At 63.3% G+C, this 57,671-nt stretch carries 49 protein-coding genes and 3 pseudogenes (1 of these 52 running past the window's edge); 17 read left to right on the forward strand and 35 right to left on the reverse strand.

Annotated features, from left to right (window positions below):
- The 3 genes from A9975_RS01815 to prpF form a co-directional block, all read left to right on the forward strand.
- Positions 1-300: citrate/2-methylcitrate synthase (locus tag A9975_RS01815; RefSeq protein ID WP_304523837.1), on the forward strand; the 300-nt coding region annotated here is incomplete at its 5' end.
- 110 nt (positions 301-410) lie between these two features.
- Positions 411-3,008, forward strand: a complete 2,598-nt coding sequence (gene acnD, locus A9975_RS01820; RefSeq protein WP_183031149.1) for a Fe/S-dependent 2-methylisocitrate dehydratase AcnD — start codon at positions 411-413, stop codon at positions 3,006-3,008.
- Between the two features lie 80 nt (positions 3,009-3,088).
- Positions 3,089-4,279: a 2-methylaconitate cis-trans isomerase PrpF gene (gene prpF, locus A9975_RS01825; protein ID WP_183031150.1), complete on the forward strand. Its 1,191-nt coding sequence runs from the start codon at positions 3,089-3,091 to the stop codon at positions 4,277-4,279.
- Positions 4,280-4,603: 324 nt separating this feature from the next.
- Here prpF and A9975_RS01830 read toward each other — a convergent pair whose 3' ends face one another.
- Positions 4,604-5,107, reverse strand: a complete 504-nt coding sequence (locus A9975_RS01830; RefSeq protein ID WP_183031151.1) for a PaaI family thioesterase — start codon at positions 5,105-5,107, stop codon at positions 4,604-4,606.
- Positions 5,108-5,144: 37 nt separating this feature from the next.
- Complete coding sequence (locus tag A9975_RS01835) at positions 5,145-5,582, reverse strand: PaaI family thioesterase (protein WP_183031152.1); 438 nt, start codon at positions 5,580-5,582, stop codon at positions 5,145-5,147.
- A 120-nt stretch (positions 5,583-5,702) separates the two neighbouring features.
- Between A9975_RS01835 and A9975_RS01840 the strand changes: the two genes are divergently transcribed.
- Positions 5,703-6,305 (forward strand): TetR/AcrR family transcriptional regulator, encoded by a 603-nt coding sequence (locus tag A9975_RS01840; RefSeq protein WP_183031153.1) that lies wholly within the window; start codon positions 5,703-5,705, stop codon positions 6,303-6,305.
- Between the two features lie 267 nt (positions 6,306-6,572).
- On the opposite strand, the gene A9975_RS01845 is transcribed toward A9975_RS01840, so the two are convergent.
- Entirely contained in the window at positions 6,573-7,280 is a 708-nt protein-coding gene (locus A9975_RS01845) for a FadR/GntR family transcriptional regulator (protein ID WP_370563681.1), read from the reverse strand.
- 376 nt (positions 7,281-7,656) lie between these two features.
- Between A9975_RS01845 and A9975_RS01850 the strand changes: the two genes are divergently transcribed.
- The 3 genes from A9975_RS01850 to A9975_RS01860 all read left to right on the forward strand — a co-directional run bounded on the left by A9975_RS01850 (position 7,657) and on the right by A9975_RS01860 (position 11,234).
- Positions 7,657-8,475, forward strand: a complete 819-nt coding sequence (locus tag A9975_RS01850) for an NAD(P)-dependent oxidoreductase (RefSeq protein WP_183031154.1) — start codon at positions 7,657-7,659, stop codon at positions 8,473-8,475.
- 169 nt (positions 8,476-8,644) lie between these two features.
- Positions 8,645-9,943: an MFS transporter gene (locus A9975_RS01855; protein ID WP_183031337.1), complete on the forward strand. Its 1,299-nt coding sequence runs from the start codon at positions 8,645-8,647 to the stop codon at positions 9,941-9,943.
- A gap of 202 nt (positions 9,944-10,145) precedes the next feature.
- On the forward strand, positions 10,146-11,234 hold the full coding sequence (locus A9975_RS01860) for a porin (protein WP_183031155.1): 1,089 nt from the start codon (positions 10,146-10,148) through the stop codon (positions 11,232-11,234).
- Between the two features lie 54 nt (positions 11,235-11,288).
- On the opposite strand, the gene A9975_RS01865 is transcribed toward A9975_RS01860, so the two are convergent.
- On the reverse strand, positions 11,289-11,783 hold the full coding sequence (locus A9975_RS01865; RefSeq protein ID WP_183031338.1) for a PaaI family thioesterase: 495 nt from the start codon (positions 11,781-11,783) through the stop codon (positions 11,289-11,291).
- 156 nt (positions 11,784-11,939) lie between these two features.
- Here A9975_RS01865 and A9975_RS38480 point away from each other — a divergent pair, with 156 nt between their 5' ends.
- A complete protein-coding gene (locus tag A9975_RS38480) occupies positions 11,940-12,230 on the forward strand; it encodes a DUF1289 domain-containing protein (RefSeq protein WP_370563684.1) in 291 nt (96 codons plus the stop codon).
- Positions 12,231-12,276: 46 nt separating this feature from the next.
- Here the strand turns inward: A9975_RS38480 and A9975_RS01875 are convergent, their stop codons facing one another.
- From A9975_RS01875 to A9975_RS01885, 3 genes are all read right to left on the reverse strand, one after another.
- On the reverse strand, positions 12,277-12,984 hold the full coding sequence (locus tag A9975_RS01875) for an MOSC domain-containing protein (protein WP_183031156.1): 708 nt from the start codon (positions 12,982-12,984) through the stop codon (positions 12,277-12,279).
- Positions 12,981-15,443 (reverse strand): penicillin acylase family protein, encoded by a 2,463-nt coding sequence (locus tag A9975_RS01880; RefSeq protein ID WP_183031157.1) that lies wholly within the window; start codon positions 15,441-15,443, stop codon positions 12,981-12,983. The genes A9975_RS01875 and A9975_RS01880 overlap by 4 nt, the downstream gene beginning before the upstream one ends.
- Positions 15,444-15,680: 237 nt before the next feature.
- Positions 15,681-17,114, reverse strand: coding sequence for an aldehyde dehydrogenase family protein (locus A9975_RS01885; RefSeq protein WP_183031158.1), 1,434 nt, complete (start codon positions 17,112-17,114; stop codon positions 15,681-15,683).
- A gap of 191 nt (positions 17,115-17,305) precedes the next feature.
- Between A9975_RS01885 and A9975_RS01890 the strand changes: the two genes are divergently transcribed.
- On the forward strand, positions 17,306-17,920 hold the full coding sequence (locus A9975_RS01890; protein WP_183031159.1) for a hypothetical protein: 615 nt from the start codon (positions 17,306-17,308) through the stop codon (positions 17,918-17,920).
- A 96-nt stretch (positions 17,921-18,016) separates the two neighbouring features.
- Here A9975_RS01890 and A9975_RS01895 read toward each other — a convergent pair whose 3' ends face one another.
- The 6 genes and pseudogenes from A9975_RS01895 to A9975_RS01920 form a co-directional block, all read right to left on the reverse strand.
- Complete coding sequence (locus A9975_RS01895) at positions 18,017-19,627, reverse strand: ABC-F family ATPase (protein WP_183031160.1); 1,611 nt, start codon at positions 19,625-19,627, stop codon at positions 18,017-18,019.
- A gap of 230 nt (positions 19,628-19,857) precedes the next feature.
- A complete protein-coding gene (ldcA, locus tag A9975_RS01900) occupies positions 19,858-20,832 on the reverse strand; it encodes a muramoyltetrapeptide carboxypeptidase (RefSeq protein ID WP_183031161.1) in 975 nt (324 codons plus the stop codon).
- Complete coding sequence (gene tadA, locus A9975_RS01905) at positions 20,829-21,497, reverse strand: tRNA adenosine(34) deaminase TadA (RefSeq protein ID WP_183031162.1); 669 nt, start codon at positions 21,495-21,497, stop codon at positions 20,829-20,831. Before tadA ends, ldcA begins: the two co-directional genes overlap by 4 nt.
- Positions 21,498-21,519: 22 nt before the next feature.
- Entirely contained in the window at positions 21,520-21,996 is a 477-nt protein-coding gene (gene queD / locus A9975_RS01910; RefSeq protein ID WP_006159634.1) for a 6-carboxytetrahydropterin synthase QueD, read from the reverse strand.
- 58 nt (positions 21,997-22,054) lie between these two features.
- Positions 22,055-22,702, reverse strand: a complete 648-nt coding sequence (gene queE, locus A9975_RS01915) for a 7-carboxy-7-deazaguanine synthase (RefSeq protein ID WP_183031163.1) — start codon at positions 22,700-22,702, stop codon at positions 22,055-22,057.
- Between the two features lie 251 nt (positions 22,703-22,953).
- Positions 22,954-23,717, reverse strand: a pseudogene (locus tag A9975_RS01920) (LysR substrate-binding domain-containing protein).
- A 105-nt stretch (positions 23,718-23,822) separates the two neighbouring features.
- On the opposite strand from A9975_RS01920, the gene A9975_RS01925 reads away from it, so the two are divergent.
- Positions 23,823-25,034, forward strand: coding sequence for an MFS transporter (locus A9975_RS01925; RefSeq protein WP_183031164.1), 1,212 nt, complete (start codon positions 23,823-23,825; stop codon positions 25,032-25,034).
- A gap of 69 nt (positions 25,035-25,103) precedes the next feature.
- Here the strand turns inward: A9975_RS01925 and A9975_RS01930 are convergent, their stop codons facing one another.
- Positions 25,104-25,610, reverse strand: a complete 507-nt coding sequence (locus A9975_RS01930; protein ID WP_183031165.1) for a DUF1993 family protein — start codon at positions 25,608-25,610, stop codon at positions 25,104-25,106.
- A 181-nt stretch (positions 25,611-25,791) separates the two neighbouring features.
- Between A9975_RS01930 and A9975_RS01935 the strand changes: the two genes are divergently transcribed.
- The gene (locus tag A9975_RS01935; protein WP_183031166.1) at positions 25,792-26,193 is read left to right on the forward strand and encodes a hypothetical protein; all 402 of its coding nucleotides are present in this window, start codon (positions 25,792-25,794) and stop codon (positions 26,191-26,193) included.
- A gap of 88 nt (positions 26,194-26,281) precedes the next feature.
- On the opposite strand, the gene A9975_RS01940 is transcribed toward A9975_RS01935, so the two are convergent.
- The 8 genes from A9975_RS01940 to A9975_RS37900 all read right to left on the reverse strand — a co-directional run bounded on the left by A9975_RS01940 (position 26,282) and on the right by A9975_RS37900 (position 35,401).
- A complete protein-coding gene (locus A9975_RS01940) occupies positions 26,282-26,521 on the reverse strand; it encodes a hypothetical protein (RefSeq protein ID WP_043346781.1) in 240 nt (79 codons plus the stop codon).
- A 453-nt stretch (positions 26,522-26,974) separates the two neighbouring features.
- Positions 26,975-27,253 (reverse strand): PAAR domain-containing protein, encoded by a 279-nt coding sequence (locus A9975_RS01945; protein ID WP_183031167.1) that lies wholly within the window; start codon positions 27,251-27,253, stop codon positions 26,975-26,977.
- An 18-nt stretch (positions 27,254-27,271) separates the two neighbouring features.
- Positions 27,272-27,928: a hypothetical protein gene (locus tag A9975_RS01950; protein WP_183031168.1), complete on the reverse strand. Its 657-nt coding sequence runs from the start codon at positions 27,926-27,928 to the stop codon at positions 27,272-27,274.
- Complete coding sequence (locus tag A9975_RS01955) at positions 27,925-29,040, reverse strand: DUF6708 domain-containing protein (RefSeq protein WP_183031169.1); 1,116 nt, start codon at positions 29,038-29,040, stop codon at positions 27,925-27,927. The genes A9975_RS01950 and A9975_RS01955 overlap by 4 nt, the downstream gene beginning before the upstream one ends.
- A 10-nt stretch (positions 29,041-29,050) precedes the next feature.
- On the reverse strand, positions 29,051-31,651 hold the full coding sequence (locus A9975_RS01960; RefSeq protein WP_183031170.1) for a T6SS effector BTH_I2691 family protein: 2,601 nt from the start codon (positions 31,649-31,651) through the stop codon (positions 29,051-29,053).
- Positions 31,644-32,555, reverse strand: a complete 912-nt coding sequence (locus A9975_RS01965) for a DUF4123 domain-containing protein (RefSeq protein ID WP_183031171.1) — start codon at positions 32,553-32,555, stop codon at positions 31,644-31,646. Before A9975_RS01965 ends, A9975_RS01960 begins: the two co-directional genes overlap by 8 nt.
- Positions 32,556-32,564: 9 nt before the next feature.
- The gene (locus A9975_RS01970; protein ID WP_183031172.1) at positions 32,565-35,039 is read right to left on the reverse strand and encodes a type VI secretion system Vgr family protein; all 2,475 of its coding nucleotides are present in this window, start codon (positions 35,037-35,039) and stop codon (positions 32,565-32,567) included.
- A gap of 224 nt (positions 35,040-35,263) precedes the next feature.
- The gene (locus A9975_RS37900) at positions 35,264-35,401 is read right to left on the reverse strand and encodes a hypothetical protein (RefSeq protein WP_255503014.1); all 138 of its coding nucleotides are present in this window, start codon (positions 35,399-35,401) and stop codon (positions 35,264-35,266) included.
- 174 nt (positions 35,402-35,575) lie between these two features.
- On the opposite strand from A9975_RS37900, the gene A9975_RS01980 reads away from it, so the two are divergent.
- Complete coding sequence (locus tag A9975_RS01980) at positions 35,576-35,782, forward strand: DUF6494 family protein (protein ID WP_183031173.1); 207 nt, start codon at positions 35,576-35,578, stop codon at positions 35,780-35,782.
- Between the two features lie 209 nt (positions 35,783-35,991).
- On the opposite strand, the pseudogene A9975_RS38485 reads toward A9975_RS01980, so the two are convergent.
- A pseudogene (locus tag A9975_RS38485) lies at positions 35,992-36,165 on the reverse strand (cytochrome c-550 PedF); the annotation flags it as partial.
- A 161-nt stretch (positions 36,166-36,326) separates the two neighbouring features.
- On the opposite strand from A9975_RS38485, the gene A9975_RS01985 reads away from it, so the two are divergent.
- Positions 36,327-36,593, forward strand: a complete 267-nt coding sequence (locus tag A9975_RS01985) for a VOC family protein (protein WP_255503015.1) — start codon at positions 36,327-36,329, stop codon at positions 36,591-36,593.
- An 81-nt stretch (positions 36,594-36,674) separates the two neighbouring features.
- On the opposite strand, the gene A9975_RS01990 is transcribed toward A9975_RS01985, so the two are convergent.
- Entirely contained in the window at positions 36,675-37,091 is a 417-nt protein-coding gene (locus A9975_RS01990; RefSeq protein WP_150983387.1) for an organic hydroperoxide resistance protein, read from the reverse strand.
- A gap of 160 nt (positions 37,092-37,251) precedes the next feature.
- Here A9975_RS01990 and A9975_RS01995 point away from each other — a divergent pair, with 160 nt between their 5' ends.
- Entirely contained in the window at positions 37,252-38,079 is an 828-nt protein-coding gene (locus A9975_RS01995; protein ID WP_370563693.1) for an alpha/beta fold hydrolase, read from the forward strand.
- 122 nt (positions 38,080-38,201) lie between these two features.
- Here the strand turns inward: A9975_RS01995 and A9975_RS02000 are convergent, their stop codons facing one another.
- The 4 genes from A9975_RS02000 to A9975_RS02015 all read right to left on the reverse strand — a co-directional run bounded on the left by A9975_RS02000 (position 38,202) and on the right by A9975_RS02015 (position 41,583).
- Positions 38,202-39,503, reverse strand: coding sequence for an ATP-binding protein (locus A9975_RS02000; RefSeq protein ID WP_183031175.1), 1,302 nt, complete (start codon positions 39,501-39,503; stop codon positions 38,202-38,204).
- Between the two features lie 14 nt (positions 39,504-39,517).
- Positions 39,518-40,261: a response regulator gene (locus A9975_RS02005; RefSeq protein WP_183031176.1), complete on the reverse strand. Its 744-nt coding sequence runs from the start codon at positions 40,259-40,261 to the stop codon at positions 39,518-39,520.
- A 255-nt stretch (positions 40,262-40,516) separates the two neighbouring features.
- Positions 40,517-40,750, reverse strand: a complete 234-nt coding sequence (locus tag A9975_RS02010) for a 4-oxalocrotonate tautomerase family protein (RefSeq protein WP_183031177.1) — start codon at positions 40,748-40,750, stop codon at positions 40,517-40,519.
- 89 nt (positions 40,751-40,839) lie between these two features.
- Positions 40,840-41,583, reverse strand: a complete 744-nt coding sequence (locus A9975_RS02015) for an SDR family NAD(P)-dependent oxidoreductase (protein ID WP_183031178.1) — start codon at positions 41,581-41,583, stop codon at positions 40,840-40,842.
- Positions 41,584-41,728: 145 nt separating this feature from the next.
- Between A9975_RS02015 and A9975_RS02020 the strand changes: the two genes are divergently transcribed.
- Entirely contained in the window at positions 41,729-42,664 is a 936-nt protein-coding gene (locus A9975_RS02020) for a LysR family transcriptional regulator (protein ID WP_183031179.1), read from the forward strand.
- Between the two features lie 164 nt (positions 42,665-42,828).
- Here the strand turns inward: A9975_RS02020 and A9975_RS02025 are convergent.
- From A9975_RS02025 to A9975_RS02040, 4 genes and pseudogenes are all read right to left on the reverse strand, one after another.
- Positions 42,829-43,375, reverse strand: a pseudogene (locus A9975_RS02025) (DUF6496 domain-containing protein).
- A gap of 336 nt (positions 43,376-43,711) precedes the next feature.
- The gene (locus tag A9975_RS02030; protein ID WP_183031180.1) at positions 43,712-45,916 is read right to left on the reverse strand and encodes an OsmC domain/YcaO domain-containing protein; all 2,205 of its coding nucleotides are present in this window, start codon (positions 45,914-45,916) and stop codon (positions 43,712-43,714) included.
- A 430-nt stretch (positions 45,917-46,346) separates the two neighbouring features.
- Positions 46,347-47,087 (reverse strand): N-formylglutamate amidohydrolase, encoded by a 741-nt coding sequence (locus A9975_RS02035; RefSeq protein ID WP_183031181.1) that lies wholly within the window; start codon positions 47,085-47,087, stop codon positions 46,347-46,349.
- 68 nt (positions 47,088-47,155) lie between these two features.
- Positions 47,156-47,332, reverse strand: coding sequence for a hypothetical protein (locus tag A9975_RS02040; RefSeq protein ID WP_255503016.1), 177 nt, complete (start codon positions 47,330-47,332; stop codon positions 47,156-47,158).
- A 739-nt stretch (positions 47,333-48,071) separates the two neighbouring features.
- Here A9975_RS02040 and A9975_RS02045 point away from each other — a divergent pair.
- Positions 48,072-53,582, forward strand: coding sequence for an AAA family ATPase (locus tag A9975_RS02045; RefSeq protein ID WP_183031182.1), 5,511 nt, complete (start codon positions 48,072-48,074; stop codon positions 53,580-53,582).
- 81 nt (positions 53,583-53,663) lie between these two features.
- Here the strand turns inward: A9975_RS02045 and A9975_RS02050 are convergent, their stop codons facing one another.
- Entirely contained in the window at positions 53,664-54,719 is a 1,056-nt protein-coding gene (locus A9975_RS02050) for a porin (RefSeq protein ID WP_255503030.1), read from the reverse strand.
- A gap of 566 nt (positions 54,720-55,285) precedes the next feature.
- On the opposite strand from A9975_RS02050, the gene A9975_RS02055 reads away from it, so the two are divergent.
- Positions 55,286-56,329, forward strand: a complete 1,044-nt coding sequence (locus tag A9975_RS02055) for an AraC family transcriptional regulator (RefSeq protein WP_255503017.1) — start codon at positions 55,286-55,288, stop codon at positions 56,327-56,329.
- Between the two features lie 147 nt (positions 56,330-56,476).
- Here the strand turns inward: A9975_RS02055 and A9975_RS02060 are convergent, their stop codons facing one another.
- Both A9975_RS02060 and A9975_RS02065 read right to left on the reverse strand, forming a co-directional pair.
- Positions 56,477-56,953 (reverse strand): Dps family protein, encoded by a 477-nt coding sequence (locus A9975_RS02060; RefSeq protein WP_183031184.1) that lies wholly within the window; start codon positions 56,951-56,953, stop codon positions 56,477-56,479.
- Positions 56,954-57,175: 222 nt separating this feature from the next.
- Positions 57,176-57,671, reverse strand: the 3' portion of a protein-coding gene (locus tag A9975_RS02065) for an FAD binding domain-containing protein (protein WP_183031185.1). The gene runs 704 nt beyond the window's last position; only the last 496 of its 1,200 coding nucleotides appear in the window; the start codon falls outside the window, past its right edge; the stop codon is at positions 57,176-57,178.

Genomic DNA, 57,671 nt, shown 5'->3' on the forward strand with positions numbered 1-57,671 from the left:
GCGCGGCGCCTGTCCAAGGATGCCGGCTCGATGAAGATGTTCGACATCGCCGAGCGCCTGGAAACCACCATGTGGGACGCCAAGAAGATGTTCCCCAACCTGGACTGGTTCAGCGCGGTGAGCTATCACATGATGGGCGTGCCCACCGCCATGTTCACCCCGCTGTTCGTGATCGCGCGCACCTCGGGCTGGGCTGCGCATATCATCGAGCAACGCATCGACAACAAGATCATCCGCCCCAGCGCCAATTACACCGGGCCGGAAAACCTGAAGTTCGTGCCGATCAAGGATCGCAAGTAATCTAGCCGGCTGCCGGTTTGCTCCCCTGTACCGCCCGTGGGAGAAGGGGGTAGTTGGCCGCAAAGCTGGGCCACTACCCCCTGATCGTTACTCTCTTTCGTCCCTAAAAAATGAACACTGCAAACCGCAAACCGCTGCCCGGCACCCAGCTGGACTTCTTCGACACGCGTGCCGCGGTCGACGCCATCCAGCCGGGCGCGTATGACAAGCTGCCGTACACGTCGCGCGTGCTGGCCGAGAACCTCGTGCGCCGCTGCGACCCGGCTACGCTGACCGATTCCCTCAAGCAGATCATCGAACGCAAGCAGGAACTGGATTTCCCCTGGTTCCCGGCGCGCGTGGTCTGCCATGACATCCTGGGCCAGACCGCGCTGGTCGATCTCGCCGGGCTGCGCGATGCCGTTGCTGCCCAGGGCGGCGACCCGGTCATGGTCAACCCGGTCGTGCCGACACAGCTGGTGGTGGACCACTCGCTGGCCGTCGAGTGCGGCGGTTTCGATCCCGATGCGTTCGCGAAGAACCGCGCCATCGAAGACCGCCGCAACGAAGACCGCTTCGACTTCATCAACTGGACCAAGAAGGCCTTCAAGAACGTCGACGTGATTCCGCCGGGCAACGGCATCCTGCACCAGATCAACCTCGAGCGCATGAGCCCGGTGGTGCAGGTGAAAGACGGCGTGGCCTTCCCCGATACGCTGGTCGGCACCGACTCCCACACCCCCATGGTGGACGCGCTGGGCGTGATCGCCATCGGCGTGGGCGGCCTGGAAGCCGAAAGCGTGATGCTGGGCCGCGCGTCCTGGATGCGCCTGCCGGACATCATCGGCGTGGAGCTGACCGGCAGGCCGCAGCCGGGCATCACCGCGACGGACACCGTGCTGGCCCTGACCGAATTCCTGCGCAAGGAAAAGGTCGTGTCGTCCTACCTCGAGTTCTTCGGCGAAGGCACCACCCACCTGACGCTGGGCGACCGCGCCACCATCTCCAACATGGCGCCGGAGTTTGGCTCCACTGCCGCGATGTTCTACATCGATGAGCAGACCATCAAGTACCTCAAGCTCACCGGCCGCGACGATGCGCTGGTCAAGCTGGTGGAAACGTATGCCAAGGAAACCGGCCTCTGGGCGGACAGCCTGAAACAGGCCGAGTACCCGCGCGTGCTCAGGTTCGACCTGTCCACCGTGGTGCGCAACATCGCCGGCCCGTCCAACCCGCACAAGCGCGTGCCCACCTCCGAGCTGGCCGCGCGCGGCATCAGCGGCAAGGTCGAGAACGAGCCCGGCCTGATGCCGGACGGTGCGGTGATCATCGCCGCCGTCACCAGTTGCACCAACACCAACAACCCGCGCAACATGGTGGCCGCCGGGCTACTGGCGCGCAACGCCAACAAGCTCGGCCTCACCCGCAAGCCGTGGGTGAAGAGCTCGCTGGCGCCGGGGTCCAAGGCGGTGACGCTCTACCTGGAAGAAGCCAACCTGCTGCCGGAACTGGAGCAGCTGGGCTTTGGCGTGGTGGCTTATGCCTGCACCTCCTGCAACGGCATGTCCGGTGCGCTGGACCCGGTGATCCAGAAGGAAGTCGTGGAGCGCGACCTGTACGCCACCGCCGTGCTGTCCGGCAACCGCAACTTCGACGGCCGCATCCATCCGTATGCCAAGCAGGCCTTCCTGGCCTCGCCGCCGCTGGTGGTGGCCTACGCCATTGCCGGCACCATCCGCTTCGATATCGAAAAGGACGTGCTGGGCACCGACGCCGACGGCAAGCCGGTGACGCTGAAGGACATCTGGCCGTCCGACGAAGAGATCGACGCGGTGGTTGCCGCCAGCGTGAAGCCAGCGCAGTTCCGCAAGGTCTACGAGCCGATGTTCGCCGTGACCGCAGACACCGGCGAAAAGGCCAACCCGCTGTACGACTGGCGCGAGATGAGCACCTACATCCGCCGCCCGCCCTACTGGGAAGGCGCATTGGCTGGTGAACGCGCGCTCACCGGCATGCGGCCCCTGGCCGTGCTGGGCGACAACATCACCACCGACCACCTGTCGCCGTCCAACGCCATCATGCTCGATAGCGCAGCCGGCGAGTACCTGGCCAAGATGGGCCTGCCGGAGGAAGACTTCAACTCCTACGCGACCCACCGCGGCGACCACCTGACGGCGCAGCGCGCTACCTTTGCCAACCCCACCCTGAAGAACGAAATGGTGGTGGTGGACGGCAAGGTCAAGCCGGGCTCGCTTGCCCGCATCGAGCCAGAGGGCAAGGTTACCCGCATGTGGGAAGCCATCGAGACCTACATGGCCCGCAAGCAGCCGCTGATCGTTGTGGCCGGCGCCGACTACGGCCAGGGCTCCTCGCGCGACTGGGCCGCCAAGGGCGTGCGCCTGGCCGGCGTGGAAGCGATCGTGGCCGAAGGCTTCGAGCGCATCCACCGCACCAACCTGGTCGGCATGGGCGTGCTGCCGCTGGAGTTCAAGCCTGGTGTCAACCGCACCACGCTGGGCATCGACGGCACCGAGACCTACGACGTGATCGGCGAACGCACGCCGCGCTGCGACCTCACCCTGGTGATTCATCGCAAGAACGGCGAGCGCGTGGAAGTGCCGGTGACCTGCCGCCTCGATACGGCGGAAGAAGTGTCGATCTACGAAGCCGGCGGCGTGCTGCAGCGCTTCGCGCAGGACTTCCTCGAATCGTCGAAGGCCGCTGCGTAAGCGCGCGCAGGCGCATCGACCAGCAACGTGTTCGGGCGGTATGGCGACGTACCGCCCGCTTTCATCAGGACGAATTTTCCATGGCCCACGTACCCCAGATCAAGATCCCCGCCACCTACATCCGTGGTGGGACCAGCAAAGGCGTGTTCTTCCGCCTGCAGGATCTGCCCGAAGCCGCGCAGGTGCCGGGCGCCGCCCGCGACGCGCTGCTGATGCGCGTCATCGGCAGCCCCGATCCCTATGGCAAGCAGATCGACGGCATGGGTGCCGCTACCTCCAGCACCAGCAAGACCGTCATCCTCTCAAAAAGCAGCAAGCCCGATCACGACGTCGACTACCTGTTCGGCCAGGTATCGATCGACCAGCCGTTTGTCGACTGGAGCGGCAACTGCGGCAACCTCTCCGCCGCCGTCGGCCCATTCGCCATCAGTGCCGGCCTGGTCGACCCCAGCCGCATCCCGCACAACGGCGTGGCCATCGTGCGCATCTGGCAGGCCAATATCGGCAAGACCATCATCGGGCACGTACCCATCACCAATGGCGCCGTGCAGGAAACCGGTGACTTCGAGCTGGACGGCGTGACCTTCCCCGCAGCCGAAGTCCAGCTCGAGTTCATGGATCCCGCAGCCGAGGAAGACGGCGCCGGCGGCGCCATGTTCCCCACCGGAAACCTGATCGACGATCTCGAGGTTCCCGGCGTTGGCACGCTGAAGGCCACCATGATCAATGCGGGCATTCCGACCATCTTCCTGGACGCGGAATCCATCGGCTACAAAGGCACCGAGCTGCAGGACGCCATCAACGGCGACCCCAAGGCGCTGGCGATGTTCGAGACCATTCGCGCCCACGGCGCGGTGCGCATGGGCCTGATCAAACATATCGATGAGGCCGCCACCCGGCAGCACACGCCGAAGGTCGCCTTTGTCGCCAAGCCGGCCGACTACGTGGCCTCCAGCGGCAAACAGGTTGCCGCCGGCGACGTCGACCTGCTCGTGCGCGCCTTGTCCATGGGCAAGCTGCATCACGCCATGATGGGCACGGCCGCGGTCGCCATCGGCACCGCGGCGGCGATCACCGGCACACTGGTGAACCTGGCTGCCGGCGGTGGCGAACGCAACGCAGTGCGCTTCGGCCATCCCTCGGGCACCTTGCGGGTGGGCGCGCAAGCTAGCCAGGTCGACGGCGAATGGACCGTGACCAAGGCCATCATGAGCCGCAGCGCCCGGGTGCTGATGGAAGGATGGGTGCGCGTGCCCGGCGACGCGTTCTGAGGCACGCTGACGTGGCGGCATGGGTTTCGCGCTGGATTGATTGCGCCCGCCACCGGGACTATCCCGATGCTGCCGCTATCTGCAACGATCGCCAGAGTGGAGCAGCCTCTCCCGCCCTGTCCGCGCCGCTCGAATGGCAGTCCGGTCGCGTAGCGAGCGGACTGCCATTTTCCATTCAAGCCTTACCTCTCGCCCTGCAGGCTTGCCTGGCTTGCCGAAGCCGGACGTGGGTCAAATTGCGGTATCCCATGAGGCGGCACCGGTTGGGTCGTAGGGCGAAAATAGCTGGCCGTTAATTGCACTAATGATGTCGAGCCAGGGATCTCAATCGTGCGGCGCAGGTGGCTTGGCGGTCTGTGGCTCGACAGGCACGAAGATAACCTCGCCCGAGGCCACCAGCCGAAGCTCGCCGCCGGTCTGCTCCGCGAACACTTCCGCCCTGGCAAACACCTGCCGCTTGCCTGCCTTGGTCACGCTGGCCCGCGCCACGAACGCCTGCCCTACGGCCGGCGCCATGCAGTTCACCGAATAGTGGGAAGCCATCACCGGCCCCCCTACCGTCGTGGCCGCGAATCCACAGGCGGTATCGACCAGGGCGCCGATCACGCCCGCATGGAGAAATCCCGCGTATTGCGTGGCTTGCTCGTGCCATGCCATGCGCAGTTCCGCTGCCCCGCCCTGCGCGCTGATCACCTCGAAGCCCAGCCACCGGTTGAATGCGGCGGTCTGGTTGACACGCTTGACCGTGTCCAGCGAATAGGCGCCGTTGGTGGTTGCGCTGGCGGTCGCATTGGTGGTCGCGTTAGTGCTGCTCGTATCTGCTGTCATTGCATTACCCTGCCTGATTGAGATCCACGGAAAAAACTCACTGCATGGCCCGGAACGTCGCGTTGGCCCTGGCGCAAGCCACGCCGTCGGCGGTGACGAAAGCCTGGGCAAAGCACAGCGTGCCGCCGACCTTGGTGAATGACGTTTCGAACATCAGCCACTGCCCGATCCTTGCGACATTGAGGAAGTCGATCGACAGGTTCACGGTGACCAGGCTGCGCGGCTCGGTAAATTGCATGCCGCACGACAGCCCCATGGCGTTGTCCGCCAGGGCCGTGATCAGCCCGCCATGGGCAAATCCGCGTGCGTTGGTGTGGGCCTGGGCTAGCTTCACCGCCAGCACGATGGCCTGGTCCGAGCGCCTCGAGTACAGCGGCTCCCAGGGATCGGTCAGCGGACTATGGCGGAAATGTGGCGCGAAGCCGGCCGGAAGGTCGGCGGGAAGGTCGGCATGTTCGGCCGCGGCGCTGGTCATTGTGGTGTCTCCTGGTCGTATCGTTGAGGCTGTGATGGTTCAACCACTATTTTTAATGTAGACCAGTCTATATAATTCCAGGAGGATATCAACCCCTCCAACGACCGAGGACTTCATCACATGGCCGCTCAAGCCAAACATCGCGACAAGATCGTCCGCGCCGCCGCCGTGCTCTTTCGCCGGTATGGCTACGCCGCCAGCGGCACCAATGACATCGTTGCACTGAGCGGTGCGCCAAAAGGCTCGCTCTACCACTACTTCCCGAAAGGTAAGGAGCAAATCGCCGAGGAAGTCATCGTGTACGCCGGCGAACTGGTGCGTGCGACGCTCACGCAGCTATGCGCGGAGCACGACTCGCCGGGGGCGATCGTGCGGGCCTATGGCGTCTTGATGGCCGGCTGGATGGCCCAGTCCGACTATCGTGACGGCTGCCCGATCTCCACCATCCTGCTGGAAATCGCCCCGGAAGCCGAGGGCGTGGCGGCAGCGGGCAATGCGGCCTTTGCCGCATGGGAAGCCGTGCTGGCCGATGCCTTCGCGGTGCGGGGGATCCCATGGGTGCGCGCCACCGAGCTCGCCGGCCTGGTGATCTGCGGCTGGCAAGGGGCACTGACGCTTGCCAAAGTGGCCAGGAGCGGCCAGCCAATCCGGCGCGCGGTGGATGAGCTAGCGCGACAACTCGACGCCGAGCCGCGGAACATCGCCCTAGGCCAGCCCGGCTGATACGGCCTGCGCGATCAGTACGGCATCCCCAAGCCCGAGACGCATGACGTCCTACAACACAAAGCGTATCGCGAACTCATTTGTACCGGTCCGCCACGTGAGATTGGTGCTAAAGCATCATGTGTCGTGACAGCGCCTACGAAAGACGGTCAAGCAATTGGACTTAGGCAAAGTTGCCATACAACTTTGAGCAAGCGCGTGCCCAAGCCTGGGGCGGTACCGCCCTACCGCACCTGGACAGGACCCGCGCCGGCTCACGACGATGAATCAGGCACCCTCGAAGATTCGACGCCTTGCATTCTCGATATGCCGGCGCATCGCGATCGAGGCTTGAGTCGGTGACCGCTGCACGATAGCCTCGATGATCGCCAGATGCTCGGCCTGGACCTGCTCGAAGCGCGTGGGATTGCGCGTCTGCCCCAGGTTACGGGCCAGTTCCATGCACTGGCGAATCGGGCCGAGCGCATGCTCGACCGTGGGCACGAAGAAAGGATTGTGAGATGCCCGCGCAATGGCCAGATGCAACTGCAGATCCTCCTCCACGCCCGACATCTCGCTGTCCTGCGTGCGGTCCAGCGCGGCATAGGCGGCGCGAATGGCGTCGATGTCCGCATCGGTGCGCATCTGCGCTGAAATCTCAGCCACGCCGACTTCCACACAAAGGCGAAATGCATAGTAGTGCTCGATGTCGGCGATGCTGGAGATCTGGGGAGTGACCGGCTGCCCGCGTACCGGCATGCGCTGGATATAGCTTCCGGATCCCCGCCGCGAGACCACGATGCCTTCGGATCGCAAGCGCGACAGCGCCTCGCGTACGGTTGTCCGGGATACCGCATAACGGCTGGCCAGATCGGCTTCCGTCGGTAGCTTCTGGTCCGCGGAAAACTCTCCCCGCAGGATCGCTCCGATGATCAGCTTGCAAACCTGCTCCGAAAGACTGGTGCTGTCGGTTGCCGTCAATACCAATTCGTCCACACCTTGCTCCTGCTGCTCCGCCGGTTGGCCGGCGTATGGGTTGTTGCGCAAGCTGTCAGACTAACATACCGCATGCGTGGTCCATCAACAGTTCGGCACGCCAATTCACTTTTGAAATATGGCCATTAAGCCATCTTCATCCCGGGGTAAACCCGATTTCCAGATCGTTATCGTTGACAAGCCTTTGAAATCCTAAGAAAGTTGTCCTACTTTGAATGCGCTTGTCGGACAAATAAACTCAATCCATGTTGTATGACGTCCCATGAATGATTGAGAGGCCGGTTCAACTGGCACTCTCCACGGGATCAGAGCACGAGCGCTCCATACGCCAGGCCAAACCAAACAAACAAACCAAACAAGACGGAGTTTTCATATCGTGACCAAGATTGCATTAAGCGGCGCCGGTGGCCAGTTGGGCACCGTGCTGCGGACCGCCCTGCTGGCGCGAGGCTATGACCTGCGTTCGTCGGGCAACTCGCAGTCACTCGCGCCGGTCGCCGAGGGCGAAGAGGTAATGCGTGGCGACTTGCGCGACCCGGCCGTGGTCGACCGCCTGCTGGACGGTGTCGACGTGCTGATTCACATGGCTGGAACGAGTGTCGAGCGCCCCCTGCCGGAGATCATCGACAACAACCTGCGGGCGCTCGTTGAAGTCTATGAGGGCGCGCGGCGCCAGAAAGTCGGCCGCATCGTGTTCGCGAGCTCCAATCACGCGATCGGCATGTATCCGGTGGACCAACAACTCTCGACCGACTGCGCGTTTCGCCCGGATGGCTTTTACGGCTTGAGCAAGATGTGGGGCGAAGGGCTCGCCCGTCTTTACTGGGACAAGCACGGCATCGAGAGCGTCTGCGTGCGCATCGGCAGCTGCGTGGAAAGACCGCAAGAGTTTCGGCATCTGAGTACCTGGCTCGGACACGAAGATCTCGTGCATCTCATCGAGCAGAGCATCGCGGTTCCTGACCTTGGCTTCCTCGTCGTGTGGGGCGTCTCCGCCAATGCGCGCAGCTGCTGGAACAACGCTGGCGCGGCGCGCCTGCACTACCAGCCCAAACAGAATGCCGAAGATTTCGCCGAAGAGATTCTCGCCGGCCCGAACCCGCTCGATGCCATCGGCCGCCAGTACCAGGGCGGCAGTTTTGCGAGCATCGATTTCACGCCAGAGGCACAGCGGCATGGCGGCGCGCGCAGGTAGCGCGTAAGCCAAGAGGCTTGATTTCCAACCGATGCCCCACGCCGAGGATCAATGGCCGCTTGCTTTGGCCGCCTGACCCGCGTGGATTGGCCCTGGGGCCAGCCAGGATCGAGAACGACGTAGAGCGGCACACGGCTTTGCCGCGAATCCATAAATACAAGGAGACATGATGAAACACATAAAGGGCATGCGCTGGTGGATGGTCAGCCTGGTCACGATGGGCCTGATCGTCAACTACCTGGCGCGCAATACGCTATCCGTTGCCGCACCGACGATGATGTCGGAGCTGCATATGACGACCCAGCAGTACTCCTATGTGGTCGTGGCCTGGCAGGTCTGCTACGCCATGATGCAGCCGGTCGCCGGCCTGGTACTGGACGCCATCGGCACCAAAATCGGCTTTGGCATCTTTGCGCTGGCGTGGTCGCTGGCATGCGCCGCCGCCGCATTGGCCTCAGGCTGGCAAGGCCTGGCGTTCTTTCGCGGCTTGCTTGGCCTGGCCGAAGCCGCCGGCATCCCCGGTGGCGTAAAGGCAACGACGGAATGGTTCCCCGCCAAGGAACGCTCGATCGCCATCGGCTGGTTCAACATTGGCTCGTCGATCGGCGCGCTGTGCGCCCCGCCGCTGGTCGTGTGGACAATCCTGAACGGCGGCTGGCAACGGGCCTTCATCATCGTCGGCGCGCTGGGCGTCGCATGGACCGTACTGTGGATGCTTTGCTACAAGCATCCGAAGAATCAGCAGCGCCTGTCGGACCAGGAACGCGAATACATCCTTGCCGGCCAGGAGGCGCAGCACAAGGATGCCAACGTGGCCAAGGCAAGCTGGCTCGAGATCATGCGCAGCCGGAATTTCTGGTCGATCGCGATTCCCCGTTTCCTGTCGGAGCCGGCCTGGCAAACCTTCAACGCCTGGATTCCGCTTTACATGGCAACCGAGCGCCATATGAACATCAAGGAGATCGCGATGTTCGCATGGCTGCCCTTCCTTGCCGCCGACATCGGCTGCGTGCTGGGGGGCTATCTCAGCCCGTGGTTCCACAAGCACCTCAAGGTGTCGCTGTTTACCTCGCGCAAGCTGGTCATGCTGGTCGGCTGCCTGGCGATGATCGGTCCGGCCTGTGTTGGCCTGGTGGACAGCCCATACAGCGCCATCGCGCTGTTGTGCGTCGGCGGCTTCGCCCACCAGACCTTGTCGGGCGCGCTCTACTCGATCACGTCCGACGCGTTCGGCAAGAACGAAGTGGCGACAGCCACCGGCCTGGCCGGCATGAGCGGCTACCTGGGCGCGACCCTGTTCACGCTGCTGTTCGGCATCGCCGTCACGCATATCGGCTACAGCCCGCTGTTCGTCCTGCTGGCAGTGTTCGACCTGATCGCCGCCGCCATCGTCTTCCTGATGGCGCGTGAACGCGCTGCGCCCGGCGCGGCGGCTGCCAACCTCGGCTCCCCCGCACTCCACTCCTGACACCTGACGAAACACAGGCCGCGTCAAGCCTGCCGGGCCCGAACGCACGCGCGTTCGTGGCCCAGGCGAAGTGCTGCCCGCGATTGGCGGATGCACGCCCACCGGCACGGCGCACGGATTGCGTGCTCGCGATTGTGCAAGAACATCGGCACGGGACCAGCCGTGCTCGAAAAATCCAAGAACCTTAAAGGAGATCGTTGAAATGAGAATGAAATTGCTTGCGGCCACAATGGCTGCCCTGGCCGCTGGCGGCGCAAATGCTCAGTCGAGCGTGACGCTGTATGGCGTGGCGGATGCCGGCCTCGAATACACGAACAAATCCTCCGCGACAGCCGCCGGCGCTCCCGGCGGCAACGCTTATCGCTTGACCTCGGGCAATCAGTCCGGCTCGCGTTGGGGCATGCGCGGCGTCGAGGATATCGGCGGCGGCCTGAAGGGCATCTTTGTACTGGAAAGCGGCGTGAACTTCGACACCGGCTCGTCGGGGCAAGGTAGCCGCCTCTTCGGCCGTGCAGCCTATGTCGGCCTGCAGAGCCCGTACGGCACGTTCACCCTGGGCCGCCACACGACCCCGTTCTTCGACTTCGGCCTGCTCTACGATCCGATGGCGATCTCGACACGCTATGGCATTACCTCGACCGCGCCGGAATTTGGCTCGCGCGCCGACAACAGTGGCAAGTACATCGGCACGTTCGGCGGCCTGACCGTGTCCGGTCTCTATAGCTTCACCAACAATGGCAACGAAGTGGCGGGAGCATTCACCAGCGGCCGCGAATACAGCTTCCTGGCCAGCTACGCGGCGGGTCCCTTCGCGGTGGGCGCGGCTTATGACCAGGCGAACAACACCGGTGCCGCCAGTGCGCAGATGATTCGCCGTGCCACCGCGGCTGGCTCGTACACGCTGGGCGCTGCCAAGGCATTCCTGGGCTACCGCTGGGCCAAGGCTTACAACGGCGCCTCGCTGCCCGGCGGCCAGCTCACCAACGGCGGGTCGAACCTGTACTGGGCAGGCCTGGCCTACCAGCTGACCCCGGCATTCTCGCTGACGGGCGCCGCGTACTACCAGGACTTCCGCAATAGCGGTGCCGACCCTTGGGACTTTGTCGCCACGGCGGACTACGCCTTGTCCAAGCGCACCGACCTTTACGCTTCCCTGTCCTACGTCAAGAACAAGGGCAACTCGAACCTGAGCGTAAACGGCTTCAACAATAGCAGCGCGACCGACAGTGCATACGTTCAGGCTGGCGCGAACCAGTTTGGCGCGACGCTCGGCATTCGCCACAAGTTCTGATCCGGTGCGAGCCGCCGGCATCCTGACCGATGCCGGCGTGGCGGCGGCGCCAATTCAGGCCGTTCCCTCTCTCAGGAACAAAGTGCTGCTCATCAAGGCCTTGGCCACCAGTTCAACCTGGTTCTCCCCTTGGGCATAGACCGAGACCTCGGTCACCACCTGGCGGCGCCCTCGCCGCACCACGCTGGCAACCGCGCGCAGGTTGGCCGCGCGGGCCGCTTCGAGATACTGGATATTCAGCGAATTGGTGGCGCCGCCGCGCAGGCTGCCGGCATCGGCGCCGGAAGCCGCCGCCGCCGCGCCCGCCACGTCGATCAGCGTGGCGATCACGCCGCCGTGCACGATCTCGCCGACCGTCACGTTGGCGGCCCGGAACGGCAGTTGCAATTCCACCTGGTCCACCGCCAGCACATCTAGCGTGATGCCCAGGGCGCGGGCCACGGGCGAGCCCATCAGCACCTGCTCGACGGTATGGCGGATACGGGGGTCGACAGCCGGTGTGGCGGCGGCGCTCGCGGCGCTGGACAAGGCAGGAATCAGGGACAGCATCATGGGCTCCTCGGGGTGACCGGTACGATCAGGCTGGCTCCAGCGTAAGCGCTGCGGCGGCGCCGCTCAATTACCTCCCGCGTCATCAACCGGCGGCCAGGGCCGGCGCAGCCAGCCGTTTATAATGAGCGCCCATCCGCCCCGCCACCCAGCCGCATGCCGTCAAACCCGCAAGACCCCAGCCAATCCGCCCAGCAAACCGATGGGCAGCCGGAGTCACAGCCGGAGTCACAACCGAATTCACCGCGCGGCGACGAAAGCCTGTTCGACCGCCCGGACAGCCCGTGCATCGGCATCTGCTCGACCTTGTTCGACGAGATCTGCCAGGGTTGCGGGCGCAGCGCCATGGAAGTCAGCAATTGGGTCTTCATGGACGACGCGGAAAAACTGGCCGTGTGGGAACGCATCACGCGCGAGGGCAAAGGCAAGCGCTTCCGCCAGGGCTGAGCCAGGGCCGAAACTTCCGCCCACGGTGGCAGGCTCAGGCTTTGGCTCAACCGCCTGCCAGCCGCCGCTCCATATCCTCCACCTCCCGCCGCTCGAGCCGCTGGCGCGCCAGCTTGCGCCAGTTCTCGGCCAATGCCGGCAGCGCCGCCATGGCGAACAAGGCGCCCGCATCCAGCCGATCCACATAGAGCACGTGCAGCAGCCGCTGCAAGCTCCAGTCCGGATACGGCCGCTCGACTAGCACCAGGCTGTCGCCCCGCTCCAGGCCGCCCTCTTCCAGCACCCGGTAGTACCAGCCTGTGCGCAGGCTTTGCTGGACCGCGCGCGCCATGCCGGCGTGCCCGAAGCGATGGTTCAGCTTCCAGCATGGCTGGCGTGCCTGCGACACCTCGACCAAGGCCCTGCCCAGGCGAAAACGATCGCCAATGCAGACATCGGCCTCGGTCAGGCCAGCAGTGCTCACGTTCTCGCCAAACGCGCCGGGCCGTGCCAGGACCTCGGCCGCCTGCGTAGATAGCGGCGAAAGTTCTTCGCGCCAGGCCGGATAGTGATTGAAGGCGTAGGGGTGGATGGCCTTTTCGGGGCCGCCATGGTGCTTGGGGTCTCCCTGCCCGTCTCCGGCCAAACCCAGCACGGTGACGCGCACCGCCCCGTCCACCGCCTGCTTGTCGATGCCGCTAGGCACACCCTTGGGCCCAAACGGGCGCACAGTGCCCAGCAACACGCAATCAATGGGAATGGCCACCTCGGTCATCGCTTGCCGGCCGGTTGCAACACCAGCGTGTCGAAGGCCTCGTTGCCCGGCGCGCGGCGGCCCGGCGCCATGGTGATGTACTGCACCGCGGCCCACTTGTCGGTCCAGTCGCGGTAATGGGTCGACGTCACGTTGCCCGATTGCCCGGTCGAATCCATGAAGCGCGACTCGGCCAGGTCTGACAAGTCGTAGATGGCACGCAGGCTGGCCGCGTGCACGCTCTCGAACGGCGCCGCCTCGTCGCGCAGGTTGTGGCGCCCCACGTTGACCGTATAGGTGTCGCCGCCACTGGGTACCTTGACGTTGAACAAACCCGCCAGGTAAGGCTGCTTGCCGAACGGCTTGTGCTCGGAGCGGGCCGCATGCGCCTGGCCCCAGCGCCAGCGCTCAGGCTTGTCGCCGTAGCGCCGGTCCAGGTCGGCAATGGCGAGGCGCCAGGCTTTGGCGATGGCATCGTCGCAGCTCTCCGTTGCCGGGGTCGTGCTGTCGTCGCACCAGAACGCGCCCTGCCCCCGCGGATTGCGCAATACGTTGAGCATGGGCTGCTGCACGTTGCGCTGCTCCCACAGGCGGTTGAACAGCGGATCTCCGACCTTGTCCTCGAACAGCACGCGCGACAGCTCGCGCAGCCATGCGGTTGCGACCAGCGGCTCGGACAGCCTGGGCTGCATATCGCCATCCCATTTGCGCAGCGATGCGATCAGCGCGCGCTCGCGCTCCGGCAGTGCCGGGTCGCTGGCGATGGGAGATGCCAGCAGCAGCGGCAAGGCATCGCGCACGGCGAGCGAGAGCGTGTCTTTCTGGATCGCGCCAAAACTGTCCATGGTGTGCCGCTCGGTGGCGTCGATCAGCGTGCGGATGCGCTGGTAGCGATACGGGACGGTCCATTCGCTGGTCAGGAAGTAAGGGTAGTCGTCCTCGACGATCTTCTGGTTGGCGGTGGCGATCACGCCCTCGGGGGGATTGAAGCTGCGCGGCAATTGCTCGAAGGGGATGAAGCCGCTCCAGTCGTAGCGCGCGTCCCAGCCGGGGGCCGGTGCCAGCCCCTTCAGGTCATTGTCGGCGCGGCGCAGCGGCACGCGGCCCGGCGCGATAAAGCCGATGTTGCCATCGACATCGGCGTAGACGATATTCTGCTGCGGCGAATGGAAATCGCGCATCGCCGCCAGGAAGCTGGCCCAGTCGGTGGCGCGGTTCAGCGCCAGCCCGGCCTGCACGGTCCGGTCGTCGGCACGCAGCGCGGTCCACTGGAAGGCCACCACGTACTGTGCGCCGAGCGGGGCCGCGGCGGTCGCCACCGGCTCGGCCACATCCGAGATCACCGGGCCGTGGCGCGTCTCGCGCACGTTCAGCGTCACGTCGGGCGCGCCCTTGACGTGGATGGTCTCGGTGCGCGTGACGAACTCAGCCCAGCCGTCCGGCGTCTGGTAGCGCTGCGTGCTGCCAGGCTGCAAGCGCTCGATATAGAGATCCTGCACGTCCGGCGCGGTATTGGTGAAGCCCCAGGCGATGCGCTGGTTATGCCCGAGCACCACCCCCGGCATACCGGGCAGCGTGGCGCCCGTGACATCCAGCCCGGGAGCCTGCATCTGGGCAAAGTACCACAGCGCCGGCGCCTGCAGCCCAAGGTGCGGGTCATTGGCCAGCAGCGGCTTGCCCGAACGGGTATGGGCGCCCGATACCACCCAGTTGTTCGAGCCCATGCCTTCCACATAGCCTGCCGGCGCCTGCTGCTCGACGCGCGCCATGGCCGTGGCCAGCGGCGCCAGGTGCCGGTAGAGATTGCCGTAGTCCATGGTGCGCAGCGGCCGTTCGCCAGGATAAGGCGCCAGCAGCTCGTTGATGCGCGACACGGGCAGCACCTGCGCCAGCCGCATGCGCAACGTCTCCTGGGTCCAGTTGCCACCCAGGTCCCACGCCATCATGGTCTGCCAGGCCAGCGTATCGGCCGGCTCCCAGCGCTCGGGCTGGGTACGCAAGATCAGGAACTCCGGCGGCAACGGCCCCTTGCGGCCATCGATATAGGCATTCACGCCTTCGGCATAGGCCTGCAACATGGCCCGTGTCTCGGCGGAGGATTGGGCCAGGATGGCTTCGGCGTTGCGCCGCACGCCCAAGGTACGCAGGAAACGGTCGGTATCCAGCGCGCTCGGTCCCAGGATTTCCGCCAGCCGGCCGGACACGATGCGCTTGCTCATCTGCAACTGCCACAGCCGATCCTGCGCATGGACGAAGCCGAGCGCAAAGTAGGCATCCTGTGCGTTGGCCGCCTTGATATGCGGCACGGCATGGCGGTCCCGGACGATCGATACGCTCTCGCGCAAGCCGGGCAGCTTCAGCGTGCCCGCGGTCTGCGGCTGCGATGCCTGGCGATACCAGACATAAGCGCCAAACGCGCAGACCAGCAGCAGCACCGCCAGCGTCAATACCAGCCAGATCAGCCGTTTCAACCAACGCATCGATCCCTCTCCCCGCGTGGCGTGTCGCGCCCGCGCTTTTATTTATGTTTTTGGTCCCATGCCTCTTGCCCCGTCCGCAGGTCCGCGCGCAGGTCCGCGCTCAGTCCGGCTTTCCGGTCAATGGCACTCCGGCATTATCGCCGAATCATGCGTGCAGCCAACGTGAATCGAGCCAGCGAACCCACCCATGAAAAATGCCCGGACCAGCCGGGCATTTTTCCTCGCGAGCCGCCGGCCTCAGGCAGCCGGCTTCTTCATCTGCAGCGACTTGTACTCGAGGAATTCCTCGAGCCCGTATTTGCCGGCCTCACGCCCGTTGCCGGACTGCTTGTAGCCGCCAAACGGCGCCTGCATGTTGAACGGGCCACCGTTGATGTCGACCTGGCCGGTGCGGATCCGGCGCGCCACGCGGATGGCGCGCGCCTCGTCGCCCGACCACACGCCGCCGCCCAGCCCGTAGATGCTGTCGTTGGCGATGCGCACGGCATCTTCCTCGGTGTCGTAGCAGATGATCGACAGCACCGGGCCGAAGATCTCTTCCTGCGCCACCGTGGCCTTGGGATCGACATTGCCCAGCACCGTCGGCTTGACGAAGAAGCCCTTGTCCAGCCCTTCGGGCGCCTCTGGGCCACCTGCAACCAGCTCGGCGCCTTCGTTGATGCCGCGCTGGATATAGCCGGTCACGCGGTCCTTCTGCGCGGCCGAGATCAGCGGGCCAAGGCGGCTGGTTTCCAGCAACGGGTCGCCCACGGTATAGCCCTCGACCACCTTCTTGGCAATGGCCTTGACCTCGTCGTAGCGCGCGCGCGGCACCAGCATGCGGGTATGCGCCGAGCAGGTCTGCCCGGAGTTGAGGAAACAGGCGCCCACGGTACCCTTGACCGCGGCAGCCAGGTCCGCGTCGTCCAGGATCACCGAAGCAGACTTGCCGCCCAGCTCCAGCGCCACACGCTTGACGCTCTGCGCGCCCAGCTCGGACACCCGCTTGCCAGCGCGCGTGGAACCCGTGAACGACACCATGTCGACTTCCGGGTGACTGGCCAGTACCTCGCCAACCACCGGACCGTAGCCGGTGACCAGGTTGAATACGCCCGGTGGCAGCCCGGCGGCTTCGATCACTTCTGCCAGCACGAAGGCATTGAGCGGCGCCACTTCGGACGGCTTGAGCACCACCGTGCAGCCCGCAGCCAGCGCCGGCGCCACTTTCAGCGTGATCTGGTTGAGCGGGTAGTTCCACGGCGTAATGGCCGCGACCACCCCCACCGGCTCCCGCACCACCAGGGAATTGCCGACTTCTTCCTCGAACGCGAAGGTCTCGAGCAGCTTGGCGGCCTGCGCCCAGTTGTAGACCGGGCCGCCCACCTGAATGGCGCGCGCCATCTTGATCGGCATGCCGACTTCGCCAGCGATCAGTTGCGCCAGTTCCTCGCTGCGCGCCTTCAGGCCCTCGGCAATCTTGCGGATATAGTCCGCGCGCACGCTGGGTGGCGTGGCCGACCAGCTGTCGAAAGCGGCTCGCGCCGCCTGGATGGCATCCTCGGCGTCGCGTGCGTGGCCCTCGGGGATGCGGCCCATGACGGCTTCGGTCGTGGAGTGGATGACGTTGATCAGGCCGGTACCGTGCGGGGCAACCCACTTACCGTTGATAAAGAGTTTGTCTCGTTGTTGCATGGCCACAGTTTTCAGTTGGGTGAATAGGCGGGTGCAAATTTTGTTACTTTTATGGTGCATCACATTGTAGTGCGCTTTAGCGACTCGTTTTTTTGCAGCGCGCCAGCAGCCACAAACAACGTGGCGATAATCGGCACGCAAAGTGCGGTATACCACACAGTGCTGCTCGACCTATAACAACGGAGCGAGACATGACCGACCCGGTTTTTCATAAGACCGAGCAAGGCCAGGACGAAATCCGCACCCGCGCGCGCAAACTGGACCATAAGCTGCGCGCCTTGCTGCTGATCGTCAATGGCGAGCGCCGGCGCAGCGAGCTGCTGGCCCAGACCGGCGGCATGGGCGTCGGGCCGGAGAGCATCGACGCCCTGCTGGCTGCCGGCCTGATCCGCGCGGAGAATGCGCCACAGCCTGCCGCAGTGGCTACCAGCCCCGCAAACCCGCCCGCCAGCGTGGATCGCCATGGCGATGCCAAGGCCGACAGCCTGTTCTCCATGCACAGCATGCGTGGTGCCAATGCGCCGTCATGGGACGACGCCTTGCCTGCGCCGGCCTCCCCGCAACCCGCGGGCGGCACGTACCAGCAGCTTTATCACTTTTATACGGATGTCATCGGCCATCACCTCGGCCTGCGCGGCTACCTGCTGCAAGTCAAGGTGGAAAAGGCCGGCAGCCCGGCGGAACTGGCGGCGCTGCGCGACCCGCTATACAGCGCCCTGCACAAGGCCAAAGGGGAAATTACCGCCGGCGCCATCATCGACCAGCTCGACAAGATGGTGCGCGACGACGGGCATGCATCGGCCTGAGTGGCCGCAATGAGCGGCCGCAATGGATGCCGGCCGCAAAGACAAGAAGGGCCGCACATGGCGGCCCTTCTTGTTGGCTCGGCTGACGCTTGCCGCTTAGCCGTCGATACCCTGCGATTCCAGGTACTCGTCATACGTACCCAGGTAGTCGGTCAGCGTGCCATCGCTGCGCACTTCGATCACGCGCGTGGCCAGGCCGCTGACGAACACGCGGTCATGCGAGACGAAGACCAGCGTACCCGTGAACTTGTCCAGCGCGATCTGCAGCGATTCGATGGATTCCATGTCCATGTGGTTGGTCGGCTCGTCGAGTGCCAGCACATTGTGGCGGCCCAGCATCAGCTTGCCCCAGATCATGCGGCCCTTCTCGCCGCCGGACAGCACCTTGACCGACTTCTTGATGTCGTCGGCCGAGAACAGCAGGCGGCCCATGGTGCCGCGCAGCGACTGGTCGTCGTCGCCGGCCTGGGTCCACTGGCTCATCCAGTCGATCAGGTCACGGTCGACCGGAAATTCCTCGAAGGTGTCCTGCGGCATATAGCCGACATTGGCGTTCTCGGCCCACTTGATGGTGCCGCGATCGACTTCCACGCCGCCCTTGACGGTGCTGCCCAGCAGGCTGCGCAGCAAGGTGGTCTTGCCGGCGCCGTTTTCGCCAATGATGGCCACGCGCTCGCCGGCCTGGATCGCGATCGACAGGTTGTTGATGACCTTGCGATCGTAGGTCTTGGTCACGCCCTCGGCTTCCACGGCCAGGTTGTGCAGCTTCTTGTCGAACTCGAAGCGGATGAACGGGTTCTGGCGCGACGACGGCTTGATGTCCTCGACCTTGATCTTGTCGATCTGCTTCAGGCGCGACGTGGCCTGGCGGGCCTTGGACTTGTTGGCCGAGAAGCGGCGCACGAAGTCCTGCAGCTCGCCGATGCGCTCCTTGGCGCGCGTATTGGCCGCCAGCTGGCGCTCGCGAGCCTGCATGGAGGCTTCCATGTAGTCGTCGTAATTGCCCGGGTAGACCTTGAGCGTGCCGTAGTCCATGTCGGCCATGTGCGTGCACACGGAGTTCAGGAAGTGGCGATCGTGGGAGATGATGATCATGGTGGAATTGCGCTCGTTGAGCACTTCTTCCAGCCAGCGGATCGTATTGATGTCGAGGTTATTGGTCGGCTCGTCGAGCAGCAGCACGTCCGGGTTCGAGAACAGGGCCTGCGCCAGCAGCACGCGCAGCTTCCAGCCCGGCGCCACGTTGCTCATGGTGCCCTGGTGCTGGTCGGTGGGGATGCCCACGCCCAGCAGCAGCTCGCCGGCACGCGCCTCGGCCGTGTAGCCGTCGTACTCGGCATACTTGGCCTCCAGCTCGGCGGCCTTCATGTAGTCTTCGTCGGTGGCTTCGGGGTTCGCGTAGATGGCGTCGCGCTCGGCGGCGGCGGCCCACATCTCGGTGTGGCCCATCATGACCACATCCAGCACGCGCATGTCTTCATAGGCGAACTGGTCCTGGCGCAGCTTGCCCAGGCGCACGCCCGGCTCCAGCATGACGGTGCCGGCGGACTGCTCGAGGTCCCCGCCGAGGATCTTCATGAAGGTGGACTTGCCGCAACCGTTCGCGCCGATCAAGCCGTAGCGGTTGCCCTCGCCGAACTTGACCGAGATATTCTCGAACAACGGCTTGGGGCCGAACTGCATGGTGATGTTTGCGGTAGAAAGCACGTCTGGGACCTTGTATGGATGATGAGGCGCGGGACTTGCCGCGCTTGCCTCGGGCTGCCGCCCTGCTGATGGCTGTGCAAATGGCTAATCGCTTGATTTGCTTGGCTGCGTGGACGGCGCAAAGCCAGGCATGGCAACCTGGTGGCGCGTTGGCGCGGGGCCCGGGCAGGGAAATCGGGAAACAACCCGCGATTTTACCACTGGCGGGCAAAGGAACGAAGCGATAAGCCTCAGATGTGGGCGCAAGACGGCGCTTTCAACACCGGGTAACCCGACAGCGACAGCGAAAATCCATCCGCACGTGCGCTCAACTGCGCCTGCCCGCCCACCGGCAGGGTCAACTTGCGCGGGCAGTGGCCAAACGGCAGGCCGGTGAGGACCGGCACCGACAGGCGCTCCTGCATGTACGCCACCACGGTGGGCAGGTCATAGCCGTTGTCGTAATCCGTCACGCGGTAGTTGGAAAAGTCGCCCAGCAGGATCGCGCGCTGCGCACCAAGCACGCCAGCCTGGTCCAGCTGCAACAGCATGCGCTCGACCCGGTAAGGCGGCTCGTTGACGTCTTCCAGGAACAGGATGCCGCCCTGCACCGCCGGCATGAACGGCGTGCCCAGCAAGCTGCACAGCATCGCCATGTTGCCGCCCCACAGCGTGCCCGACAACGCGCCCGTGAAAGGCTGGCCGCCAGCCTGAGGCGCATCCACGTCGATGGTGTAAGCCGGATCGCGCAGCACGCCGTCGAAGTGCTGCCACATGAACGAATCGACCACGTCCGCGCCAAAATCCGCCAGCAGCATCGGGCCGGCAAAGGTGACGCCGCCGCTGGCCGCCAGGTACGCCAGCTGGAAGGCCGTGAAATCGCTGTGGCCGACGATGGGCGTCTGGCTGGCGCGCGCCTGCTCTGCAATGCGGGCAAAGTCGACCCGCTCCAGCAGCCGTGCGATACCGTAACCGCCGCGTACAGCCAGCGTCAGCTCGTGCGCCGCGCCGGTGCCGATGGCATGCAGGTCGGCCAGCCGTTCGGCATCGCTGCCGCCAAAGCGCAGGTAGCGGCGCGCCAGCACATCCGGGTTGCCGACATGAAAGCCCTGCCCCTTGAGCCAGGCGCAGCCGCGCGCGGCGATGGCAACGTCGTGCGGATAGCCGGAAGACGCGATCAGGCGGACTTCGGTGGCTGGCGTGGGCGTAGGCGTGGACTGGCTCATGCGTCGGGGTTCTGGCTTAGGTCGGTGTCGGTGGGGGCAGCAGGTGCGGCAGCGGCGCAATGCGCGCAGCCAGGCGCATCGCTTGCCCCCGCAGCCTGCGCGGCTTCTTGTGAGGCTACTTGCGCCGCCTTCTGCGCGGCCTTCTGGGCCCGGCGCCTGCCACCGAAGAAATCCTTCAGCATGCGCGAGCACGCTTCGGCCATCACGCCGCCGGCAATGGTGGTCTGGTGATTGAGCTGTGCCTGCTCGAACAGGTTCAGCACACTGCCCGCGGCGCCGGTCTTGGGATCGGTGGCGCCAAACACCACGTGGCGAATCCGTGCATGCAGGATCGCGCCGCTGCACATCACGCAGGGTTCCAGCGTCACGTACAGCTCGCACTCCGGCATGCGGTAGTTGCCGATCACGCGGGCAGCGGCGCGCAGCGCCTGCATTTCAGCATGCGCGGAAGGATCGACCGAGCGGATCGGCAGGTTGTGGCCGCGCGCGATGATGGTGTCGTTCCACACCACGACCGCGCCCACCGGGACTTCGCCGGCGGCTTCGGCCAGGCGCGCTTCGTCGAGCGCGGCCTGCATATAGCGGCAGTCGCGCGCAAGCGCCGGATCCATGGAAAGATCCGGGCTTGCCAGGCTGGCCTCGGGCGGGAGGGTCGGCTCGGTCATCGCGGCTGGGTCATGCGGCGAGTCAGTCCTGCGCCGGCAGGCTGAAGGCGGCGCTGACCTCGGCCCAGCAGTTCGGGGTCTCGAACAGCACCAGGCGGGTGAGCTGCAACTGGTGCCCGAAGCAATCCTTGAACACCGGGGCAAGCATGTCGAAGGCGATCTGCGCGAGGTTCTCCACGGTCGGGATGGCGTCAAGCACCACCGTCTTGTGCCCGTCCATGGTCTGCAGGAAGTTCAGCAGCGCGGTATCGCCGCGATGGATCAGGAAGGCGTGGTCCCACTTGGACACCAGGTGTTCCGTGGCCAGCGCCTTGATATCGCTGAAGTCCAGGATCATGCCCTCGTCCGAGGCGCCAGCACGATGCAGCACCTCGCCCGACAGCGTCAGGTCCAGGCGATAGCGGTGGCCATGGATGTTGCGGCACTGGCCGCCATGGTTGGGAATGCGGTGGCCGGAGTCGAACTCCAGCCGGCGGGTAATGGAAACTTGCTTGTTCATGTGGGCCAATGGGTGCCGAGGTGTGCCGGTGCGTACCGGCGCGATTTGCGCGATTTGCCTACCGGATGCCGAGCAGCTTGTGGGTCTGCAGCGAAAGGCGCCAGAGCGGGCGGCGCTGGCAGAACTCCACCGCCAGCGCGGTATTTTGCCGTGCCAGCGGGCCATCCATGGCCTGCACCAGGAAATAGCGGAAATCAAGGCGCTCGTATGCGGCGAAATCCTGGCCTTCCTGCGGGATCACCACCTTGAGCTCGTCGCCGCGCCTGACCACCAGTTCGGAACCCATCTTGGGGCTCACGCAAACCCAGTCGATGCCCTCGGGCACCGGCAATGTGCCATTGGTCTCGATGGCGATCTCGAAGCCGCGCGCATGCAGCGCGTCGATCAGCGGCGCATCCAGCTGCAGCAGCGGCTCGCCGCCCGTGCAGACCACCAGCGCACGCCCGGCGGCGCTGCTGTCCACGGCCTGCGGCCACTGGGCCGCCACCTTGTCGGCGAGCGCCTCGGCAGTGCGGTACTTGCCGCCCTCGGTGCCATCGGTGCCAACGAAGTCGGTGTCGCAGAACTGGCAGACCGCGCTGGCACGGTCTTCCTCGCGCCCGCTCCAGAGATTGCATCCGGAGAAGCGGCAGAACACGGCTGCGCGGCCCGCGTTGGCGCCTTCGCCCTGCAGGGTGTAGAAGATTTCCTTGACGGCGTAAGTCATGCTGGCTGGTAAAGCTCTGGTAGCTTTTATAGGTGGTGCTGTGGGTGGTGCAGTGAGGCAGTCGGTGCACGGCGCGCGGCGAATGCCGGGCGGGCAACTGGCGACGAGTGGCGACTCTTGGCCAGACTATTGGCCAGGAAACTGCGGCGAACTCGCTATTTTCGCACAGGAGCGCAATCCGCTCCAGCCGCCCCCTTGATTTCCCCTATTGCCAAGCCCATGCCCGGGCGCTGCCCATGGCCCGCGCCGGCCTAAAGTTGCGCCCAAGCCGCTTCGCGCAGCTTGCCGCCGACAAAATCCAGGAAGCTGGCGATGCGTGCCGAAAGCTGGGTGTTGAGGTAGTAAACCGCGTTGATAGACTGACGTTCGTCAATGGTGTGCGCCATCAGTACCTGCACCAGGTCGCCGCGGCGCCGGTCCGCGTCGGTCATGAAGTCCGACAGGCAGACCAGGCCCTCGCCTGCCAGTGCCAGCTGGCGCAGGGTTTCGCCGCTCGATGCCGACAGATGCGGCGTGATCTGCACCTCCTCGCCCACGGCAGCGCACGCGCATGCAGGGTGGAGTCCCGCAGCGTGCCGATACGAATCGCCACGTCGGTGCGATGCTCGAGCAGGTCGATGATCTGGTCGTTGGTATTGAGCTCCAGCTCGATTTCCGGATACGCCCGGCGGAATTCCCCGATCAGCGGCACGATCACGTGCAGCATGAACGGGGATGCAGCGTTGACCCTCAGCCGTCCCGCCGGCCGCTGGCGGCGTACGGCCATCTGCTCCTCCGCCAGTTCCACGGAAGCCAGGATCGCGCGCGCGTGAGCCAGCAGTGCCTCGCCCTCCTCGCTCAGCGCCAGCCGGCGCGTGGTCCGGTGCAACAGGGTGGTGCCCACCTTCTCTTCCAGGCGGCTCAGCGCACGGCTGATGCCGGAGACGGTCTGCCCCAGTTGCTCGGCCGCAGCCGTGATGGAGCCGCTGTCCACGACGGTGGCAAAGGCCTGCAGTTCTTCGAGAGTGATCTTCATTGTTGAATACTAATCAAATATTTTATCCAGATCACCCACTTATTCTGCAAAAAAGACTGCGGCAAACTGCGTCCATCCTAATTCCGGACGCTCCTGGAGCCCACCATGCCCATTGCCCTGTTCGCGCTGACCATCAGCGCGTTTGCCATCGGGACCACCGAATTCGTCATCGTCGGCCTGATTCCCACCATCGCCGCCGATCTGCACATCACCCTGCCATCGGCCGGCCTGCTGGTCAGCCTCTATGCGCTCGGCGTGGCCATCGGCGCCCCGGTGCTGACCGCCCTCACCGGCCGCCTGCCGCGCAAGGCGCTGCTGCTGTCGCTGATGGCCCTGTTCACGCTGGGCAACCTGCTGGCGTGGAAGGCGCCCGGCTACGAATCGCTGATCCTGGCGCGTATCCTGACCGGCCTGGCCCACGGGGTGTTCTTCTCGATCGGTTCGACCATCGCCACCAGCCTGGTGCCGAAGGAAAAGGCCGCGAGCGCCATCGCCATCATGTTCACCGGCCTGACCGTGGCGCTCGTCACCGGCGTGCCGCTGGGCACCTTTATCGGCCAGCATTTCGGCTGGCGCGAGACCTTCCTCGCGGTGTCGGCGCTCGGCCTGGTCGCCTTTGTCGGCAGCCTGATGTTTGTCCCGGCCAATATCCGCCACGGCGCCCCAGCCTCGTTGCTGCAACAGGCCAAGGTGCTGGCCGAACCGCGCCTTTTGCTGGTCTACGCCAAGACCGCGATCGGCTATGGCGGCTCGTTCATCCCCTTCACCTTCCTCGCTCCCATCCTGCAGGATGTATCGGGCTTCAGCGCCGGCGCGGTCGGGCTGGTGATGCTGGTGTATGGCGTGTCGGTCGCCGCGGGCAACATCTGGGGCGGCCGCCTGGCCGACCGCCACGGCCCCATCGCCGCACTCAAGATCGTGTTCCTGCTGCTGTCCATCGTGCTGTTTACGCTGACCTTCACCGCGCCGCACCGCTGGCTGGTGGTCGTAACCGTGCTGGCCTGGGGCGCCGTGGCCTTCGGCAATGTGCCGGCGCTGCAGGTCTATGTGGTCAAGCAGGCGGAGCGCTATGCGCCGGGTGCCGTCGATGTGGCATCGGGCCTCAATATTGCCGCTTTCAACCTGGGCATTGCCGGCGCGGCCTGGGCCGGCGGCCTGATCGTGACCCATATGGGCCTGATGCATACGCCGTGGATTGGCGCGCTGGTGGTACTGGCGGCGCTTGGCCTGACCGTGTTGAGCGGGCGGCTGGACCGGCTGGACCAGCTGGAGCAACACCCCTTGAGCGAGCGCAAGCTGGCCGCCACCCGGGCCTGACCCCGGCGCATCACGCCTGTTCCAGCATGGAGGCGCGGCAGGGGCGGCCGGCAAAGGCCGCCCTCTCGATCAGGACAGGCCGAGGTAGTCGCGCTTGCCCACCGGCACGCCCTTGTGGCGCAGGATGTCGTAGGCCGTGGTCACGTGAAAATAGAAGTTCGGCAGCACAAAGCCCAGCAAGTAGGACTTGCCATCGAGCGTGACGGGCTCGGGGCGCAGCTTGAGCTCGATGGTGCGCGTTTCGCTGCCCTCGAGCTGGGCGGGCTGGATGGTGTTCAGGAAGGCTACCGTCCTGGCGATGCGCTCCTGCAGTTCCGGGAAGGTGGTTTCGGTGTCCGCAAACGACGGCATCTCGATGCCAGCCAGCCGCGCCGCGCAACCCTTTGCGCTGTCGCTGGCACGCTGTACCTGTGCCGGCAGCGGGTCCATATCCGCCACCAGGCGGGTCTGGATCAGGTCGGCCGGGTCCATGCCCTGCGCCTGCGCGAATGCGGCGCCCTTGTCCAGGATGGCCGACAAGTTGCCAAAAGCCCGGATAAAGGCCGGGATCGATACTTCATACATCGAGAGCGACATGGGGGTGTCCTTGGATGGTGATTGCCAGACGCGGCAGGTTGCGCGACACGGCGAGGATAAACCTTCCGGCGGTTTCTCGCCGACCGGCCGGTTCAATCCCGGCAAGGGCCAGCGCTCAGCCGTCCGCTTGATTTAAGATACTCCCTGCCCCTCCGGATGAAGCGCACATCGCCTCGACGACATGAATGCCCCCTTTCCGATTCGCAAGGAGTGTCCGCCAGGCGCCTGCACATGCGGTCGCGAAGCGCTGCTGGACGACCCGCAATCCGACATGCGGATCCTGAGGCTGACCCGGGAAGAGGAAAAGCGACTGATCGCCCGCCTGGAGAGCCTGTCGAGCCTTGCCGAGCTCAAGGACATGGAAAAGCGCATGCATGCGCAGCTGGGCATCGTGGTGACAATCACACCCAGCATCCACGAAGTGCGCACGGTGCGCGGCATCAACATCCAGGTGGAAGAGCAAACCGGCTTGTGCCGCAAGACCAAGCAGGCGATTCCCGCGGCGATACGCCGTTGCCTTGAGACAAAGCCGGATATAGCGTACGCGATCCTGAACGCGCACGACTTGCTGGGCGGCGCCTGAGGCCTCTTCCCCAGCTGTCATTCCGCCACGATCTTCCTGTCGCTGGCGATGTGCTTGCACTGAGCAAGTTGCGCGACACAGGATGCCCTCAGACGACAGACAGCGGCGAAGGCGACAGATCGAGCATGATACGAAGCTCGACGTTGTCCGGATTGCGCGGCTGCCAAACGCGACCGATGACCACAAAGATGATTGGCTGTCCCGGGAACTGAATCAGGTCGCCGATCACGGGTGTTATCGCGCCGGTGTGGGGTGTCAGATCCAGGTCGATGTCTCTTGCTGCGGCTTGAGCGGCCGGGGTGAACTCAAGGGTGATCGTCAGCTTCATATGGACCCGTTCGTGGTTGAGAATATTGGATCATTGGATGCTTCCATTCTTCCACATTGCGCTGGCCCGCTCCTGCGCCACCGCGACCTGCTTGCGCGGCGCATGCGCTTTGCCGGCGTGGCTTTTCTTTTTGGTGTGTCATTGCCAGCATTCCGACAAGTGCGGCCGCATCGGCCAGTAGCAGGAGAGACATTCCTGTGTGCGTTTTGCGTCGCAAAGACCGTGCACACGACGCTCTCGTTACGCCTTCTATTCCGGTAGCTATGTCGCTTCAATGCACATTACGACTGCTATAACAAGCCTATCGACGCGTAATCACCCGACCTGTTCTTCAGACGGATTGCCAGATTGCTGCATCAATGCCCGATACCATAACGGCCGCGATGGCGATGACAACTAGCAACAAGATCAACTCAGCGAGTTTTGCCAACAGGTATGCGCCACCGCCCACTTCTAACCCGCCGATGCATCCGAACTGGCAATCAGCATGCAGCCGCACTCTGTTCCGTCGCCCTCGCAGGCGGCTTCACCGCCATCCAGCATCAGATCCGAGCTGGCCTCGATGATCTTGTTGATACCGTGCGGCCGGCCATCCGGGTACTTGGCCAGGCAGTCCACCAGGTCGCCCAAGCGCGCTATTGGCTCGCCGTCCAGCAAGTCGTTCTCTGAGCCGGTGATAACTACGCCGCCATGGGTGGTCTTGTCGCCCTTCTTGATGAGCTTCTTTGCCATAACATTTCCGCCTTCTGCTTATTCCGCCGTCTCACCGCTGACCGCCTCGCGCGAAACGCCTGGCACAAAATGCCATGCGCCAGCCTCTGGATCAAAGACGGCAATCTGGTTCATGTCGCGCACATCGATATCACTCCGGAAATCATTTGCCGACCGACACATTTCTTTCACCGCGCGGTGGTATCGCTCTGCATCCCACATGCTCTGGCTGGCAACGGTCTCCTGCCACGCAAACAACCCCGCGTTCTCGAAGATGAGATCGACCTCTCGCCAGGCGTCAAGACTGGTGCGGATCGATACACTCTCCCCAACTGGGTAAGCATGAACAGCATCAGGAATGTTATATGCCTGCAACCCGCCGTGCGGTCCCATGATCAGATGCTCATCCTTCGCGCAAAAGCCGCAGATAACCTCCACACACACAAAACCATCCGCACGGGCTAGCCTGAGCCAACCCGGGTCAAGCTGATCCAGCCGAACGTGGGTGTGCGTGCTTGACGACACCTTGCCACTGCGCGACGAGTGCAGCATGGCATCGAGCGGCGACAGGTAGGTCGTCAGCATGATTTCACCTTCCCATTGCATCGCCAGCAGGCGCGCATTTTCATTGCCGTTGGCCAATCGGTCCGAGACACGCACGCAATAAAGCGTAGGCGGCGTTGTGATGGTCGTCATGCCGTGGCCTCCGTCTGCTGCCGGATCAGGTCTTCCGCCTCCGCGCGAGTCAAGGCACCTTCGCGCCTGCGCTGCGGCTCCAGCTCCCACACCCGCGCCAGGTCTTCTCGCGATGGCTTGGATTCGGGTCCACCTGGTACGCCAATGTAGTCGTCGGCATACGGTCTGGCGTAGGGATCATTGGGCTCTGGTTTGCAAGCTGCCTCAATCTCCGGCGGCCACACCGGGTTGCTACACGTAACGAGCACGAGCCAGCGGGCGAAGGCGTCGAGCAGGGCGAAAGGCGAAAAAATGACGTCGGTCAAGTTCAAGAACAGCCCAGACGATTTCCCCCCTGCGCAAATCTTGTAGCCCTCCCAGAACGTTTCCCGTACTGCCAAGAAACGATACGGCTCAGGCAAATTGGTGGGGCCGTCCTGCATGTAACGCCGGTAGTACTCCCATTGCGCGTAAGCTTGGTCGAGCGTGAAGACGAACTTGCCGAGCACGAAGGCCCGCACCACGTTGCCTTGCGCATCAAGTTGGTAATGCCGGATGTCGTACATATCATAGGCGCGCGAGAGCCCGCCCATGCGCCGATGGCCGACGCAGAAAAACTCGTCCTCGCTCCATGGCACTTCCCACATGCCATCGCGGTCCTTGGTGCGCATGGCATAGATGCACCGGGTCTTCCGGTTCAGCCGGATGGGACGCCGCTTCAGGGTGAACAGGTTCCGCCGCATCGGATCGAAGGCCAGCAGGCCGAAGAAACCGGCTGCAGAAGTGCAAAAGATCGTACCAAAAATCACACCAAACCAGTTCCCCTTTCGGGCCATGACTTCCGCTGGGTGATAAAAGGGAAAATACAAAAACATGATCGCTTGTGCTAAACAAAAAAGCGTTGCGACCGAGCAGATCATGCAGAGCATCCCGACATTCTGCATGCGTGTCTGCGACTCGTCGGTGATCTCCAGGCATGTCGAATCAATCCGATAGACGTTGCCGCATTCCATCACGTCCTCACTGGCTGGCTTGTCAATGAACAGTCGGTGTTCCAGCTCCCACCTGCCTAGCGGTTTGCCCTTCTGCCGAAAATAGAAGGGCGTGCGCTCATCTTTCGTCGGAAATTTCATGATGCGATCCCTACTTGTTGTCCTTGAGACCCAATTGCACAAACGCCGCTGATTCCGACTCCAGGCTGCTATAGCGCTCGCCAATGGGCGCTTTACCGAAGTGGCAGCGCGTCGCCCATTTGAGGGTAGCGGGATCATCGAGAGTCAGGATGCCCACGTTCACGGCAAACAGCACTACGAGGAACGGCCAACTTGGAACGCCAACTAGAAAGGCTAGAAACTCCTCTGTTGCCAACGGTAGGACGGCGACACCCAGTCCGGAAATGGATGATGCTGAGTACAGAATCGCAAGAGAGGCGTTCCCCTTCATCCATTCATCGGAGGCGTGATATCCATCCAACCCCACGCCCACCACCGCCCCAGCAAAGCCGATCCAGCGCCCTTTGACCGCGAGTGTTTCACCAGTTTTGATCCACTCCGCCTTCGGTGGCGAACGCATGATGCGCCGCACCAGTGAATGCGTAGGTGCCTTTTCCATCGAGACACCCGCCTGTTCGGCGACGGTGCCGGCCATGGCCACTAGGCCGCCGATCAGCTTGGTGCCTTTCTCCGCCTCATCGAATTCGCCGGCGGCGCGGAAAGATTGCGTGGCGTGGTAGAGCGCCAGCCCTTGCAGGATGCAGGCGACCGCGCCGACGTTCACGAAACGGGAGCCCAGGACTGCCTTGACTTGTCGCACGCCGGGTACGTCGTTTTCCGTGCGCAGCCTGAGCGCGCCAAGTTCAGCATTGCTCGCCAGATCCTCGGTCCTGAACCAGACCAGGTTCGCGCTTTGCCTGAGCTTGCTGCTGGCCCGTCGCGCCCAGGCCGCAGCTTCCTCGCGGCGCTGGGTTCGGCCTAATTGCTTGTGGAGGGCTGGGTTGAGAGCCTCAAGATCCGCCAGCACCATCGCGCGAATCTGCGTGAAACTCGCGGTACGGGAAACCAGCCGCACGCCACTGAACAGGCTCATTCCATACAAGGCCAACCGGGCGGAAGTTGAACCCGCCTTGTTGGCCAGAGTTGGAATAATCTGATCAGCAAGTATCCACGTCAGGCGTGGCACCAGGCCCATCTTCGCCAGCGCTTCCGGTAGGGTGAGGCCCTGTGCCATGGCGTCCATCTTGTCGATGCCGCTTTTCAGGATACCGAAGATGGCCCCATATCCCTGGTCGGTCGGGTCCGGCACGGTGTCGATGATGGGCTTGTGGTCCAGCATCAGCGCACGCGCCAGCAGATTGCTGTGGTTCTCCGGATTCGCGTCGTTAAACCAGCGCTGGACCACCCTGCGGCATTCCACGGTATCCAGCGCATTTTCCAGGCATCGGGTAAGCGACTCGTTGTAGACGTAGCCATGCGGCAGCTCCAGCTTGTCATGGCGGTATTGCATGTAGGCGGCAAGCTGGAGGCTCACGAGCCATTGTGCGAGGGAAGCCGCGATAGGTGCGAGCACATTCTCGTTGAGTGCCTTGAGCCGTGGCGCCAGGTCCTGGTGGCGCTTGCCTGGCGCCAGTTCATCTTCATAAGGCTTCCAGGCGGCGTCACTGGCGGCCTTCAATCTCCCAAGGCGCGTGGCCTCCCGCGCGGCGTCTTCGCGCTTCCAGCGCTCGGCCGTGGCCTTGCCGTTGAACACAGCCTGAAAGAGCTCGTAAGTTGGAAATCCGTCTGGTGTGGTCGCCGTGCGCTCCGCCTCAGCAGTTGCCGCCTCGGCCTCCTTCGTGTGCTGCGCCTCCGCGTTGGCGCGAATGTTCTTTTCAAGCGTATTCAGGAACAGATCGGTTGCCTTGTCCCGGATGACGCCATTGTTGGCCTTCGGATGCAGCTTCGGATTGGTAAGTTTGCCCAGATCCTCTGCAATGCCGAGCGGATCGTTGAAGGCCAGCATCATCGCGTCACCGGGCGAGGTGCGTTCCATGGCTTCGTTGAGGATGGCGCCAGGTGTGGCGCCGATCAGGTCCACCGGCTTCCCTGCACCTGTCCGCGGTGGAGCGCTCAGATACCGGAACGCCTCTTCGTAGGGCTGGGGTTGCATGGCAAATGTTGCAACGCTCTTGCCCAATTCTGTGACGCGCGCCGCATGCGCCTGGCTATGGCTGCCCATCCATGCCTTCACATACAGAGACTGCATGTGCTTCTTGCGCAGGTCTGGCTGGTTCTTGTTGTCATCCAGTTGCGCCTGGGTCCACTGCACATGCGAGTAGGCATACCAGACGGTCGTCGCGTGCTTCGGGTCGGGAATCGTGAAGTACATCGACGTGTAGGCGTGACCGAAGCCCACGCTGCAAAAGAATTCGGTCGGCGGCCTGGGCGGCGCTGGGCGCTCGGGGATGAGCTTCCACAGGTGCCCGCCATTCAGCACGAGATAGCAATCCCAATGTTGCAAGGCTTCGTGGAACACGTACAGAAAGCCCGGCCGCATGACACGCAGCGTGTACTGCGCACCGCCGCCAAGCTGGGCCGGCGCATTCTCGATCTTGAAGTTGCCAGACAAGGCGGGGGCGCCTTGCTTGCCCTCCGGGCCGACCACGGCATACCGCACCGGCAGAATTGCCAAGCCGGGCAGATGGTCGCAGAACGAACAACCCTTGACGGGCGGCGTAAATTGATCCGCAAAATACTTGGCGTTATCCATGGTGTGAGGTGCTTGCGTTCTTCCTGGCGGTTTCCGCCATGATCTTCATGAGTTGCCAATCGTCGGAGGACAATTGGGCCAGCGCCTGGCGTAGGGTCATCTCGCCGCTGGCGACGACCGGCCACAATGCCTGCAATTTCGTGTGGTTCTCGAAGGGCTGACCAAAGGCAGCGGCATAGGTGGCGTAGTGCCGGCGGTCCAGGTCACTTGACACATGCAATTGCGTGGCGGCAAATCGCAGCAGCCGGTCCACGTTGGGTGCCTGCGCAATGGATGGCTTGGCGTTGCCCGCCAGACGAAGCAACACTTGTTCGATATCGGTGGTCTGCGTAACCGTCGGCCATTGGGTCGCATCCGGCCACCAGGGCCGGGGATCGGCACTATCTGGGTGTGCCTGTGATTGCGGCCTCTCGAGTTCGTACCAGCCGCCCGCCCAAACAATGCTCCACGTCTCGCACGGACCGAACAACGCTTGTAGTTGCGCCGGACGCAGCAGCCAGGCCATGTGCATGAAGACGCGCGGATCGTAAAAGCGCCAGAGGGCATGTCCCTCGGCGTGGTCGGTGCCGGTCAGGCACGCCGCCAAATGGCTGGCGACATCCTTCACGGCCGCTGGCCCTCGCAGCCACGCACAAACGACGGGCGGGTCGCCGCGCTGGACCGCTTGCCAGGTATGCAGCAGCAATGCGTGCCGAGCCTCGTGCCGGATCTGCGTTAGGTCCAGCAGCAACGGCATGAGGTGCGCGTTGTCGCCGATCCCGGCCGGCAGACACTCCTGCAAAGGCAGTTCCGACAGGTCCAGCGTCGCCGGATCGTGGTTCAGCAAGTCCAGCACCAGTACGCCGGACTCCCAGATGCGCGGCCAAGGCTTCGCGACCAGATGGTCGGTCGTGTATCTCGCCATGTCCGCCTCTTAATGAAGCGGCACGGTGCCCGCACCGCTGGCGGCCGCCCCCGCTGCGAGGTGGGCGCAAATCTTGGTGGTAGGCATCGCATAGGACGCCGACTTCGGCCCGGTCAACAGCTTGCTGCCCGCGTACACGGCCCATTTGCTGTCCGTCAGGTTCTCGATGCCCTCCGGCGTGATACGGATCTCGCTGCCTCCCACGTTCAGGCGAATGCCTTTCTTGCCGCTGATCTCGACCCAATCGGTGGTGGACACGATGCGCAGCACCTTCTGTGCGATCAGATCCAGGCCGTCCGATTGCGCCTGCACCTCGACCTTGCCCCTGGCGGCGAATAGCTTGATGCCGTCCTGCTGCACGAACAGCGAGAAGCGGTCTGTCGCTGTCGCGTAGATCCCGCCACCGGTCGAGAACGACAGGTGCTGGCCGCTGGTGAGCGCGATGTGTTCGCCGCTGGCAATATGCGTGCTACCCGGCGCGGAGGTCAGGATGCCGGCCTGGCTGGCGACGGTGATATGGGGCTCGCGGAACTCGGCCAGCTTTGCGCCGCCCTTGACGGCATCGGCCTGCTGGTGCAGGGCCTTGGCAACCTCTTGCTGCTGGCCAGTTTGTGCCTGGCCGTTGACCGCACTCTTTGCTAGCGAGTCGGCCAGCGTCAGCGCCTCCTGCATGAGCCCGATCACGTCCTCGACGCTCATCATGCCGCCCTCGGCCTTGTCGCGGCGGTAGGTGGTGAGCAACAGGCCCAAGGCCGCGCGCAAGGCGGCATGGCCGTCAGTGCGCGCTTCCAGCCCCTCGCCGCGCTTGTCCTGTCTCCCGGTGTTGTCAGGTATCCTGGTGAGATACCCCATGCTGATTTGGGAGGTCAGGTGGTCCGATGAAAGCTGCACCTGAATCTGCCCCTTGGTGTCATCGAGCACGAGGTGGTTACTGCGCGAGCCATCATGCTCGCGGCTGCGGATGCCGGTCAGTGCGTGGTGATCCGGCAGTCGCCACGGCGGCATGTTCGAACTATTGGCAATGGCCGCTGTGATGATCGGCTTGTCGGGATCGCCGCCGTCCAGGAACGACACCAGTACCTCAGAGCCAATGCGCGGAATGCTGATCTGCCCATGCTGCGAACCGGCCCACGGCGTGGCGACCCGCATCCAGCAGGCCATCTTGTTGAAGCGGTCCCACGGAAACTGCACGCGCACGCGGCTATAGGCATCGACATGCGCGACGTGTCCCTCTGGACCGACGACGGTCGCGCTTTGGGGGCCGCTGACGACCGGCCACGGAATGCTCAAATCGGGCCGGTAAATCTCCTGCGCCGGATGGCATTCGAACTCCACGCGGCAGTGCCAGCGCTGGCCTTCCCCGGAGGCTTGCGCGATATCCTCCAGCTTGAGCGTCGCGTCGAGAATCACATACTCGCGGTTGGCCGCCTGCTGGGGGTGGCCCTTGATGACCGTAATACAGCCCGGTATCACCGAGCGCAAATTGCCCGCGCCGAAACAACGCAGCCCCTTTGAGCGGATCGCTTCCATGCGGATGCGCGCGATCATGTCGCCTTCGTCCCACGGGCGGTTGTCGGTGCCAGGCTGGGCGTGCTCGCTCGGGAAGTCGTAGACCTCCTGATGCAGGTCTGCGGTGTTCAGACCGGTCTCGCGCGGGTCCGAACTGCTGGCGCTCAGGTCGCCGCGCGGCTGCGTGAAGCTGTAGGCGTTGGTGGTGTACTTGCCTGCGACCACGGCGTCCACCACGGTGAAGCTGTCCAGGTATTCTTCGTCAATCTTGACGCCGGGCGGGTGGATTTCGAGTGTTTGATAGGCTTCGCTCGGGTTGCGGTAGTAGCCCCCCGGCATGTCGGCCAGAATCAAGCGGTGTTTGCTATTTGAATGCTCGAAGAACCACGAGATCCCCCAGTGCTGCATGAGACGGGCAATGAACGTGTAGTCGCTTTCGTCGCATTGGGTGCGATAGGTGCGTCTGGGATATTTCGCCACGTCCAGCCTGCGCTCGACGGGGAAGGAATAGGCTGACAGCACCTCCTCGATGACCTCGATGTCGGTCTTGTTCTCAAAAATGCGGCTATTCCTGTTCTGCGAAGCAATCCACAGCCAGGGACGCAATGTCAGCCCATAGACGAAGTGCCGCCCCTCTGCGCGCAAGTACCTCGCCCTGTCCACGATGCCACCAATCTCGCGCGTCCCTGCACCAACGCCGCCCGCCATGCCAGTGCCCATGCCGTCCAGTTCGATGTGCACGGTCAACTCGCGTCCGTTCATCTGGCGCAGATCGAAGTTGCCTTCGGGACCGCGAAAGTTGTAGTCCTTGTCGGCGGTCTTGAGTTCGATCTCATATTCGAACAGGTCGCAAAGGGCTTCCTTTCCCTCCATGCGCACAAAGGTGAAGGGGGACTGTCCAAGAATCTCCGGCAAGGCGGGGCCGGAGACGGTAACAGTACGAGCGGAAAACGGCAGGTTGTCGCGGATACCCATGCGGGTGGCCTCCTGAGATGAGGATTACCGCAGGGCACCAGTGATACGCGCGAAGCACCTTCTGCGGAGCAGAAAGCGATGTTATCCGCAAAAAGTGTTAACTATTGACACATTTGTCGATATAGATATATTTCCAGATAAATCCTAGTCATCATGCGGCACATTTGACTCACGCCAGTCGTGGCGATGGGGCGTGGCCCAGTGTTGGCGCATCCAAGCGCTACTCATAGCGAATCGTCTTCTTTGGATTGCAATTCCTGCAGGGGCCGCAGCGCGGCGAGCAGCCGGTCAAGCATCATCACCCAGGTCAGCTTGCCGGTGAGATCCGGCATGCCCTGCTGCACGAAGGGACCGTTGAACACGATCTTCCCCAGGTTCCCGATCAGGCCGGACCCGACGTAAGCCAGATTGGGGAGTTCGCCGCCTTGCCCCCCCCCGGCATGCCATGGTTAGCCACGCAGGCCGTATCCACTTCAGGCAGCAAGAATGCAGCCCAGCGCCTAGTCTTTCCTTGTGGCAGCAGCCAGGAGAGCGCAATGAACGAAGAGACCTTCAACCTCAGCATTCGCAAGTTCCTCAAAGTTGTCGGCGTGAGCTCGCAGCGGGAAATCGAGCTGGCGGTGTCCAAGGCGATCGCCGCCGGCACCATCACCGGAACCGAACGCTTCCCGGTCGTGGTCACGCTGGAACTGGCCGCCTTGCAGGTCAAGGTCCGGTTCGACGGCGAGATTCAGCTCGAGTGAAGTCGCTTGCCAATGCACTGGCGCCCTATTGCGAGGGCGCCCTGGCGCCACCATCAGTTGGATGACCCGCTCGACGGGCGAAGCACAACCAACTGGGATCCACCATGCGGATCGCGCTCCATGCCGACACGACGGCAGGAGAACCTTACGGCGTTTGCAGCGACACCCCGTACTGCGCGAAGATCTGCTGCAGCTCGCCGCTGCGGCGGATCGCCGGTCCTGTATGGATTCTCCGGACGCCATTCTTCGCCGAGTTGCGGTGGTGTCTTGGTGTCCACAGCTTGCGGCGTGACGGCGCCATGAGCCGATGCGGCTTGGGGTATCGCACCGGCCAGGAGCGTGCAGATGGCAATCGGGGCAAGTGCGCGGCGTGGTGTTTTCATCAGTGTCAGCCTCTGCGTGACGCACATGCCCCTTCCCGGAGATTGCGACATGGCCATCCAGCTCAACCACACCATTGTCTTCTCTCATGACAAGCAGGTGTCCGCCGACTTCCTCTGCGAGATCCTCGGACGTCCCGCGGCCGTGCCGTTCGGGCCGTTTCTTGCCGTTTCTTGCCGTACGGCTGGACAACGATGCCACCCTGGACTTCATGGACGCGAAAGGCGATGTTGCCCTGCAACACTACGCCTTTCTGATCAGCGACGTCGAATTCGAGCAAAGCCTCGCCCGAATCCGCGCGCGCAATCTGATGTACTGGTCGGACCCGTACCGCCACCACCCCGGCGAGGTCAGCACGGACGATGGCTGCCGCCGGATCTATTTCGAAGATCCGAGCAAGCATCTTCTGGAGATCTTCACGAAGGGATAGGACATGTGCGCATCGTGCGGCGAGCATACCGAAGCCGGCGAGCGCATGCCGCCCGGCGGCATCGGCGGATCACGGCACGGGTCAGACCAGATGCAGCTCAACGTGGACGTTGCCGCGCGTGGCTTTCGAATACGGACAGATCTGATGCGCCGCTTCCACCACCGCCTGCGCCACCTCCCGGTCGAGACCCGGCAGGCTGACGTTCAGGCGAGCCTGCAGGAAAAAAGCGCCGTCGCTGGTGCCGAGGTCCACCTCGGTATCCAGTGCAAGGTCCGCTGGCAGCTTGATCTTCATCTGGCTGGCGGCGCGGCCCATTGCCCCGATAAAGCAAGCCGACCATCCCGCGGCAAACAGCTGCTCAGGGTTCGTGCCGGCACCGCTGCTGCCCGGTGAGGACAGCTTCAGATTCAGCCGGCCATCGTCGCTATGGGCTTGGCCATCGCGGCCGCCGGTGACGTGGACTTTGCCGGTGTACAGGACGTTCTCGATGCGGGTCATGATGTTTTCCTTGAGATGGGTTTGCGCTGGGCATTGCGCGGCCGGAGATCGCTTCGCGTGTGCTTGGCGTCGGGCCACGGAACGTATTAAAGGCGGTCGATGTATCAGGCACGTAGCACGTCGCAGCCTGTTCTGTCTGGATACGTATCCCCATTGCCACGTGATACAGACGCATACAATCCTGCATGGCTGGCCGTACGACATTCACAGCTTTGTCGACGTCGCGCCGGCGCTGGCGGCGGCGGGGTACCGCGTTATCGTGCCGTACGCACGCGGCTATGGCAGCACACGCTTCATGTCCGACGCGACGTTTCGCAACGGCGAGCAGGTGGCGCTCGCGCTCGACACCGTCGCCCTGATGGACGCGCTGGGCACCAGCAAGGCGATCCTCGCCGGCTACGATTGGGGCGCGCGGACCGCGTGCATCATCGCGGCGCTCTGGCCGGAGCGCTGCAAGGCGCTGGTTTCCGTCAGCGGCTACCTGATCGGCAGTGTGGAGGGCAACCTAAAACCGCTTGCGCCGCAGGCCGAGCTCCAATGGTGGTATCAGTTCTATTTCGCCACCGAGCGCGGGCGGATCGGCTATGAGCAGCACCGGCACGCGTTCACGAAGCTGATCTGGCAACTCGCCTCGCCGACATGGAAATTCGACGACCGCACGTTCGATCGTAGCGCCGTGGCTTTCGACAACCCGGATCACGTCAGCATCGTGATCCACAACTACCGCTGGCGGCTCGGCCTTGCCGAGGGCGAAGCCCGATACGCCGATCTGGAACGGCGGCTTGCTGCGTTTCCGAGCATCGGTGTGCCAACCATCACGATGGAAGGTGACGCCAATGGCGCGCCGCACCCGGAGCCGAGTGCCTACGCCAGCAAATTCACAGGTAAGTATCAGCATCGCCTCATCACAGGTGGCATTGGCCACAACTTGCCGCAGGAAGCGCCGCAGGACTTTGTCAGTGCCGTGATCGACGCGGACCAGCTCTGATGCCAAGTTGCATGGTCGGGCTCGTTGCCGCGAGCGTGGCCAGGCTGCCTGGAGGTGGACAGCGGCGCATTGAAACCGACGCCCCGCCTAGCAACCAAGCAGGCCTGCCCCCTCCCCTTTGATCAGCCTAGCCTGACGATCGCTGCCAGCCCGCCCCCTTCGCGGTTGCATAGCTTGAGCGAGCCGCCGATGGCCAGCGCAAGCTGATGTGCAATCGCGAGGCCCAGGCCGGAGCCGCCGGTCTCGCGGCTGCGCGAGCATTCAAGCCGGACGAACGGCTGCAGCACGGCTTCGAGCTTGTCCTCCGGGATGCCCGAGCCGCGATCGAGCACCTTGATGATCACGGTATCGTGCTCGCGCTCCACGCGTAGTTCCGCCGCGCCGCCGAACTTGATCGCGTTGTCGATCAAGTTGGTCAGGATCCGGCGCAGCGCATGGGGGCGCGTCGCGATGGTGCCGCCGATGCTCTGCTGGATGGTCACTGCCTTACCGATGTCCTGATAATCGTAGGCCAGGCTCTCGATGAACGATCCTAGGTCGATGCGTGATGGCTTCTCGCCATCGCCATGCGTGGCGCGCGCGTACGCCAGCCCTTCCTGCACGAGCCGTTCGATCTCGGCCAGGTCCTGCACCATCTTGCGCTTGCCCTCGGAGTCCTCTGCCAGCTCGGCGCGCAGTTTCATGCGCGTGATCGGCGTCTGCAGATCGTGTGAGATGGCCGCCAGGATCTGCACGCGCTCCTCGATGAACTGGGCGATGCGCTCGCGCATGGCATTGAACGCCCGCGCGGCGCGCGTCAGCTCGGTGGGGCCTGTTTCAGCCAGTGGCGGTGATTTCATGTTGGGATTGAGCGTATCCGCGGCATCGGCCAGTGCCACCAGCGGCCGGATCGACACGCGTACGGCGAACCAACTGCAAAGGACCAGCAACAAGAGCTGGATCACCAGCACATAAGGCAGCCACTGCGCGATCGGGACCATGCGCGGATGCACGTCGATGGTCAGGGGGCTGCCGTCGCTCAGCGTCAGGTGCGCCTGCAACTGCTTGCCGTCGCCCGGGATCGACTCCACGGTGACGGGAAAGCGGCCTTCGCTGGCTTGGGTGATCCGCTCGGCAATATCCTTGCCGCGTGGCGTCATCTCGGGCACGCCCGGCGAGCCCGGCCCCAATATGTATTGATAGTTGCCGCGATTCACGCGCGGCAACCATTGCGCACGCTCGGCGGCGGGAACGCGGTCGAGGATGGCAATCGAGGTGGCCACGTCGGTTTCCAGCGTGCCGAGCATGACTTCGCGCGCTGTCATGTAACGCTCGGAGAACAGCACGCCAAACGACAAACCATGCGCGACCACCAGCCCGGCAAGCAAGATCAGGAACAGGCGCGAACCCAGCGAGCGCGGCCAGGGCCAGAGGCGCGTGCTCATTGTGCTCGTTGTGCTCATTGGCGGGCCTCCGTGATCTGCACCGGCGTCGCAAGCACGTAGCCCTCGCTGCGCACGGTCTTGATGTAGCTGGGTTCGCGCGCGTCATCTCCCAGGCGCTGGCGCAGCCGGCTGACCAGCAGGTCGATGGAGCGCTCGAACATGTCCGCCTCGCGGCCCTGCGTGAGGTTGAGGAGTTGGTCGCGGTTGAGCACGCGCTGCGGATGGTCGACGAACACGCGCAGCAGCCGGTACTCCGCGCCGCTCAGCGTGACGATGGTGCCGTCGCTGTCGATCAGGTGGCGCGCGGTGGTATCCAGTTGCCAGTGACCAAACGCGAGCATCTGCCCTGCTTCGGTGATCTGCAGATTGGGCGGCAGCATCCTGGTACGGCGGAGCACGGCCTTGATGCGCGCCAGCAGCTCGCGCGCGGCAAAGGGCTTGGCGAGATAATCATCCGCGCCCATTTCGAGGCCGATGATGCGATCCGTTTCATCGTCGCGCGCGGTCAGCATCAGCACGGGCGTGGCCTTGTGCTTTCCGGATCGCAATTCGCGGCACAGCACCAGGCCGTCATCACCAGGCAGCATCAGATCGAGCACGATCAGGTCGACGGTATTGGCCTCCAGGAACGACCGCATGTGGCGGCCATCCGGCGCCACCGTCACACGCAAGCCGTTCTTGGTGAGATAGGTCGAAACGAGTTCACGGATTTCCCGGTCGTCATCGACGATCAGGATATGGTCGACGTGCGCTTCCATCGGGTTCACCTCGGCGGGATTGGGGGTGTTCGGCCAGTCAGCTTCGCCGCCATTGTATGGCGGCCTTCAGCACCGCGAGTATCGCAATGTATCTGGCCGCCGCACTGCCACACAGAGGTACATGCTCGCCTGTTTTCGCCCCATCCAGGCGGTGTCCGCAGTGCCTGATGGAGGACTTGCCCAGCCGCACCTTCCGAAGTCGGCCGAGCGCCTGATCGATTCCCAAGCCCCGATCTTTCCGCCCAAGGCGGCTTATCAGTTGTCCCGCGCACCGAAGGCTGAAGCGGGATTCGACTGCTTGCGAATCTCGGTGGTCGTCCGGCCCCCGAAGCCCCAGTTGTCCGTATCCACCTCTTCGATTGCGATGTGCGTCCATTCGGGCGGTTTGTGCAGCACGCGCTCCAGGGTCTCGGTCACTTCCTTGATGACCTGGGCTTTCTGCTCGGCGGTGGTTCCCTCGCGGGTAATGCGAATGCTGACGAAGGGCATGGCGGCCTCCTGCATGGATTGACGTTTCGAGATGAGCGCGATGGATTCCGGGGCGCGGCAGGACATAGGTCCGGCCGCGGCTGCCGGCTTCAGCGGCCGGCGCTGAAGCCGCCGTCCACCGGCAGCACGGTGCCGGAGACAAAGTCGGCCTTGGCCAGGTAGAGCACGGCGTCACTGATCTCGGCAATGTTGGCGATGCGGCCCAGCGGGTGCAGGCTGCCGAGTGCCGCATGAGTTTCGGCGGCATGCATCGGGGTGTCCACGACGCCCGGGGCGACCGCGTTGACCGTCACGCCGTGGGGCGCCAGTTCCAGCGCAAGCGCGCGCGTGGCCTGGTTGATGCCGCCCTTGAGGGCCACGGCCAGCAGCGCTGGCACACCACCGTGAGGCTGAAGCGCCAGAGACGCCGTGATATTGATGATCTTGCCGCGCTTGCGCTCGCTCATGTGCCTGGCCGCTTCCTGCGACGGATACAGCACGCCCTTCAGGTTGGTGGAGATCTGCTCTTCCACTTCATCCGGCGTGAACTGCACGAAGGGCTTGGCGGCGAAAATGCCCGCGTTGTTTACCAGCACGTCGACCTTGCCGTACTTGGCAATGGCCTGCGCGAAGACCTGGCGCGCCGATTCGGGCTTGCCGACGTCACCCGCGACACCCAGGAAGCGCTCGCCGGCATTCAGCCGTTCAGCGGTGGCTTGCAGGCGCTCGGTGGAACGGCCGGTGCCGACGACGTTGTAGCCCGCCTTGAGGAAGGCATCGGCCAAGCCCAGGCCGATGCCGCTAGTGGCGCCGGTGATGATGACGGTGTTGTCGGTGTTGTCGGTGTTGCTCATGATGGTCCTCCGGTGGATCCAGATTCAGGTTCAGGGTCCGGTGCCGGACTCCAAAGCCGTCACCGGTGTGGAGGGACTATATTGCCGCTGTGGAGCGCAATAAACGGGGTTTGCTACACTTGTCCTATTACATGGCGTAAAGAATATGCACCGGCAATTCGACGACATCCTGCTTGGCAGCATCGAGCTGTTTTGCCTGGCCGCCGAGGCCGGCAGCTTCACGGCGGCCGCCAATACCGCAGGCGTCACGCCTGCCGCCGTCAGCCGCTCGATCTCGCGCCTGGAAAAGCGCCTGGGCGTGCGCCTGTTCGTGCGCTCCACGCGCAGCATCCGGCTGACTGAAGGTGGCAAGGAATACTTCGAGCAATGCCGCGCCGCGCTCAATCAGTTGGTCGAAGCCGAGCGCAAGGTCACCGGCGAGCAGGTGCAGCCCTCGGGCACGATCCGCATCAGCGCGCCGACCACCTACGGGCACCATCGGCTGTTGCCGCTCCTGCCCGCGTTTCGCGCCAAGTACCCGCTGATCAAGGTCGAAGCCCACATCAGCAACCGCAACGTCGACTTCCATGAGGAGAACTTCGACGTGGCGATCCGCTTCCGCGCGCAGCCGGACTCGATGATGGTCTCCCGGCACCTTGAAGACGCGGCACTGGTGGTGGTCGCGAGCCCCGCCTACCTGAAGCGCGCAGGGGTACCCAGAACGCTGCCTGACCTGGACCAGCACGAGTGCATCCAGTTCGATCTACCGAGCAGCGGGCGGCAGATCTCGTGGCTGTTCAAGGAAGGTGGGCACGAGAAGGAGATCTTGTCGACGGGCAGCTACATGTGCGCGGAAGACGTGCTGGCCGGCGTGACGCTGGCCAAAGCGGGCGCGGGGCTGTTCCAGACCTACCAATTCGTCGTGGAGCGGGACCTGGCGCAAGGCGAGCTGGTCGAGGTACTGCAAGCTTTTGCCGGGCGCATGCGCCCCGTCAGCCTGATGTATCCGCACGGCCGCCTGCTGCCGTCGCGCGTGCGTGCATTCGTCGATTTCATGATGGAACAGGCGCGTCCGCCAGCTGCCGTTCAACACGGCGCTTGACGACGTTGACAGCCGTATTGAGCATGATTTTCGGTGCATCGGTCGCGGGAAGGCGCGGCGACCTGCTGCGTATGTCACGCTCGGGCCACGCCGCCATGTGTAATTTGGAGCCGGATTTTGTAATTTCAGCCAACACATCAGCTCCTATGCGAGCTGGGTATCGACTAGTGCGAGCGGCTTGCCTCCTTGTTTGTCGCGCGCGTTCGCGCGGCCTTGCGGGCCGCTTCGGAGCGTCCAGCCGGCCCCTTGGTGCTGGCGGCCTTCTTGGCGGAGGCTGAACGATCAGCAGCAGTGCGGGTGCTTGCCGCGCGCTTGGCCTGGGCGGACAGCGCCTGACGTGAAGCGCCCGCTGTGCCCTCGCGCTTGAGCGCCTTGATGGCAGCGCGCGCGCGTGGCCTTGCTTTCCGAGCTGGCCTGTCGCGGCGTCACCTTGCCGTTGCCACCCTTGCCGGCGGACTTGGGCGGCGTTGACTTGGTGCCTGCGGGCCGGGTCCGCGCCCTTGTCGCGCCCTTCTTCGGCGGCACCTCAATGCCAGCGCGGCGTGCCTCCGACAAACCGATCGCTATGGCTTGCTTAGCCGAGCGCACGCCGTGCTTACCCTGGCGCACTGCTTCGATCTCGTCGTGAACGAAATGGCCGGCCTGCGTGGTCGGTGCCTTGCCCGCCCGCTGGTCTGCTCTGGCCTTGGCTATGCTTGATGCTCTTGGCATGGTCGTCTCCATGACTGTCAGCGGTCATCCGCGGCGCTGATATCGGAGCCCGCCATCTGCCAGCGGGCTAAGAATGCTCGACGCAATTGCCGTTCCAGGCTCGCATGCACGGGACCGCTATCGCCAAACAGCAGATGCACTGCTCAGGCGGAAGCACTGCGTGCGCAGGACAGCAACTTGTCCATCCGGGTTCTCTCCGTGTGATGCTGCCGGTCAATGCCAGATATTTGGGATGCACCCAGACGTAACTAAGCCCGCGGCATCGCGGGCTTAGTTCACTGACTACCTTTTATTGAAATGATTGACCCAGCCTTCATCCAGCCATGGTTCGTAACCCTAACTGGCTATAGCCGCCGCATTGGCCCGCGCCTTATGCAGTTTTTTGTAGCTGTCGATCAGGCGGTGGTGCCTGTCGAGGCCCTCCAGTTTCATACTCGTTGGCGTTAGCCCGAAGAAGCGCACGCTGCCGTCCACTGACCCCATTACCGCATCCATCCGAGCGTCGCCAAACATCCGACGGAAGTTGACCGCGTAGTCGTCTAGTTCCAGGTCGTCGTCTAGCAACACCTCCAGCACCACATTCAAGGCCTGGTAAAACAATCCGCGCTCGACCGAATTGTCGTTGTATTGCAGGAACGCGCCCACCAGTTCTTGCGCCTCCTCAAATTGCTGCAAGGCGAGATGAATCAGCAGCTTCAACTCGAGAACCGTTAGCTTCCCCCAGTCCGTATTCTCGTCAAATTCGATGCCGATCAAAGTGGCAATATCGGAGTACTCATCCAGCTCACTGTTATCCAACCGCTCAAGCAGATCTGCCAGGCCGGCATCATCCAGGCGATGCACGTTCAGAATATCGGCGCGGAACAGCAGGGCCTTGTTTGTGTTATCCCAGATCAAATCCTCTACCGGGTAAACTTCCGAATAACCGGGCACTAAAATCCGGCAGGCCACGGCGCCCAACTGGTCATACACCGCCACGTATACCTCCTTGCCCATGTCTTCGAGAATGCCGAACAACGTTGCGGCTTCCTCGGCATTGGAGTTTTCACCCTGGCCAGAAAAATCCCACTCAACAAAGTCGAAATTCGCTTTGGCGCTGAAAAAGCGCCACGACACCACACCGCTGGAATCAATGAAGTGCTCGACAAAGTTATTTGATTCCGTCACGGCGTTGCTGACAAAGGTGGGCTGAGGTAAATCGTTCAGGCCCTCAAAACTGCGCCCCTGCAGCAATTCCGTCAGACTCCGTTCCAGCGCCACCTCGAAGCTCGGGTGCGCGCCGAACGAGGCAAAGACACCGCCCGTCCGCGGGTTCATCAAGGTGACGCACATCACCGGATAGGTCCCACCCAGTGACGCGTCCTTTACCAGCACCGGAAAGCCCTGCTCTTCCAACCCCTGAATCCCGGCCAGAATGCCAGGGTATTTCGCCAGCACTTCGTGCGGCACATCAGGCAATGCGATTTCACCTTCCAGAATTTCGCGCTTTACCGCCCGTTCGAAAATTTCGGACAGGCATTGCACCTGTGCTTCCGCCAGCGTATTACCGGCACTCATGCCATTGCTGACGAACAGGTTTTCGACCAGGTTGGACGGAAAATACACCACTTCGCCGTCCGACTGCCGCACATACGGCAGCGAACAGATACCGCGCTGTACATTACCGGAGTTAGTGTCGTACAGATGCGAGCCATACAACTCGCCATCGGCATTATAAATCTGCAGGCAGTACGCATCCAGAATTTCAGCCGGCAGCGCATCCTTGGGGCCAGGCTTGAACCAGCGCTCGTTCGGGTAATGAACAAAATCCGCATTGGCGATGTCTTCGCCCCAAAACGTACCGCCATAGAAATGGTTGCAATTCAGGCGCTCGATAAACTCGCCCAACGCCGACGCCAGTGCGCTTTCCTTGGTCGCTCCCTTGCCATTGGTAAAACACATCGGCGAGTGCGCATCGCGGATATGCAGCGACCACACATTGGGAACGATATTGCGCCATGAAGCGATTTCAATCTTCATGCCCAGATCCGCCAAAACGCCCGACATATTGGCGATGGTTTGCTCCAACGGCAAATCCTTGCCCGCAATATAGGTGCTGGCGTCAGAATCCGGTTTCAACGTCAGCAACGACTGAGCATCGACATCCAGGTTCTCTACTTCTTCGATGACAAACTCGGGGCCGGCTTGCACCACTTTTTTCACCGTACAGCGCTCGATAGAGCGCAAAATACCTCGACGGTCTGCCTCGGAGATATCCGCCGGCAACTCAACCTGAATCTTGAAAATCTGCTGGTAACGGTTCTCCGGATCAACAATATTATTCTGCGACAGGCGGATATTCTCGGTAGGAATATTGCGGGTTATGCAGTACAACTTCACAAAGTAAGCGGCACACAAGGCCGATGAGGCCAGAAAATAATCGAAAGGACCAGGCGCCGAGCCGTCACCCTTATAACGGATAGGCTGGTCGGCCACTACGGTGAAGTCATCGAACTTGGCTTCAAGACGTAGCTTATCGAGAAAATTGACTTTAATTTCCATGGGGGAATTCTGAAAATGGTGCACAAAATGACGTAGCCACTACTATCCGCCGCCACGCTGGTGCCGTGCAATGCATCGAAGCTCTCGCAAACGCTGCCGCGTACGGATAATTTTTCAGGCGAACGCCATGGCGCAGGACATGGCTGGGACCGGCGAGCTTCCATGTGCCACGCCGACATCCACGGCAGCGCCAAGTGCCGTTGTACCAAACTGAATCGCCACGAGTTGCTCCAACACTCTCCAGAATGCGAGAAAAACCAGGCGACAATCCGAAATATAAAGCCCTGTGAAAACAGGGCTTTAATAGTCAATCAACTAGCGAATAATTTTTCCCAGCGGGGTTTTTACTCCCACTCGATCATCAACAGGCCGCCCAAACCCGCATGGCTAAAGGGACCGGCCGTGATCAGCATGGGACTTTACCGTCGCTTTACCGTCGGCCGCGCTGAACTTTTGCTGGCGCGGGAGATGGAGCGATTTGCGGGGCGACGACTCTGACCGCGCCATTATAAATCAACCCAGAGGATACAAAAGGTGCTGGGCCCGCCACCGCAAGCCCTGGGCCTCGGTGAACTTCATCACCGCGAGCGCGGATATAGGCCGCTACCTGCTCAAGCACCTGGCTCAGATGCGTCTGCAGCGTGGCAAATCCCTCGTGTTTCGCAAAGCGCGCTTCGTCGAGATAGAGCGCCCGGTTGATCTCGATCTGCAAGCTGTGCCGCCCGCGTGTCGGGTCCGAGTAGGCCGCGACCAGTTGCGCGCCCTTGTAGGGAGTATTCACGCCAACCTCGTAGCCCAGGCCGCGCAGCGCGTCCACCACGACCGCGACAAAGTCCGTCGAGCAGCTCTTGCCGTCGCGGTTGCCGATGACAAAGTCAGGCCGCATGGCGCCATTGTCGATATTCATCGCATTGCCGCGTGATTTCATCGAGTGGCAGTCGATATGCCAGACGGCGCCGAAACGGGCGTGCCGCGCTTCGATCAGGCCGGCCAATGCGGCGTGGTAGGGATCGTAGTAGGTCGCAAGCAGACGCTCCACCAGTTCGGGCGACAACTTGCCGTTGTAGACAGGCACGCCGGGCAGCGCGAAGCGGCGCAGCACGCCCATGCCCCGGCGCGCCTTGTCGCTTGGATGGATCGGGTAAGGCAGTAGAAGATAGGTCGGATTCATGAATGCAGGAGAGTGGGCTTTGGAATAGCCATCCCGGCCGGCAACGCCCTGCCGGCCGGGGCGGTGAATCAGAACTTGTGCTGGATGCCGATGCCGTAGGTGGTGACAAGATTGCCGGCCACCCGCGAGTTCGGATCCTCGCGGTCGAAGAACACGTACGGCATGGTGCGCTTGCTGAGGTTATAGCCGTAACCGGCCTGCAGCTTGCCGAGCCTGCCGCCGCGATCGCTTTGCCGATGCGCCACACCCCGCTCTCCACCACGCTCGATACGGATGCGCGCGTAGTACCAATGGAGATGGTGGCACCGGAGATGCGCGCCGCTTCTGCGAGCGTTGCCATCGACATGCAAATGCGCATGTGCACGCGAGGCAGAGAGAGAACGCTGAGAGAATGACAGTGCCGGTTCGATCAATCCGGATGGGCGCTGGAAGTATTGATCGGCTTGCCTGCGATCGGCGAGAAGCTGGCATTGAAGACAGCGAGGCGCAGCTAGCCAGGCGCGTAATTCCCGCTTTTTCGGGGCCACAAAAAACAGAACCCCGGAAGACCGAAATCTGCCGGGGTTCCGCCGCCGGCAGCGGCGGCCAACTACTTTCCTGCTAGAGCGGCGGCGTTTCCTCCGGCTCGTGCCATTGCCGCTGTCTTGCGCACAAGAGAACAAGGAAAAGCACAGAAGTTCAAGCCAGCGGACTGGCACCCCGCGTACATTACTGTTGACGCAGCGTTTCTCCGGCACCGAGCAGATTCGGCTGGCGCGCGTCACGCATGCCACGGGGAGGGCCACGCATGACTGCGATGCTAGCGACGTTCGCCCGCGTCCTCGCCATTAACGGAAGCACGGGGGCACGAGCCGCACGAGAGTGCGCCCCCCATTCCGTCCTCAACCATCTCGAGCCTTTTGCCGCACGTTTTGCCGCACGCTATCCAGCGCACCGTCGTGGTATGCCCGCATCTGCTACCAATCCCAAGGTGGGGTACGGCAGATGAAGCGATCGCTCCGCTTCTGCGTCGAGGGGGATACCCGCGCCCGGATCCTGTGGAAGGATAGCGACCGCGTTCTCGGCCGCTGGATCATCGAACTCGACGGCCGGCAGACGCCCGTTCTGGCGGTCTGGCCCGCCACCGAGCGCCCGACTTCCTCCAATCTCTCCCGCCTCACGCACGAATATGGCCTGAAGGAAGAGTTGGATGGGACGTGGGCAGCCCGGCCACTGGAGCTTGTGCGCGAAAGCGGTCGCACGGCACTGCTGCTTGAGGACCCCGGTGGCGAGCCGCTAGCCGGGATGCTGGGATCTCCCATGGAGCTGGGCCGGTTCCTGCGCCTGGCCATCAGCATCGCCGCGGCCCTGAGCCAACTCCATCGGCGACGCCTGATTCACAAGGACCTCAAGCCGGCCCACATTCTGGTCAACGATAACCTTGGGTCGGCCCGGCTCACGGGCTTCGGCCTTGCCTCACGCCTGGCGCGCGAGCGCCACGCGCCAGGTCCGGCCGAGGAGATTACCGGCACGCTGGCCTATATGGCCCCCGAGCAAACCGGGCGGATGAACCGGCCGATCGATGCCCGCAGCGACCTCTACGCATTCGGTGTCACCCTTTATCAAATGCTGACTGGCGTATTGCCATTCGCTACCGACGACCCGATGGGACTGGTCCACTGCCACCTGGCCCTGCAACCCATGCCACCAGTCCAGCGGAGGCCAGGTATCCCGGCGTTGCTCTCTGACCTGGTGCTGAGGCTGCTTGCCAAACCAGCAGAGGAACGCTATCAGACGGCGGCAGGGCTGGAAGCTGACCTGCGGCGCTGTCTGGCCGAATGGGAGAAGCGGGGCCGCATTGATGCGTTCCCTCTTGGCGCGCATGACGTGCCCGAACGACCGATGACCCCGTCACGGCTCCACGGACGCGAGCGCGAGATACAGGCGCTGCTCGCTGCCTACGATCGGGTCATGGCGGACGGTGTGCTAGAGCTTGTGCTGGTCTCGGGGTATTCCGGGATCGGCAAGACTTCGGTCGTACACGAATTGCGCCAGACCGTGGTATCCCGAGGTGGACTTTTTTCATCGGGCAAGTTCGATCAATTCAAGCGAGACATTCAGTATGCGACGCTGGCACAGGCGCTGCAGAGCCTGATCCGCCCACTATTGGGCAAGAGCGAGACGGAGCTCGAACCTTGGCGCCAGGCACTGGACACGGCGCTGGGACCGAATGGCGCGCTACTGGCGCCCCTCATTCCAGAGCTTGAGTTGATCCTTGGGCCGCAGCCGCCTGTAGCGGTCTTGCCGCCAAGGGACACGCAGCACCGCCTCCATCAGGTATTCCAGTGCCTGTTAGGCGTCTTTGCCCGGGTCGAGCACCCGTTGGTGCTCTTTCTCGACGATTTGCAATGGCTGGATACGGCAACGCTCGATCTGCTCGCATACCTCGCGACTCAGCCAGAGATGCGCCATCTGCTGCTTGTTGGCGCCTATCGCAGCAATGAGGTAAAGCCCAGTCATCCGTTGCTGCAACGATTGTCGGCCATACGCCAGGCCGGCGGGCAGGTGCGTGACGTCAAGCTTGCCCCGCTTGGTGTGACCGACATTGGCCGGCTGATTGCCGATGCCCTGCGCTGCCCGCCGGCGCGCGTTGCCGCCCTGGCTGGTCTCGTACAGGCCAAGACCGCTGGCAATCCATTCTTCGCCGTGCAGTTCCTCACGACCCTGGCGGACGAGGAGTTACTCTCCTTCGATCAACGAGGCGTGGGCTGGTCCTGGGACCTTGAGCAGATTCTGGCCAAGGGCTTCACCGAAAATGTTGCGGACCTCATGCTCAGCAAACTGGAGCGACTTCCCGAGGGGACACGGGATGCACTGCAGTTGTTGGCTTGTCTTGGCAACGACGCCGCGATCACGCTGCTGACGACAGTGCATGGAGGCAACCAGACTCTCCTTGAGGAAGCGCTGTGGCCGGCGATGCATGCTGGGCTCGTGGTGTACCAGGAGGGAACCTGCCGCTTCCAGCATGACCGCATCCAGGAGGCCGCCTACCGGCTGATCCCCGAGGGTGCGCGGCCGGCGGCACACCTTGAAATCGGTCGACGACTGGCCTGCGGCACGCCGCGAGAGGCCGTCCCGGACCGCATCTTCGAGATCGTCGGTCAGCTCAATCGCGGCACCGCCCTGATTCACACTACCAGGGAGCGAGAGCAAGTGGCCGAGCTGAACCTGCTCGCTGGCGAACGTGCCAAAGCGGCAACAGCCTACGCATCGGCACTGAGTTGCCTTGCCGCCGGAGCTGCCCTCCTGCGGGGAGACGCCAGGAAGCGCCGCCCCGAGTTGGCTTTTGCGCTCGATCTCCACCGCGCCGAATGTGAGTTCCTGACTGGCGCGTTGCCCGCGGCGGAATCGCGCCTTGCCGACCTCGCGGATCGCGCCAGCAGCCTTCCTGGCCTGGCTCACGTCACCCAGCTTCAACTGGAGCTGTTCCTGGCCTGCGGCCAACGCGCGCGCGCCGTCGAGGTGGGCCTCGACTACCTGCGCCGTGCCGGTATCCAATGTCCGGCAAAACCGGACAAGGAAGACGTGCAGCATGAATACGGCCGGATGTGGCAACTGATTGGCAACCGCCCCATTGAAGCACTGCGTGACCTGCCACTGATGACGGATGAGGTCTCCAGGGGCACGATGGATGTCCTGACCGCGCTCATGTTGCCAGCCTGGTACACGAACGTTGAACTGGGCTCGCTCATTATCGGCCGGATGAGCAACCTCAGCCTTGAGCATGGCAACTGCGACGCATCGTGCCTGAACTATGCCTGGCTCGGCCTGATCCTGGGTCCGCAATCCGGTGACTACGATGCCGCGTTCCGCTTTGGTCAGCTGGGCGTGGACCTGGTAGAGCAGCACGGACTCGATCGCTTCAAGGCCCGCGTCTACCAGGCATTCGGGGGCCACGTCATGCAGTGGACTCGCCCGATTCGGACCGCGCGCAGCCTGGTGCAACGCGCTTTCGACGTGGCGAGCAAGCTCGGCGATCTCACCTATGCGTCCTTTGCGCGCAACAACCACATTACCCAGATGCTCGCCATTGGCGAGCCGCTCGCCGAGGTGCAGCACGAAGCCGAGTCCATGATCGACTTCGCGTACAAGGCGAGGTTCAGGCTGGCCGTGGACAGGGTCACGCCCCAGCTCCAGCTGGTCCGCTCGCTGCGCGGACGAACGCAGGCCCTCGGTACCTTGAATGATGCCGGCTTCCATGAGGAGTCATACGAGCGATATCTTGATGAGCCCCCGGGCCCCACGCTCGCCACCTGCTGGTATTGGGTCCGCAAGCTGCAGGCCCGCTATCTTGCTGGCGACTACGCAACCGCATTGGCGGCGGCAGATCGGGCGGAACGACTGCTGTGGACGTGTCCATCGTTCTTCGAGCAAGCGGAGTACCACTTCTACGCCGCACTGGCGCACGCCGCTCACGACATCTCGCGCGTGGAGCCAGAATGGACCAGGCGCATCACGGTTATCAGCGACCATCATCGCCAACTGCTGCTCTGGGCAGAACATTGTCCGGAGAACTTCCAGACCCGCGCCGCCTTGGTGGGTGCCGAGCTAGCCCGCATCGAAGATCGAGAAACCGATGCGATGAACCTCTACGAACAGGCGATCCGCAGCGCGCGAGACAGTGATTTCATCCATAACGAGGCGCTCGCCAATGAACTGGCAGCGCGCTTCTACGCTGCGCGGGGATTTGAGAAGATCGCCAGGGTCTACCTTCAGGATGCCCGCCACGGCTACCTGCGTTGGGGCGCCGACGGCAAGGTTCAGCAACTTGACGGGCTCTTTCCACACCTTTGCGGTGAAGAGAGCCCGCCTGAGCCGACTGCAACGATTGGGCTGCCGCTTGAACGCCTGGACCTTGCGACGGTAATTGCCGTCTCCCAGGCGATCTCGGGCGAAGTGGTACTGGACAAACTGCTCGACACGCTCATGCGCACGGCGCTCGAACAGGCAGGCGCCGAGCGCGGAGTACTGGTCCTTTCCCGGGGAACCGAACTGCACATCGTTGCCGAAGCCACAACCCGCGGCGACGCAGTCGCCGTTCAACTGCTCGACGAGAGCGTGTCCGCGACGATGCTGCCTGTATCGATGCTTCACTATGTCCTGCGCGCCCGCGAGAACATCATCGTCGACAACGCCATGACCCAGAACGCGTTTGCTGACGATCCGTACATCCAGCGCCAACACGCCCGTTCGATCCTGTGCCTGCCATTGCTGACTCAGGCCAAACTGATTGGCGCGCTCTACCTCGAGAACAACCTTGCCCCGCGCGTCTTTGCGCCGGCCCGGACCGCGGTACTGAAACTGCTCGCCTCGCAAGCCGCAACCGCGATCGAAAACGCCCATCTGTACCGCGATCTCGCACAACGCGAAGCGAAGATCCAGCGCCTGTTGGAGGGCAACTTCATAGGCATCTTCATCTGGCACCTCGACGGCCGCATTCTTGAGGCCAACGACGCGTTCCTTCACATGCTTGGCTACCAACGCGACGATCTCGCATCGGCCAGCCTCAGTTGGGCTGACCTGACGCCTCCGGAATGGCATGCGCGCGACGCCAGGCTGGCGCAGGAGTTCAGGCTGACCGGGAGCGTGCCGCCGCCGTTCGAGAAGGAGTTCTACCGCAAGGATGGCAGCCGCGTTCCCATGCTGATTGGGTCCGCAAGCTTCGAAGAGAGCGAGGAACAAGGTGTCTCCTTCGTGCTCAACCTGACTGAGCGCAAGCGCGCCGAAGAAGCTCTGCATTCTGCGCAGGCCCAGCTTGCTCACGTCACGCGGGTAACAACGTTGAGCGCACTGACGGCATCGATCGCACACGAGGTCAACCAGCCATTGGCCGCAATCGTCACCAACGCCAATTCGGCTCTGCGCTGGCTCGCCCGTCAGCCTCCCGATCTTGGGGAAGTGCACGACGCGGTGCAGAGCATTGTCCAGGCCGGGCATCGCGCCGGTTCGGTGATCGGGGGGATGCGTGCGCTGTTCAGGAAGACGACCGCCGCCAATATGGCGCTGGACCTGAACCGACTCATCGAAGACACCAGTTCCCTCGTCCACTGCGAGGTGATCCGTCATCAAATCCTGGTCCAGACCGATCTGGCCGCCGACCTCCCGCAGGTCGTGGGAGATCGTGTGCAGTTGCAGCAAGTGCTGCTAAACCTCTTGATGAACGGCATCGAGGCGATGAAGGACGTGACGGACCGCCCCAGGGTGCTGCGGATTCAGTCCCGGCGCGACGCGGCCGGAGCCGCCCTGGTCGCGGTTCACGATACCGGCATCGGGCTGGAACCACAGGCTGAGGAACGAATCTTCGATGGCTTTTATACAACGAAGACGGAAGGCCTGGGCATGGGTCTCACGATCTGCCGAATGATCGTCGAAGCGCAGGCAGGCCGGCTGTGGGCAAGCGCGAACACGCCTTTCGGCGCCGTCTTTCAGTTCACCCTGCCACCCGCGCACGACTAGAGAACTGGACCGGCGTGGCAGCGATGGACACGCCGAATGGAATCTGGGGCCTTCCTCTAATTGGACATTGCCGCTACCAGCCTAGAAGTTGTGCCGCATGCCTAGCGCAAAAGTCTGAGGATCGGCGCCGGCGCGAGTGCCTAGCTGATTGATCGCAAAATCGTAAATCGCATTCTTCTTGTTCTCGATTCGGCTGTAGTACGTGAACAATGCCGTGCGCTTTGACAACGGATACTCGTATCCAATCGTGAACTGAATGGCGCCTGTATCCGACCCACTGCGGAAATATCCAATGGTTTGCGTCGACGTACCGGTGCCGTCAGTCGCATAGGCAAACCCAGCGCGCACACTGCCCGGCCCAAGTTGCTGTACCAATGATGCATAGTAGGCATTGCGCTGCAGGCTGCCGGAGTCGGTTCGGTAATGCAAGTGTTCGTACACCATTGCGATGCGCGTGCCGGTCAGTACCTGATAGGACAGGCCAAGTTTCAGGGCATCGTCGTTACGGCCGGCCGCCTGATAGTTGTGATGAACTTCATAAGCCATGGTGGCATTGAAGGGACCACGGTCGAACACAAGCGCGGCCGAGTACAGCGCGGGATTGCGCGGTACGCTGAGTTTTTCCTCCGGCATGCCCACGCCCAGCCAAAGGCTGGCGCCGGCGAGCTGTGGCGAACGGTACTGCACGATGTTCTTCTGACGACGATCGAACGAGCTGGTGTCTTGGACATTGTCCGAACTCGAGGTCGAGCCGTTGCCAATCAGTGCCATGTAGCCGGCCGTGGTCGGGTAATACGGGTCGTAGGCCATGGTTGCCTCGGTATACGGCGTATGCCAATGCCCCATGAACAGCAGACCGTATTCGCTTTGCAGTCCGATACGCGAGTTGCGGCTCGCGATCTGGCCTTGCCCCGTGTCCACGGACAGGTTGCTTTCGATCTGCCAGACCGCCTTCAGGGAGCCGCCCAGTCCTTCTTCTCCGCGCAGGCCCCACACCGACCGATTGTTGGTCTGCCTGACGACGCTCCCCAACGACGTACCGTCGGTTGCCTTACTGGCGCTCGAGTACTCGATTGCCGTGTTCAGGCGGCCATAGACGGTTACGGAGCTATCGCCAAATGCCGAGGCGCTGATCATCAAGAGCGCCGCACAAATGCAAGCTTGTTGATTAGCGCGCTGCATCTTCTTGATTCGAGTTGCTATCCGTTACCAGCGTCGGGCGCCGTGACCACGAGTGGCCGGCTTCCTGCGTATGTTTTTCTTTGCTCATGGAATGGCTCATTTGGTGTGAAATCGATCAGCGAGCGGGAACCGGGACGATGTGGCCCAACCCCGGAAAGGCGTCTCGAAGTCGCCCAGCATCATGCGATAGAAGCCGGAAGCCTGGGTGCGGGCCTGTGGCGCCGCCGCGTGCGCGACTGGCACGAGCCCATCCACGAGCACAGTGAGAACCAGGCATATTGTGCGGATGCGCAAGAAGCAAGAGCGGACCATGGGGGCAGTATCGATGGCTGGATGAATGCAAAAGCGCCTTGCCCTTTTTAGCGATCACCGTAGACACTGTCCATGGGTCGACGCCGGGCACGCTGCCTGCGGATCATCGCGCATTGCCCCGTAGCTGGCATTCATACAAAGGTATGGGTGGCTAGCCTGTGGGAGCCGTGGTCCAATATGCGCACCTAGGGCGGGCCGGAGCCATTGCCATGATTGATCCAGCCATGCCGGTGCTCGATGCACCGGATAACCCTGACGGCAGCGGGCCGGCCCTGGCGCTGGCAGCCCGCGCGGTCCAGGTCGCACCCACGGAGCAGCAATGGCGGCGGCCTCCACACTCCGAGGCCGCATCGGCATCCTGTCATCACGGGCTTCTGGTGTCGCGCTGGCTTTGCGATGGCGCCGCACCACTTGAGGTCACGCACCCGGGTGACGCCCAGCGGCATTGCATTGCGCTGGCGCTCCGGTCGAGTTCGATCCGCCTGCTGTGTGGCGGCAGGCCCATCATCGATGGCCGCCTGCCAGCCGGCGCCGTGCAAGTGACCGCGCCCTCCACGCCTGCCTCGGCGGTGTTCGGTTCCGCCAGCGACATGCTGCATCTGCACGCGCCGCAGAACGCGATGGCTGAGTGTCACGCCGACCTGTTCGGGCATGCGCCAACCAGCGACATCGTTCTCGATGACCCATTCCCGTATGTCGACCCGGTGCTTGAACGGCTGGGCCAGGCGCTGGTCGTGGCGCACCTGCAGGATCCGGGGCTGGGCCGCATGTTCGCCGAAAGCGTGGCGATAGCCATCGTTTCCCGCGTGGTAGCCAGTCATTTCCACCGTGCTGCCACCCATCGACGCGAACCCTCCAGGTTGCCCCCGTGGCGGCTGCGCCGGGCACTGGAGTACATCGAAGCCAATCTTGCCGCGCCAATCGGGCTGGCGGACATCGCCGCTAGCACGGGCCTGACGCGCATGCATTTTGCTGCGCAGTTTCGGCGCGCCACTGGCATGCGTCCGCACGAGTATCTGCTGCGCCGTCGCATCGAACACGCGCAGGACCTGCTGCGCCATGCCGGGCATGGCGTGCTTGACGTGGCACTGCGCTGCGGATTTCGCTCGCAGGCGCACTTCACGACAGTCTTCAAACGCTTTGTCGGAGACACGCCCCACTGCTGGCGTGTCAAGGTTGCATCCACTTCAGGGAGCTCGCATCCCTGCAGTTCGCGCTCACCGCGATCTTCCATATCCTGTGGCCAATCCTGACGATCAGCCTCGCCGTCTTTGGCTTTGTCGTGGCGTTGGCGCGAAGCGGGCTTCATCGGGATCACGATGTACGGCTGGGATCGGGTTCCAGCTTCCCTGCTCGCGACGGACCGGCCGCAAGGCCAGCCCGTATCGTGAAACACCTGCCTATTTCGCCGCTTCCGCGAGGAACCAGGCGCGACGCTGCGCCTGGTCGATCCAGGTTTCAAGCAAACCGGCGGTAGCCACATCGGCGTGATCATCGCAAGCATGGTGTGCCTCAAGCATGGCCGCCACCAACGTCAGGTTATCGGCATGCAGCTCACGCAGCATCGCATGCGGCGACACCGCCTCCTCGTCGTTGTCTCGTAGCCGCTGCAGGCGCGCAATGTCGCCAATCGAACGCAGCGTGGTGCCGCCGATCTTTCGCACACGTTCGGCGATGTCGTCGGTAGCGGCGAAGATCTCCGCCGCCTGATCGTCCAGCAGCAGATGGTAGTCGCGGAAATGCGGGCCGGACATATGCCAATGAAAGTTCTTGGTCTTCAGATAGAGCGCGAAGACGTCCGCCAGCAGTCCGTTCAGGTGGTCGGAAAGCTCGGTGACAGCAAGTCCGGGGTCAATATCAGTCGAAGCGCGTTGCATGGTGACTCCTGCAGAAGAATGAAGGGCAAACGGAGGCCCGGCTGGAGCATAGCCCCGGAGATCCACGCGCGTCTTTTCCGCAAACCGATGGCTTTCGCAAATGCACTGCGCATCGGGCCAGTACTCATATCTTGATCTGATATCGCCCCCGACTGCATTCCCGTCACTGGCAGACTCCCGCTAACAAGACCCGCGTCCGATGCCGCCCCAGCCCTGCCCCGGTCAGGACTGGGCGATACCCATGATGCGATTGCCCATGTTGATGCCCCACTCGGTCATTCTGGCGCCCTCTTCCAGGCGATCGTGCTGCCAGCTCATCAACGCCGCATCAAGATCCTGTGCATCCGCCAACGCCACGGCAAGGGACACCGCATCGGCAGCCGCCTTTGCGGTACTGCCGGCGGTATGGGGTCGTGGAACGAACGCGGCGTCGCCCGTCAGCAGTACTCGCCCGAACCGCATGCTGGGAACCTGCAGATCCTGAATCTCCTGGACGAAGATCTCGTCAGTGTTCCCGATCAACGCCTGAAACGCGGGATTGGCGTGCGCGACGCCCATCCGCCGTATCCAGTTATCCTGCTCAACCGCGAGCGATCCAGGCGGAACGGAATGACTGCGGCGCTTTCCGTCGTGGTCGGTCAGGACGCCATCGAGCTCGGCGCCGGGCGCAGCTTTCAGATACCAGAGCCAATTGAAGCGGCGGTGCCCCGGGGCGGTG

Origin of the sequence: Cupriavidus sp. UME77 (assembly GCF_014170355.1) — a bacterium.
GTDB classification, from domain to species: domain Bacteria; phylum Pseudomonadota; class Gammaproteobacteria; order Burkholderiales; family Burkholderiaceae; genus Cupriavidus; species Cupriavidus basilensis.

Bases quoted from the DNA above. Each gene is read 5' to 3' on its own strand.
- A9975_RS02030 (WP_183031180.1), bottom strand. From the start codon at position 45,916: ATGGAAATTAAAGTCAATTTTCTCGATAAGCTACGTCTTGAAGCCAAG.
- A9975_RS02045 (WP_183031182.1), top strand. From the start codon at position 48,072: ATGAAGCGATCGCTCCGCTTCTGCGTCGAGGGGGATACCCGCGCCCGG.
- A9975_RS01855 (WP_183031337.1), top strand. From the start codon at position 8,645: ATGAAACACATAAAGGGCATGCGCTGGTGGATGGTCAGCCTGGTCACG.
- A9975_RS01885 (WP_183031158.1), bottom strand. From the start codon at position 17,114: ATGCAACAACGAGACAAACTCTTTATCAACGGTAAGTGGGTTGCCCCG.
- A9975_RS02015 (WP_183031178.1), bottom strand. From the start codon at position 41,583: ATGAGCAACACCGACAACACCGACAACACCGTCATCATCACCGGCGCC.
- ldcA (WP_183031161.1), bottom strand. From the start codon at position 20,832: ATGAGCCAGTCCACGCCTACGCCCACGCCAGCCACCGAAGTCCGCCTG.
- A9975_RS02010 (WP_183031177.1), bottom strand. From the start codon at position 40,750: ATGCCCTTCGTCAGCATTCGCATTACCCGCGAGGGAACCACCGCCGAG.
- A9975_RS01955 (WP_183031169.1), bottom strand. From the start codon at position 29,040: ATGAAATTTCCGACGAAAGATGAGCGCACGCCCTTCTATTTTCGGCAG.
- A9975_RS02020 (WP_183031179.1), top strand. From the start codon at position 41,729: ATGCACCGGCAATTCGACGACATCCTGCTTGGCAGCATCGAGCTGTTT.
- A9975_RS02005 (WP_183031176.1), bottom strand. From the start codon at position 40,261: ATGGAAGCGCACGTCGACCATATCCTGATCGTCGATGACGACCGGGAA.
- A9975_RS01880 (WP_183031157.1), bottom strand. From the start codon at position 15,443: ATGCGTTGGTTGAAACGGCTGATCTGGCTGGTATTGACGCTGGCGGTG.
- A9975_RS01970 (WP_183031172.1), bottom strand. From the start codon at position 35,039: ATGGGTATCCGCGACAACCTGCCGTTTTCCGCTCGTACTGTTACCGTC.
- A9975_RS01950 (WP_183031168.1), bottom strand. From the start codon at position 27,928: ATGACGACCATCACAACGCCGCCTACGCTTTATTGCGTGCGTGTCTCG.
- A9975_RS01830 (WP_183031151.1), bottom strand. From the start codon at position 5,107: ATGACAGCAGATACGAGCAGCACTAACGCGACCACCAATGCGACCGCC.
- A9975_RS01865 (WP_183031338.1), bottom strand. From the start codon at position 11,783: ATGCTGTCCCTGATTCCTGCCTTGTCCAGCGCCGCGAGCGCCGCCGCC.
- A9975_RS02060 (WP_183031184.1), bottom strand. From the start codon at position 56,953: ATGCAACGCGCTTCGACTGATATTGACCCCGGACTTGCTGTCACCGAG.
- A9975_RS01945 (WP_183031167.1), bottom strand. From the start codon at position 27,253: ATGGCAAAGAAGCTCATCAAGAAGGGCGACAAGACCACCCATGGCGGC.
- prpF (WP_183031150.1), top strand. From the start codon at position 3,089: ATGGCCCACGTACCCCAGATCAAGATCCCCGCCACCTACATCCGTGGT.
- A9975_RS01925 (WP_183031164.1), top strand. From the start codon at position 23,823: ATGCCCATTGCCCTGTTCGCGCTGACCATCAGCGCGTTTGCCATCGGG.
- A9975_RS01980 (WP_183031173.1), top strand. From the start codon at position 35,576: ATGAACGAAGAGACCTTCAACCTCAGCATTCGCAAGTTCCTCAAAGTT.
- queE (WP_183031163.1), bottom strand. From the start codon at position 22,702: ATGACTTACGCCGTCAAGGAAATCTTCTACACCCTGCAGGGCGAAGGC.
- A9975_RS02050 (WP_255503030.1), bottom strand. From the start codon at position 54,719: ATGATCAGCGCCTCGGCATTTGGCGATAGCTCCGTAACCGTCTATGGC.
- A9975_RS01875 (WP_183031156.1), bottom strand. From the start codon at position 12,984: ATGACCGAGGTGGCCATTCCCATTGATTGCGTGTTGCTGGGCACTGTG.
- A9975_RS01935 (WP_183031166.1), top strand. From the start codon at position 25,792: ATGAATGCCCCCTTTCCGATTCGCAAGGAGTGTCCGCCAGGCGCCTGC.
- A9975_RS02055 (WP_255503017.1), top strand. From the start codon at position 55,286: ATGATTGATCCAGCCATGCCGGTGCTCGATGCACCGGATAACCCTGAC.
- A9975_RS02035 (WP_183031181.1), bottom strand. From the start codon at position 47,087: ATGAATCCGACCTATCTTCTACTGCCTTACCCGATCCATCCAAGCGAC.
- A9975_RS01840 (WP_183031153.1), top strand. From the start codon at position 5,703: ATGGCCGCTCAAGCCAAACATCGCGACAAGATCGTCCGCGCCGCCGCC.
- acnD (WP_183031149.1), top strand. From the start codon at position 411: ATGAACACTGCAAACCGCAAACCGCTGCCCGGCACCCAGCTGGACTTC.
- A9975_RS01860 (WP_183031155.1), top strand. From the start codon at position 10,146: ATGAGAATGAAATTGCTTGCGGCCACAATGGCTGCCCTGGCCGCTGGC.
- A9975_RS01890 (WP_183031159.1), top strand. From the start codon at position 17,306: ATGACCGACCCGGTTTTTCATAAGACCGAGCAAGGCCAGGACGAAATC.
- queD (WP_006159634.1), bottom strand. From the start codon at position 21,996: ATGAACAAGCAAGTTTCCATTACCCGCCGGCTGGAGTTCGACTCCGGC.
- A9975_RS01835 (WP_183031152.1), bottom strand. From the start codon at position 5,582: ATGACCAGCGCCGCGGCCGAACATGCCGACCTTCCCGCCGACCTTCCG.
- tadA (WP_183031162.1), bottom strand. From the start codon at position 21,497: ATGACCGAGCCGACCCTCCCGCCCGAGGCCAGCCTGGCAAGCCCGGAT.
- A9975_RS01940 (WP_043346781.1), bottom strand. From the start codon at position 26,521: ATGAAGCTGACGATCACCCTTGAGTTCACCCCGGCCGCTCAAGCCGCA.
- A9975_RS01930 (WP_183031165.1), bottom strand. From the start codon at position 25,610: ATGTCGCTCTCGATGTATGAAGTATCGATCCCGGCCTTTATCCGGGCT.
- A9975_RS01960 (WP_183031170.1), bottom strand. From the start codon at position 31,651: ATGGATAACGCCAAGTATTTTGCGGATCAATTTACGCCGCCCGTCAAG.
- A9975_RS02000 (WP_183031175.1), bottom strand. From the start codon at position 39,503: ATGAGCACGCGCCTCTGGCCCTGGCCGCGCTCGCTGGGTTCGCGCCTG.
- A9975_RS01990 (WP_150983387.1), bottom strand. From the start codon at position 37,091: ATGACCCGCATCGAGAACGTCCTGTACACCGGCAAAGTCCACGTCACC.
- A9975_RS38480 (WP_370563684.1), top strand. From the start codon at position 11,940: ATGCCGTCAAACCCGCAAGACCCCAGCCAATCCGCCCAGCAAACCGAT.
- A9975_RS01965 (WP_183031171.1), bottom strand. From the start codon at position 32,555: ATGGCGAGATACACGACCGACCATCTGGTCGCGAAGCCTTGGCCGCGC.